The sequence below is a fragment of the Streptomyces sp. NPDC014656 genome (assembly GCF_043084305.1).
GTDB lineage: Bacteria > Actinomycetota > Actinomycetes > Streptomycetales > Streptomycetaceae > Streptomyces.
The window spans coordinates 1-57671 of the sequence record NZ_JBIBZN010000020.1 but is presented as its reverse complement, the minus strand read 5'-3'; the positions used below and the strand labels follow the sequence as shown (position 1 = coordinate 57671).

At 71.1% G+C, this 57671-nt stretch carries 47 protein-coding genes and 2 pseudogenes (1 of these 49 running past the window's edge); 20 read left to right on the top strand and 29 right to left on the bottom strand.

From position 1 onward, the window contains the following. The 8 genes from ACF1ED_RS33115 to ACF1ED_RS33080 all read left to right on the top strand — a co-directional run. On the top strand, positions 1 to 576 hold the 3' portion of the coding sequence (locus ACF1ED_RS33115) for a flavodoxin family protein (protein WP_391766849.1). 93 nt of this gene lie to the left of the window's left edge; only the last 576 of its 669 coding nucleotides appear in the window; its start codon lies beyond the left edge, outside the window; the stop codon is at positions 574 to 576. Beyond that, on the top strand, positions 573 to 2006 hold the full coding sequence (locus ACF1ED_RS33110; protein ID WP_391766847.1) for a phenylacetate--CoA ligase family protein: 1434 nt from the start codon (positions 573 to 575) through the stop codon (positions 2004 to 2006). The genes ACF1ED_RS33115 and ACF1ED_RS33110 overlap by 4 nt, the downstream gene beginning before the upstream one ends. Before the next feature lie 16 nt (positions 2007 to 2022). Further along, on the top strand, positions 2023 to 3498 hold the full coding sequence (locus tag ACF1ED_RS33105; RefSeq protein WP_391766845.1) for an anthranilate synthase component I family protein: 1476 nt from the start codon (positions 2023 to 2025) through the stop codon (positions 3496 to 3498). Further along, entirely contained in the window at positions 3495 to 4151 is a 657-nt protein-coding gene (locus ACF1ED_RS33100; RefSeq protein WP_391766843.1) for an anthranilate synthase component II, read from the top strand. The genes ACF1ED_RS33105 and ACF1ED_RS33100 overlap by 4 nt, the downstream gene beginning before the upstream one ends. Further along, positions 4148 to 5164, top strand: coding sequence for an NAD(P)-dependent alcohol dehydrogenase (locus ACF1ED_RS33095; protein WP_391766841.1), 1017 nt, complete (start codon positions 4148 to 4150; stop codon positions 5162 to 5164). Before ACF1ED_RS33100 ends, ACF1ED_RS33095 begins: the two co-directional genes overlap by 4 nt. A gap of 73 nt (positions 5165 to 5237) precedes the next feature. Then, positions 5238 to 6548: a phenylacetate--CoA ligase family protein gene (locus tag ACF1ED_RS33090; RefSeq protein WP_391766839.1), complete on the top strand. Its 1311-nt coding sequence runs from the start codon at positions 5238 to 5240 to the stop codon at positions 6546 to 6548. After that, positions 6517 to 6708, top strand: coding sequence for a DUF6052 family protein (locus ACF1ED_RS33085; protein ID WP_391766837.1), 192 nt, complete (start codon positions 6517 to 6519; stop codon positions 6706 to 6708). Before ACF1ED_RS33090 ends, ACF1ED_RS33085 begins: the two co-directional genes overlap by 32 nt. Before the next feature lie 216 nt (positions 6709 to 6924). Continuing rightward, positions 6925 to 8265: an acyltransferase family protein gene (locus tag ACF1ED_RS33080; RefSeq protein ID WP_391766835.1), complete on the top strand. Its 1341-nt coding sequence runs from the start codon at positions 6925 to 6927 to the stop codon at positions 8263 to 8265. A gap of 145 nt (positions 8266 to 8410) precedes the next feature. Here ACF1ED_RS33080 and ACF1ED_RS33075 read toward each other — a convergent pair whose 3' ends face one another. The 10 genes from ACF1ED_RS33075 to ACF1ED_RS33030 all read right to left on the bottom strand — a co-directional run bounded on the left by ACF1ED_RS33075 (position 8411) and on the right by ACF1ED_RS33030 (position 18707). Beyond that, the gene (locus ACF1ED_RS33075) at positions 8411 to 9577 is read right to left on the bottom strand and encodes an epoxide hydrolase family protein (protein ID WP_391766833.1); all 1167 of its coding nucleotides are present in this window, start codon (positions 9575 to 9577) and stop codon (positions 8411 to 8413) included. A gap of 44 nt (positions 9578 to 9621) precedes the next feature. Next, positions 9622 to 11016 carry an FAD-dependent oxidoreductase gene (locus tag ACF1ED_RS33070; protein WP_391766831.1) on the bottom strand — a complete coding sequence of 465 codons (1395 nt, stop codon included), beginning with the start codon at positions 11014 to 11016 and terminating at the stop codon, positions 9622 to 9624. A gap of 29 nt (positions 11017 to 11045) precedes the next feature. Next, positions 11046 to 11465 (bottom strand): SgcJ/EcaC family oxidoreductase, encoded by a 420-nt coding sequence (locus ACF1ED_RS33065; protein WP_391766829.1) that lies wholly within the window; start codon positions 11463 to 11465, stop codon positions 11046 to 11048. 70 nt (positions 11466 to 11535) lie between these two features. Continuing rightward, positions 11536 to 13044, bottom strand: coding sequence for an FAD-binding oxidoreductase (locus tag ACF1ED_RS33060; protein ID WP_391766827.1), 1509 nt, complete (start codon positions 13042 to 13044; stop codon positions 11536 to 11538). 46 nt (positions 13045 to 13090) lie between these two features. Further along, on the bottom strand, positions 13091 to 13417 hold the full coding sequence (locus ACF1ED_RS33055; protein ID WP_391766825.1) for a DUF6059 family protein: 327 nt from the start codon (positions 13415 to 13417) through the stop codon (positions 13091 to 13093). Between the two features lie 10 nt (positions 13418 to 13427). Next, a complete protein-coding gene (locus ACF1ED_RS33050) occupies positions 13428 to 14324 on the bottom strand; it encodes a prephenate dehydrogenase/arogenate dehydrogenase family protein (protein WP_391766823.1) in 897 nt (298 codons plus the stop codon). Positions 14325 to 14434: 110 nt separating this feature from the next. Next, a complete protein-coding gene (locus ACF1ED_RS33045) occupies positions 14435 to 15244 on the bottom strand; it encodes a TIGR03084 family metal-binding protein (RefSeq protein ID WP_200428878.1) in 810 nt (269 codons plus the stop codon). Between the two features lie 65 nt (positions 15245 to 15309). Next, positions 15310 to 16353 (bottom strand): carboxymuconolactone decarboxylase family protein, encoded by a 1044-nt coding sequence (locus tag ACF1ED_RS33040; RefSeq protein ID WP_391766821.1) that lies wholly within the window; start codon positions 16351 to 16353, stop codon positions 15310 to 15312. Between the two features lie 102 nt (positions 16354 to 16455). Beyond that, complete coding sequence (locus ACF1ED_RS33035; protein WP_391766819.1) at positions 16456 to 18123, bottom strand: FAD-dependent oxidoreductase; 1668 nt, start codon at positions 18121 to 18123, stop codon at positions 16456 to 16458. Next, positions 18120 to 18707, bottom strand: coding sequence for a DUF5987 family protein (locus ACF1ED_RS33030; RefSeq protein WP_391766817.1), 588 nt, complete (start codon positions 18705 to 18707; stop codon positions 18120 to 18122). The genes ACF1ED_RS33035 and ACF1ED_RS33030 overlap by 4 nt, the downstream gene beginning before the upstream one ends. 278 nt (positions 18708 to 18985) lie before the next feature. On the opposite strand from ACF1ED_RS33030, the gene ACF1ED_RS33025 reads away from it, so the two are divergent. Next, positions 18986 to 20104, top strand: coding sequence for a transcriptional regulator (locus ACF1ED_RS33025; protein ID WP_391766815.1), 1119 nt, complete (start codon positions 18986 to 18988; stop codon positions 20102 to 20104). A 20-nt stretch (positions 20105 to 20124) separates the two neighbouring features. Continuing rightward, on the top strand, positions 20125 to 20892 hold the full coding sequence (locus ACF1ED_RS33020; protein ID WP_391766813.1) for a helix-turn-helix domain-containing protein: 768 nt from the start codon (positions 20125 to 20127) through the stop codon (positions 20890 to 20892). 98 nt (positions 20893 to 20990) lie between these two features. Here the strand turns inward: ACF1ED_RS33020 and ACF1ED_RS33015 are convergent, their stop codons facing one another. From ACF1ED_RS33015 to ACF1ED_RS32970, 10 genes are all read right to left on the bottom strand, one after another. Continuing rightward, a complete protein-coding gene (locus ACF1ED_RS33015; protein ID WP_391766811.1) occupies positions 20991 to 22340 on the bottom strand; it encodes a cytochrome P450 in 1350 nt (449 codons plus the stop codon). Beyond that, positions 22337 to 22882 (bottom strand): flavin reductase family protein, encoded by a 546-nt coding sequence (locus tag ACF1ED_RS33010; protein ID WP_391766809.1) that lies wholly within the window; start codon positions 22880 to 22882, stop codon positions 22337 to 22339. Before ACF1ED_RS33010 ends, ACF1ED_RS33015 begins: the two co-directional genes overlap by 4 nt. Further along, entirely contained in the window at positions 22879 to 23337 is a 459-nt protein-coding gene (locus ACF1ED_RS33005) for an acyl-CoA thioesterase (RefSeq protein ID WP_384882116.1), read from the bottom strand. Before ACF1ED_RS33005 ends, ACF1ED_RS33010 begins: the two co-directional genes overlap by 4 nt. Before the next feature lie 3 nt (positions 23338 to 23340). After that, entirely contained in the window at positions 23341 to 29211 is a 5871-nt protein-coding gene (locus tag ACF1ED_RS33000) for an SDR family NAD(P)-dependent oxidoreductase (protein ID WP_391766807.1), read from the bottom strand. Next, positions 29208 to 30359: an enediyne biosynthesis protein gene (locus ACF1ED_RS32995; RefSeq protein ID WP_391766805.1), complete on the bottom strand. Its 1152-nt coding sequence runs from the start codon at positions 30357 to 30359 to the stop codon at positions 29208 to 29210. The genes ACF1ED_RS33000 and ACF1ED_RS32995 overlap by 4 nt, the downstream gene beginning before the upstream one ends. 2 nt (positions 30360 to 30361) lie before the next feature. Then, positions 30362 to 32209, bottom strand: coding sequence for a CRTAC1 family protein (locus ACF1ED_RS32990; RefSeq protein WP_391766974.1), 1848 nt, complete (start codon positions 32207 to 32209; stop codon positions 30362 to 30364). Positions 32210 to 32265: 56 nt separating this feature from the next. After that, positions 32266 to 33252, bottom strand: a complete 987-nt coding sequence (locus ACF1ED_RS32985; RefSeq protein WP_391766803.1) for a DUF1702 family protein — start codon at positions 33250 to 33252, stop codon at positions 32266 to 32268. Positions 33253 to 33353: 101 nt separating this feature from the next. Beyond that, a complete protein-coding gene (locus tag ACF1ED_RS32980) occupies positions 33354 to 34331 on the bottom strand; it encodes a DUF1702 family protein (RefSeq protein ID WP_391766801.1) in 978 nt (325 codons plus the stop codon). Between the two features lie 106 nt (positions 34332 to 34437). After that, the gene (locus tag ACF1ED_RS32975) at positions 34438 to 34881 is read right to left on the bottom strand and encodes a helix-turn-helix domain-containing protein (protein ID WP_200428891.1); all 444 of its coding nucleotides are present in this window, start codon (positions 34879 to 34881) and stop codon (positions 34438 to 34440) included. A 71-nt stretch (positions 34882 to 34952) separates the two neighbouring features. After that, the gene (locus ACF1ED_RS32970; protein WP_391766799.1) at positions 34953 to 36167 is read right to left on the bottom strand and encodes an IS701 family transposase; all 1215 of its coding nucleotides are present in this window, start codon (positions 36165 to 36167) and stop codon (positions 34953 to 34955) included. Between the two features lie 300 nt (positions 36168 to 36467). Here ACF1ED_RS32970 and ACF1ED_RS32965 point away from each other — a divergent pair, with 300 nt between their 5' ends. Further along, positions 36468 to 37082, top strand: coding sequence for a TetR family transcriptional regulator (locus ACF1ED_RS32965; RefSeq protein ID WP_391766797.1), 615 nt, complete (start codon positions 36468 to 36470; stop codon positions 37080 to 37082). Positions 37083 to 37117: 35 nt separating this feature from the next. On the opposite strand, the gene ACF1ED_RS32960 is transcribed toward ACF1ED_RS32965, so the two are convergent. Together ACF1ED_RS32960 and ACF1ED_RS32955 are read right to left on the bottom strand one after the other, a co-directional pair. After that, the gene (locus tag ACF1ED_RS32960) at positions 37118 to 38113 is read right to left on the bottom strand and encodes an NAD-dependent epimerase/dehydratase family protein (protein WP_391766795.1); all 996 of its coding nucleotides are present in this window, start codon (positions 38111 to 38113) and stop codon (positions 37118 to 37120) included. After that, on the bottom strand, positions 38110 to 38739 hold the full coding sequence (locus ACF1ED_RS32955) for a ScbR family autoregulator-binding transcription factor (protein WP_391766793.1): 630 nt from the start codon (positions 38737 to 38739) through the stop codon (positions 38110 to 38112). Before ACF1ED_RS32955 ends, ACF1ED_RS32960 begins: the two co-directional genes overlap by 4 nt. Positions 38740 to 38882: 143 nt before the next feature. Here ACF1ED_RS32955 and ACF1ED_RS32950 point away from each other — a divergent pair, with 143 nt between their 5' ends. From ACF1ED_RS32950 to ACF1ED_RS32940, 3 genes are all read left to right on the top strand, one after another. Then, the gene (locus ACF1ED_RS32950) at positions 38883 to 39806 is read left to right on the top strand and encodes a ScbA/BarX family gamma-butyrolactone biosynthesis protein (RefSeq protein WP_391766791.1); all 924 of its coding nucleotides are present in this window, start codon (positions 38883 to 38885) and stop codon (positions 39804 to 39806) included. A gap of 591 nt (positions 39807 to 40397) precedes the next feature. Further along, complete coding sequence (locus ACF1ED_RS32945; protein ID WP_391766789.1) at positions 40398 to 41987, top strand: helix-turn-helix domain-containing protein; 1590 nt, start codon at positions 40398 to 40400, stop codon at positions 41985 to 41987. Further along, a complete protein-coding gene (locus ACF1ED_RS32940; RefSeq protein ID WP_391766787.1) occupies positions 41984 to 42658 on the top strand; it encodes a MerR family transcriptional regulator in 675 nt (224 codons plus the stop codon). The genes ACF1ED_RS32945 and ACF1ED_RS32940 overlap by 4 nt, the downstream gene beginning before the upstream one ends. An 83-nt stretch (positions 42659 to 42741) precedes the next feature. Here the strand turns inward: ACF1ED_RS32940 and ACF1ED_RS32935 are convergent, their stop codons facing one another. Beyond that, entirely contained in the window at positions 42742 to 43572 is an 831-nt protein-coding gene (locus ACF1ED_RS32935; protein ID WP_391766972.1) for a DUF6008 family protein, read from the bottom strand. A 556-nt stretch (positions 43573 to 44128) separates the two neighbouring features. Between ACF1ED_RS32935 and ACF1ED_RS32930 the strand changes: the two genes are divergently transcribed. Then, complete coding sequence (locus tag ACF1ED_RS32930) at positions 44129 to 44443, top strand: WhiB family transcriptional regulator (protein WP_391766785.1); 315 nt, start codon at positions 44129 to 44131, stop codon at positions 44441 to 44443. Positions 44444 to 44648: 205 nt separating this feature from the next. On the opposite strand, the gene ACF1ED_RS32925 is transcribed toward ACF1ED_RS32930, so the two are convergent. Next, complete coding sequence (locus tag ACF1ED_RS32925) at positions 44649 to 44834, bottom strand: hypothetical protein (protein ID WP_391766783.1); 186 nt, start codon at positions 44832 to 44834, stop codon at positions 44649 to 44651. 1449 nt (positions 44835 to 46283) lie between these two features. On the opposite strand from ACF1ED_RS32925, the gene ACF1ED_RS32920 reads away from it, so the two are divergent. Together ACF1ED_RS32920 and ACF1ED_RS32915 are read left to right on the top strand one after the other, a co-directional pair. Beyond that, positions 46284 to 47531, top strand: coding sequence for a ParA family protein (locus ACF1ED_RS32920; protein WP_391766782.1), 1248 nt, complete (start codon positions 46284 to 46286; stop codon positions 47529 to 47531). Further along, complete coding sequence (locus ACF1ED_RS32915) at positions 47528 to 48637, top strand: ParB/RepB/Spo0J family partition protein (protein ID WP_391766780.1); 1110 nt, start codon at positions 47528 to 47530, stop codon at positions 48635 to 48637. Before ACF1ED_RS32920 ends, ACF1ED_RS32915 begins: the two co-directional genes overlap by 4 nt. A gap of 126 nt (positions 48638 to 48763) precedes the next feature. Here the strand turns inward: ACF1ED_RS32915 and ACF1ED_RS32910 are convergent, their stop codons facing one another. Continuing rightward, complete coding sequence (locus tag ACF1ED_RS32910; RefSeq protein WP_391766778.1) at positions 48764 to 49243, bottom strand: hypothetical protein; 480 nt, start codon at positions 49241 to 49243, stop codon at positions 48764 to 48766. After that, entirely contained in the window at positions 49240 to 49911 is a 672-nt protein-coding gene (locus ACF1ED_RS32905; protein ID WP_391766776.1) for a helix-turn-helix domain-containing protein, read from the bottom strand. Before ACF1ED_RS32905 ends, ACF1ED_RS32910 begins: the two co-directional genes overlap by 4 nt. A gap of 1175 nt (positions 49912 to 51086) precedes the next feature. Here ACF1ED_RS32905 and ACF1ED_RS32900 point away from each other — a divergent pair. Next, positions 51087 to 51173, top strand: a complete 87-nt coding sequence (locus ACF1ED_RS32900) for a type II toxin-antitoxin system RelE/ParE family toxin (RefSeq protein ID WP_391766970.1) — start codon at positions 51087 to 51089, stop codon at positions 51171 to 51173. Positions 51174 to 52114: 941 nt separating this feature from the next. Here the strand turns inward: ACF1ED_RS32900 and ACF1ED_RS32895 are convergent. Next, positions 52115 to 53107 (bottom strand): sigma-70 family RNA polymerase sigma factor, encoded by a 993-nt coding sequence (locus ACF1ED_RS32895; RefSeq protein WP_391766774.1) that lies wholly within the window; start codon positions 53105 to 53107, stop codon positions 52115 to 52117. A gap of 257 nt (positions 53108 to 53364) precedes the next feature. Here ACF1ED_RS32895 and ACF1ED_RS32890 point away from each other — a divergent pair, with 257 nt between their 5' ends. Beyond that, a complete protein-coding gene (locus ACF1ED_RS32890; protein ID WP_391766772.1) occupies positions 53365 to 53622 on the top strand; it encodes a transposase in 258 nt (85 codons plus the stop codon). A 319-nt stretch (positions 53623 to 53941) separates the two neighbouring features. Here ACF1ED_RS32890 and ACF1ED_RS32885 read toward each other — a convergent pair whose 3' ends face one another. Both ACF1ED_RS32885 and ACF1ED_RS32880 read right to left on the bottom strand, forming a co-directional pair. Then, positions 53942 to 54343 (bottom strand): DUF6188 family protein, encoded by a 402-nt coding sequence (locus tag ACF1ED_RS32885; protein WP_391766771.1) that lies wholly within the window; start codon positions 54341 to 54343, stop codon positions 53942 to 53944. 53 nt (positions 54344 to 54396) lie between these two features. Then, a pseudogene (locus tag ACF1ED_RS32880) lies at positions 54397 to 55524 on the bottom strand (IS30 family transposase). A 127-nt stretch (positions 55525 to 55651) separates the two neighbouring features. Between ACF1ED_RS32880 and ACF1ED_RS32875 the strand changes: the two are divergent. Further along, positions 55652 to 56365 (top strand): annotated as a pseudogene (locus ACF1ED_RS32875) (transposase family protein). Positions 56366 to 57671 lie beyond the last annotated feature (1306 nt).

Genomic DNA, 57671 nt, shown 5'->3' with positions numbered 1-57671 from the left:
GCCCTCGGCGTCGAGTTCGAGGTCGTCGACCTGCGGAACATCCGGATGGAGCGGTGCGGCCCGTGCGGCGACTGCAACGATCGCACGATCGCCTGTGCCGTGGGCGACGACATCCCCTCCGTGGTGCGCAGGATGATCGAGGCCGACGGCATCGTCTTCGCCGCCCCGGTGCACGGCTTCGGCACGGCGAGCCTCATGCAGACCTTCATCGAGCGGGCCGGGGTCGGCTATCTGCGCTTCGACCGTCCGCTCAGCAACAAGGTCGCGGGCATCATCTCCGTCGCCCGCCGCTACAGCGCGGGCGAGGTGTGGGCCCAGCTGACCGTCAACGCCCTGCTCAACCGCATGATCCTGGTCGGCAGCGGCTTCCCGGCCACCGTGCACGCGCTGCACCGCGGCGACGCGGCCAAGGACGAGGAGGGGCTGCGCAACGTCGAGCGCCTGGTCGAGCGCATGTCCGACATGATCGGGCTGCTGCGTGAGCACCGCGAGCTGACCGGTCGTGACGCGCTGGCCGGCGGCGACCGCAACGAGCGGGTCGGCCTGCCGCTGAACGAGCCGGTGAACGCCGGATGAGCACCACCGCCCCGCTCTCCGCCGGTGACCCGGGCCTGCCCGCCTTCTGGGAGACGTACGAGCCGGTGCTGCGCGCCTTCCACGACGGCACCCTGACCGACGAGGACAGGGAGCGCTGGCGGACCGAGCGGCTGACCGCCGTCCTGCGGCACGTCACCTCGCGCTCGCCGTTCTACCGCCGTCACCTCGCCGGCGTGGACATCGACCGGGTCACCCCGGCCACCCTCGCCGAACTCCCCTTCACCACCAAGGACGACCTGCGCCGCGAGATGTACGACGTGCTCTCCGGCAGTCCGGCCGACGCCGCCGTCTTCTACGAGACGACCGGCACCACCGGGCCGTCCACGCCCTGCCCGCGCGGCGCCCGGGACATCGCCACCAGCAACGCGGCCGTGGAGGAGTCCTGGCGGCGCGTGCTGCGCGCGCGCTTCGGCGACCGGATGCCCGTCGTCGGGCTGATGGGGCCCTCGGAGCTGTACGCCTTCGGAGACGTGTTCACCTCGGTGACCGCCGCGCTGGGCGCCTGTCACGTCAAGATATGGCCGGAGTCCCCGCGCGTCGGCTTCCAGAAGGCGCTGCGCCTGATCGAGGACCTCGGCGTCGAGGTGATCGTCTGTGCCCCCGCGCTCTGTCTGAGCCTCGCCAAGGCCGCCCTGCACTACGGCTACGACCTGGCCCGGCTGCCGGTGAAGCTGTTCCTCGTGCTCGGCGAGATCTGTACCCCCGAGTTCGCCGCCAACGTCGCCACGGTGTGGCCGCACGCCCAGGTCCGGCCGACGCTGTACGGCTCCCAGGAGTCCCTGTGCATCGCGACCGGCGCTGACACCGGCCGGCTCCACCTGTCGCAGCCCAACTACCTCTTCGAGCTGGTCGACCCGGACACCGGGGAGTTCCTCGGCACCCGGGGCGAGGGCGAACTCGTACTGACGATGCTGGTCGACGGCATCAAGCCGCTGATCCGCTACCGCACCGGCGACCTGGTCCGGATCACGGAAGCGCCGCCCGGCGCCCCGCTGCCCGGCGACGTCGTCGAGGTCGTCGGCCGGGCCGCCGACCGCATCCGGCTCGGCCACGCCGTGCTCCAGCCCGCCGAACTCGAGACCGCGGTCCTGGACACGGTCTCCGGCTGCCTCGGCTACCAGGTCGTCATAGACCGCGACGAGGCGGGCGGCGACCGCGTCACCGTACGGCTCGACCTGCTGCCGGGCCACCCCGACCGGGACGGCACCACCGCCGGCGTCGCCGCCCGGCTGCGCGCGCTGACCGGTCTCGACGCGACGGTCGTCGTGGAGGACGAACTGGACCCGGTGACCCACACCGGCTCCTTCGTCAGCTGGAAGGCGGCGCGCGTGCTGGACGACCGAGGCCCGCTGGACACGTCGGTGCTGGTGGCGCGTCAGGTCGCTCACCGATACGCAATCACCACCTGAGCGGAGAGGACCCACCATGCCCGACCCCAGGCCGGAGCCCGCCGCGATCCGGGTGACCACTCGCCGTGAGGTCCTGCCGTCGTACCCGACGCTCCCGGTGCACCAGGCGCTCGCCCACCGCTTCGGCAAGGAGCAGGTCTACCTGCTCGAGTCGGCCGCGGGACCGGACCGCGACCGCAAGTACCAGTTCGTCGGCTTCGGCGAGCTGCTCTCGCTGTCCGTCACGGACGGCATCGTCGGCGTCGACGGCGAACCGTCCCTGCGCGAGGCGCTGCTGCGGCGGATCGCCCCGCTGCTCGACGAGACCGCCGGCGGCCTGCGGCTGCGCGCCCGGCGCGACCTGTGGCGGGTCCTGCGGGAGCTGCACGCGCTGTTCGACGCGGAGGGCTCGCCGACCCGGTTCCGCTTCGGCTTCCTCGGCTACTTCGGCTACGACACCGTCCGCTACATCGAGGACCTGCCGTACATCATCGACGAGCGCCCCCCGCTGCCCGACGTCCACCTGGTGCTGCACCAGGGCTGTGTGGTCATCGACCTCGACAGCGGCGAGGGGGAGCTCCTCCTGCACGAGTCCGACCACTGGCGGGCGTTCGACCCGGCCGAGGTGACGACGCTGCTCGCGCGGGCCGAGGAGGACCATCCGGTGCCCCCCGCCGGTCCCGTGCCGGCCTCGGCCGCCTCCGACGACACCGATCCCGACGCGTACCGCCGGGACGTCGAACGGGCCCTGAAGCACATCGCCGTCGGCGACATCTACCAGGTGCAGCTCGGCCACGAGCTGACCATCCGCAGCGCCGTCGATCCGATCGACGTCTACCAGCGGATGCGCACGCACAACGCCTCTCCGTACATGTACCTGGCGCACGTCCGGGGGCAGACCGTGCTCGGCGCGAGCCCCGAGCTGTTCGTCCGGGTCGAGGACGGCACCGTCACCATGCGTCCGATCGCCGGCACCGTCCCGCGCGACGGTGACGACGAGGCGGCGGGCGCCCGGATGCTGGCGGACGAGAAGGAGATCGCCGAGCACATCATGCTGGTGGACCTGTGCCGCAACGACATCGGCCGGATCTGCCGCGCGGACACCCTGGAGGTGCCCGACGAGCTGATCGTCGAGCGCTACTCCCACGTGCTGCACCTCGTCTCGACGGTGGTGGGCGAGGCCGAGCCGGACCGGGACACCTACGACATCATCGCCGCGCTGTTCCCGGCGGGCACGATGACCGGGACGCCGAAGATCCGGGCCATGGAGATCATCGAGCAGATCGAGCGCAGCCGCCGGGGTCTGTACGCGGGCGCGATCGGCGTGATCGACATCGGCGGCTACACCAACCTCGCCCTGTGCATTCGCACCCTGTTCCACGAGGACGGCATCTACCGTACGCGGGCCTCCGCCGGGGTGGTCGCCGACTCCGTTCCTGAGCGCGAATGGACCGAGACGCTAGCGAAGATGAGCGCCGCCTACTGGGCGGTGACCGGAAAGGGACTGCTGTGAGCGTGACCGCCCTGAACAGCGGCGCCGGGCGGCCGGGCCCCGGGCCCCGGGTCCTCGTCGTGGACGCCTTCGACAGCTTCGTCGACATCCTGCGGCAGTACCTGATGTCCGCCGGGGCCGAACCGGTCATGGTGCGGTCCCACACCATGAGCGAGCAGCAGGTGGCGGAGCTTCGGCCCGACGCGCTGCTGCTCGGCCCCGGCCCGGGCCATCCGGACATCAGCGGGCACGTGGAGCTGGTGCGCGCCTTCGCGGGCCGGCTGCCCATCCTGGGCGTCTGCCTCGGCCACCAGGCGATCGGGCGGGCCTACGGGGCGTCCGTGATCCCGGCGGAGCACCTGATGCACGGCAAGACCAGCCGGGTCAGCCATGACGGCCGCGGCCTCTTCGAGGACATGCCCGAGGGTTTCCGCGCCACCCGCTACCACTCGCTCGTGGTGGTCGAGGACACCCTGCCGCCGGTCCTGGAGGTGAGTGCGACCTCCGTCGACGACGGCTACGTCATGGGGCTCCGGCACCGGACGCTGCCGGTGGAGTCGGTGCAGTTCCACCCGGAGTCCATCCGGACGGAGGGCGGCATGCGCATGATCCACAACTTTGTGCGCGCGACCGCGGCGTTCCCGTCCTGGCAGGACCGCGGCGTCGCCGCGTGAGGCGCTACCGGCTCACCGGCTTCGACGGCCCGGGCTCCCTGCGCGAAGAGACGTGCGAGGTCCCCGAGCCCGGCCCGCGCGAGGTGCTGGTCCGCATGCGGGCCTGGTCCCTCAACCACCGTGACCTGCTGATCGCGCACGGACGCTACAGCCGTGACCTCGTGCCCGGCCTGGTACCGCTGTCGGACGGAGCGGGCGAGGTCGTCGAGACAGGATCGGAGGTCACCGCCTGGCGGCCGGGGGACGCGGTCGCCGGACTGTTCCTGCCCGACTGGCGCTCGGGGCGCCCCCGGGTCGACCGGGCGCTCGGCGGGTCCGTCGACGGGGTCCTCGCCGAGTACGTGGTCTTCGACGAGGAGGCGGTCGTCGCCGTCCCCGCCCATCTCGACTTCGCCGAGGCCGCCACCCTGCCGTGCGCCGCGCTCACCGCGTGGCAGGCGGTCGTGGAGATCGGCGGGCTGCACCCCGGCCAGACGGTGCTCACCCTGGGCAGCGGCGGCGTGTCGGTGTTCGCGCTGCAGTTCGCCGCGGCGGGCGGCGCGCGGGTGATCTCGACCTCCGGCAGCCCGGCCAAGCTGGAGCGGCTGCGCGAGCTGGGGGCGGCCGAGGTGATCGACCGCGTCCGGGAGCCCGAATGGGGCCTGCGCGCGGCCGGACTGTGCGACGGCGGCGTCGACCACGTCGTCGAGGTCGGCGGGGCGGGCACCATGCGCCAGTCGATCACGGCGGCCCGGGTCGGCGGCCGGATCAGTGTCATCGGCGTGCTCGGCGGCGGGGCCGGGATCAGCCCTGTTCCCCTGCTGCGCAAGGTGCTGTGCGTGCAGGGCGTCCAGGTCGGCAGCGCGGACATGTTCCGGGCCATGAACCGCGCCCTGGAACAGCAGCGCATCCGGCCGGTGATCGACCGGGAGTTCCCGTTCTCGGAGGCCGGGGCCGCGTTCCGGTACCTCGAGGCCGCCGGCCACATCGGCAAGGTGGTGATCACCGCCGACCCGCCCGGCCGCCCCCGGTGAGCACGCCAGGAGATGCGGGGGCGGGCGCGCGCCGACGAGGATCCGGGGGGACCACACCGGCGACGGAGGCGAAGTGGAGTACTGGAACCCCAAGGCAGAGACCATGCCGCGCCACGAGCTCGAGGCATGGCAGTGGCGCAGGCTACAACGGGCGCTCCACCACGCCCGCGCCCACTCGCCCTTCTGGCGTGACCGGCTGCCCGGCGACATCACCTCGATGGAGGACTACGCCCGGCGCGTACCCCTGCTGCACAAGGCGGACCTGCTCGCCGCCGAGCAGCAGGCTCCGCCGTACGGCACCTGGCCGTCCATCGACCCCGCGCGCGGCATCCGTCACCACCAGACCAGCGGCACCAGCGGCAATCCGCCGGTGCGCACCATCGACACGGCGGGCGACTGGACCTGGTCGACGGACACCTTCTGCACGGCGCTGTACGCGATGGGCGTGCGCCCGCACCACAAGGGCATGGTCGCCTTCGGATACGGCCTGTTCATGGGCTTCTGGGGGATGCACTACGGCCTCGAGCGGATGGGCTGCACGGTCGTCCCGGCCGGCGGCCTGGACTCGCGCACGCGGATCAAGCTCCTCGTGGACTACGGCATCGAGGTCGTCGGGCTCACCCCGAGCTATGCGATGCGCCTGATCGAGACGGCCCGCGAGATGGGCATCGACCTGGCGAAGGAGGCGAACGTCAAGATCATTCTGGCGGGCGCCGAGCCCCGGTCGAAGTTCACCACGCGCACCATCGAGGAGGCTTTCGGGGCTCGCGTCTTCAACGCCGCGGGCACCACCGAGTTCGGCGGCGTCTTCATGTTCGAGTGCCCGTCGCGCCGGGGCGCCTGCCACATCATCGAGCCCTCGACGATCGAGGAGGTGCTGCACCCCGAGACCAAGCTGCCCGTCGGCTACGGCGAGGAGGGGGTGCGGGTCACCACCGGCCTGTCCCGCGAGGGCATGCAGCTGTTCCGGCACTGGACCGAGGACGTGGTCGTCAAGCGGCCCGCCGCCGCCTGCGGCTGCGGCAGGACCTGGGACTTCTACGACGGCGGGATCATCCGGCGGGTCGACGACATGCGCAAGATCCGCGGGGTGTCGGTCACTCCGGTGATGATCGAGGACGTGGTCCGCGGCTTCGACGAGGTCAGCGAGTTCTCGACGTCCATCAGCTCGGTGCGCGGTCTGGACACGGTCTTCGTCCGGGTGGAGCCGCGCCACGTGCCGGGCGGCGACGTGACCACGCTGGCCCGGCGCATCGCCGAGGAGTTCAAACGGGAGATCGGGATACGGCCCGAGGTGGAGCTGGCCCCCGAGGGCGCTCTGCCCCGGCAGGAATGGAAGGCGGCGAGGCTCCGTGACGAACGCGCACTCGTTTCTCAGCCCTGAGCAGGAGGCGCAGCTGCTCGGCGCCTACACGGCCCTGAAGGAGCTGTCGGCCGACTGCCGGGTGCCCGCGGTGGGCGCCGCGGTGACCATGGCCCTGGCCGAACTGCGCACGGCCCTCGACGGCCAGGGCGTGGAGTTCGACTACTTCTCCACGGTCTGAGGTCCGCGGGGAGACCCGTACCGAGACCGTCCCGTCCCGCTGCGCCGCGGGCCGGTCCGCCGCCCCCGGGCGGTGTGCCGGCCCGCGTCCGCATGGGGTGGTCCCCGTGTCAAACCCCTCTCGCGAACACCGCACTTCTGAAGGTGCGGCGCCGCGGCGCCGACGCCAGCATGACTCGCGGCCCATCAGGTATCGACTTCCAAGGGAGCGCGAAACGTGGCATCTCGCAATGTCCGGACAGGCGCCGCCGAATCCCCCCAGAAGCGCAGGATCCCCGTCCTCGACGGTCTGCGCGGACTGTGCGCGGTCGCAGTCCTCGTCTATCACGTCGCCTACACGGCGGGCGTGAGCAACCACTTCGCGGACCCGCGCGACAACCTGTGGGGTTATCTCACCGAGGGCATGGGCGTCTTCCTGCCTCCCTTCTTCGTCCTGTCCGGCCTGATGCTCTACCGGCCCTTCGCCCGCCGCACGGTGACCGGCGAGGGCGCCACCCCGCGGGTCGCCTCCTTCTACTGGCGCCGCTTCGTGCGCATCGTTCCCGCGTTCTGGGCGCTGGTGCTCGCCTCGATCCTGCTCCTGGACTACGACAAGATCGACGGCGTCTGGTTCTTCCTGCGGCCGCTCCTGATGATCCACTTCTTCACCCGGGCCGAGTGGATCACGGGTATCGAGCCGACGTGGACCGTTCCCACCGAGATGCTCTTCTACCTGGCGCTGCCGGTCATCGCCTGGGCCATCCACAGGTTCGCCGTGCGCGGCACCACGCCGGCCCGGCGCGCCCGCCGGATGTTCGTCCCGCTCGTCGCCCTGGTCCTCATCGGCATGGCCTGGACCGCCTACTGCTTCCTGCCGTCCATGACGGCCGACGTCTGGTACCTGTCCTTCTGGCCCTTCGGCTACGTCGGCTACTTCGCCGGCGGCATGGCCCTGGCCGTGATGCTCTCCTACGCCGAGGTGGCGCCGCGCCGGCCGGCGCTGTTCCGCTGGGCCGCCAAGTGGCCGATGGGCTTCTGGCTGGTCGCCCTGATCGCCTACCTCGCCAACGTGCCGCACCCGTTCGGCGAGCCCGGCATGGGCGACTGGGGCGCCCTCACCCAGCAGATGGTGCTGCACACCCTGTTCTTCGTCTTCTCGATGTGCGTCGTGATCCCGCTGGTGGCCCCCGGCGCCCGCTCGAAGACCATGGACCTGGTCCTCGCGAACCGTCCGATGGCCTTCCTCGGCCGCATCTCGTACGGCATCTACCTGTGGCACGTGTTCTTCATCCACGTCGTGCTCCACAACGGCAGCATGTTCGGCAAGTCCGCCGTCAACTCGGGCATGCTGCGCGGCACCGTCGGCTTCGCCGAGATGGTGAGCCTGGTCCTGCTCGGCACCCTCGTCACCGCGCTGGCCAGCCACTACGTCATCGAGGAGCCGCTGAACAAGAAGCTGCGCGGCCTCTTCGACCGCCGCTCGAAGAACCGTGGGGACGAGGTGTCCGCATCCGGTCCGAAGGGCCCCGGGAGCGGCTCCCCGTCCTCGCCGGAGCAGGGCGTCCTGACCTCCGTCTGATCCACCGGCACGGCCCCGAGGGGTGCCCCCGCCGCCACGGCGGGGGCACCCCTCCGTCGTGCCCGCCGCACGGCCGCGCCGGCGGTACGACGAAGGGGTGGCCGGCTCCTTCAGGAGCCGGCCACCCCGGTGGTCCCGTGCGGGACTAGCCCTGGCGCAGCGGTCGGACGAAGGCGCGGACGTCCTCGACGAGCAGCGCGGGCTGCTCGAGGGCGGCGAAGTGGCCGCCCTTGTCGAACTCGGTCCAGTGGGTGAGCGTCGGCAGCAGCGGGTCCGCCCAGCGGCGGATCGGCAGCGCGGCGTCCTCGGGGAAGACGGCCACGCCGACCGGCGCCTCCAGCGGCCAGGGGCCGCCCCAGGTGCGGACGAAGGCCTCGTCGCCGTGCGCGGACTCGTAGTAGAGCTGGGCGCTGGAGCCGGCGGTGCCGGTGAACCAGTAGAGCGAGACGTTGGTGAGCAGGTGCTCGCGGCTGACCGCGTCCTCCGGAACCTTGTCCGCGGCGGTCCACTCCTTGAACTTCTCGACGATCCAGGCGAGCTGGCCGACCGGCGAGTCGGTGAGCCCGTACGAGAGGGTCTGCGGCCGGGTCGACTGGATGCGCTGCCAGCCCATCCCGTCCTGCTGGAAGCGCCCGGCGAACTCCAGGCGGCCCAGGTCGGTGGCGTCCAGGCCCTCGAAGGCGGCCGGGTCCTGCGGCGGGAAGGTGACGAACATGTTCACGTGGACGCCGGCGACGTGCTCCGGGTCGGCGAGACCCAGCTCCAGGGAGATCGGCATGCCCCAGTCGCCGCCCTGCACGAAGTAGCGGTCGTAGCCGAGGCGGCCCATCAGCTCGGCCCAGGCGCGGGCCACCCGGCGGGTGTCCCAGCCGGCCGCGCGGGTGGGGCCGGAGAAGGCGTAGCCGGGGATCGAGGGGATGACCACGTGGAAGGCGTCGGCCGGGTCCCCGCCGTGCGCGGCCGGGTCGGTGAGCGGGCCGATCACGTCGAGGAACTCGGCGACGGAGCCCGGCCAGCCGTGCGTGATGATCAGCGGCTTCGCGGTCGGCTCCGGCGAGGTGACGTGCAGGAAGTGGACGTCGGTGCCGTCGATCTCGGTGATGAACTGCGGGTACTGGTTCAGCCTGGCCTCGGCGGCGCGCCAGTCGAAGCCGGAGCGCCAGTACTCGGCGAGCTCCTTGAGGTACGCGACCGGGACGCCGCGCGACCAGTCGGCGTCCGGGATCTCGCCCTCGGGCCAGCGGGTGCGCGCGAGGCGCTCGTTCAGGTCGTCGATGTCGGCCTGGGGGATCTCGATGCGGAAGGGGCGCATGGCAGCCTCTCGTGGTGCGCGTGCCGGAACGGGCGAAGTGGGCTTCAGCGGGTGGCGGCCTGAGGCTGCCGGCGCGGTGCGGTGGTGGCGGGGCCGGTGCGCCGGGCGGCGCGGGAGGCCCGCAGGACGCGCAGCATGAGGCGCGGGCGCATCAGCGCCTGCGGCGGGTCGACGAGGCCGGCGACGCGGATGAACGCGTTGCTCAGCTCCGGGTCGTGCTCGGCGGCGGCCTGGAGGCGCGCGACGTAGGCGTTGGCCATCCTGACCTTGAGCGTGCGGCGCCCGGAGACACCCGGGTAGCCGAGGTCGGAACCGGCGGCCAGCTCCCAGGGCGCCTTGACGGCGGCCGCGACGTCCTTGAAGTACGCGGCGGGCTTCCGGCCGCGGGGTGCGGCCAGGTGCCGGCGCAGCGCCAGCGACTCCAGCGCGGCCACCGTCATGCCCTGGGCGTAGACCGGGTTGAAGCTCGCCACGGCGTCGCCCATCACGAGCAGTCCGTCGGGGAACCGGGTCAGGCGCTCGTAGTGGCGCCAGACGCTCGCCGGATAGCGGAACTTGACCGGGTCGTCGACGGGCTCGGCGTCGGCCACGGCGTCGTACAGGTGCGGGACGGGCAGTGAGCGCATGAACGTCTCGAAGCCCTCGGGATCCGTCGGGGCGTGGTCGCCCAGGATGCCGGTGAGCGACAGCTCGTAGATGTCGCCGTCGCCGGGCAGCCGGTAGAACAGGCCGCCGCGGGGGTGTTCGGGGGTCGCGGCCGGGATGATGGCCTGGGCGTCGCCGAGCGGGTCGTGGTCCAGGCGGTAGTGGCGCGTGGTGTAGGCGAGGTCGATCTCGACCCGCTCCTCCTCCGGGCCCGGGTAGCCGAGCTCGGCGAGCCAGACCGGGGTGCGCGAGCCGCGGCCCGTGGTGTCGACGACGAGGTCGGCCTCCAGTTCCTGCGGCTCGCCGCCCGCGTGGCGCGGCTGGACCCGGGCGCCGGTGACCCGGGTCCGGTCGGCGGTGGTGCTGAGCCCGAGGATGTCGTGCTCCTCCAGGAAGCGGACGTTGGGCAGCTGCTGCACCCGACGGCGCACCTGCTCCTCGAGGACCGGGCGGCCCGCGGGAACGGAGACCAGACCGGTGTCGGCGGGGGCGATGCGCCGGCCGTTGAAGTACCAGTGGCAGGCGTGGCCGAAGTCGTCCGGGGGGGCACCGGCGGCCGCGAGGTCGTCGGTGAGCCCCGGGAAGTGCTCCTCCAGGATCTGCTGGCCACGGGCCACCAGACCGTGGGCGTGCCGCCCGTGCGGCACACCGCGCCGCGGTCCCGAGACGCCGACGAGCCGGTCGCGGTCGACCAGCAGGACCTCCGCGTAGGTGTCGGCGAGCACGCGGGCGGCGAGCAGTCCCGCCATGCTGCCGCCGAGCACCACCGCCCGGTGTGCGGCTGTGTGGGCCACCGTGTTCTCCTTCTTCGGGCCGGCGTGGGTCACGGGGTGTTGCGGGGGGTGTTCTGGTAGGCGGCGAGGAGCCACTCGCCGTCCTGCTTGGTCAGCACCCAGATGGCGCGGACCTGGCGCTCGGCGGCCGGCTCGGTCTCGCCGGGGGCGAGGACGCCGCCCTGGGTGATGACGACGGCGTTGTCGGGCGAGAGGAACTTGACGGCGAGCGGCGTGCCGGTGACCTGGGTGCCCTTGTACGGTCCGGCGAACGCCTGCGTCATGAAGCCGGCGATGCGCTCGCGGCCGGTCTCGTACACGCCGGGCAGCACCATGGTGCCGTCCTCGGTGAAGACGTCGCCGAAGGCGGCGCCGTCGTGCGCGGCCCAGGCGGCGACGATGCGCTGCGGCACGGCGGCGACGGCGGCGGTGTCCTCGGCGAGGGCCGTGGCGGTGGTCGTGGCGGTCATGGGGATCTCCCTGTGTTTCGTCGGGGTGGGGACGGGTGCGGGCCGCCGCGGGCGCGGCGGCGTCGACCGGTCAGGAGGGCAGTGCGACGGAGAGCGCGTGGCGGAAGACGTTCCGCGGGTCGTAGCGCTTCTTCACCCGCTGCAGGCGCGGGTAGTTCTCCTTGTAGTAGAGGACGGGCCAGCCGGTGCCGGAGGTGTTCCAGGCCGGGTCGGCGAGGTCCACGTCCGGGTAGCTGATGTACGAACCGTCGTTGACGTCGCCCGGCTCGGGGACGCCGCCGGTCTCGGCGTACACGTCCTGGTAGAAGCGGCGCACCCAGGCGATGTGCAGCTCGTCCTCCTCCGGCGCGGTCCACGCGCCCGCGGAGTAGGACGCCTTGAGGACGGAGTCGCGCTGGGGGACGGCGGTGGCGTCGGGGGCGACCGCGTTGACCTGGCCGCCGAAGCCGGTGAGCACCAGACAGGCCATCGGGTTGTCGTAGCCGGGGTCGGTCAGGTGGCGGTGCACGGCGGCGAGCTGGTGGTCGGTGAAGCCCGCGCGCAGGTATCCGGCCTTGTTCTTGTACCGGCCGCGCGGGTCGCTGGGCCAGCTGTAGGAGGGCATCCAGGTGTCCATCCAGGACACCACCTGCTCCTCGACGTGTGCCGGTGCGGCGCCGCCGGGGCCGGTGAGCGCGGCCAGCTGCTCGGCCATCAGCTCGGCGGCGCCGGGCACGTCGTCGTCGACGACGGAGTTGAGGACGAACGATCCGGCGGAGCGGTGCAGGACGATCAGGTTGCTCCAGAGGTGGCGTCCCGGGGAGTCCGGCGCGCTGTTCTTCTCGTGCCAGTCGGTGTAGGCGCGCAGCAGCGCCGTGAAGCCCTGCTCGTCCAGGGTGTCCCAGGACCAGACGACGTCGGCGCGGCGGATCCGGCGCGGGGCGCGGGGCAGGGCGTGTTCGGGGGCGGTCGGCCGGGGGCCGGGGGAGCGCAGCCAGAAGCGGGTGACGACGCCGAAGTTGCCGCCTCCGCCTCCGGTGTGGGCCCACCACAGGTCGTGGTGCGGATCGTCCGGCTCGCGGGTGGCGGTGATCGCCCGGGCCCGGCCGGTCTCGTCGACGGTGACGACCTCGACGGCGTACAGGTGGTCGACGACCAGGCCGTCGCGGCGGGAGAGGTGTCCGTAGCCACCGCCGCAGATGTGGCCGCCGACGCCGACCTCGAAGCAGGTTCCGGCCGGGACGGTCACGCCCCAGCGGTCGTGCAACTCCCGGTAGAGGTGGTCGAGGCGGGTGCCGCCGCCGACGGCGAAGGCCGCCGTCCGTTCGTCGTAGGAGACGGCGGACAGCGGCGAGAGGTCGATGAGGACCTGGATGTCGGGCGAGGCGGTGAAGTCCTCGAAGCAGTGACCGCCGCTACGGACCGCGATCCGGCGACCGGTGTCGACGGCGTCCTGGACGGCGTCGACGACGTCCTGGGTGGTGGCGGCGAGGCGGACCGCCTCGGGACGCCCGGTGAAGCGGTGGTTGTACCCCTCCACCAGACCGGGGTACCGGTCGTCCTGCGGGGTGACGGTCACCCCGCGGCTCTCTTCCGACATGGACGGCTCCTCCTGCGGCGGTCGTGCCCAGAGCCTGTCCGGCGGATCACGGCCGGGTCATCTCCTGGTTTGCGGAGTTGCCGGGGACCGGGTCCCAGTCGTCGGTCAACTGCCGTTCCAGGGCGCTTTCCACGGGAGTCGGGGGAAGCGCGGTCAGCCGTTCCGGGTGTCCGGGGGGCGGACCTTGCAGGGTGGTGCCGTGGTCGAGCGGTGCGGTCGGGGTCGTCACGCCGATCCACACCCAGCCGTAATCGGACAATGACCAGTAGGCGGTGGTGAAGAGACGCCCGGCCAGCCGCAGGGCGGGGGCGGGCAGACGCAGCACGCCGCCGCGTCGCGGCTCGGGCGGGGGCGAAGACGTGGAGACGGTCACCCCGCGACCGTCACACCCGGCCCGCGGCCGACGCATCTCTCGGTGTGCGCACGTCTCCGGTGCCGTCCAGGGCCGCCTGGCCGCGCCTGCCCTCCTCCAGGGTGAGGGCGAGTTCGAGCGGCGCCGAATCGTCGCCCTCCCGCAGGATCGCGGCGGCCCGGGTGAGCTGCCCGGCGATCCGGTCCAGGACGTCGGCGACCGGTCCGGCGTTGTGGGCGAGAACGTCTCCCCACACCCACGGGTCGCCGCCGGCCGTGCGAACCGTGTCGCGCAGGCTCTGCTCGGCGAGGCCGAGGAAGGCCAGGGAGCTGTCGGCGAAGCGGCTGGAGAGGACGGCCGCCACCAGGTGCGGGGCGTGCGACAGCTCGGCGGCGACCCGGTCGTGGATCTGCGGGGAGAGGTCGAGGCGCTGCGCGCCGCAGGCCTCGATCAGCGCGTCGAGCGTCCGCAGCGCCCACTCGGGGGTGGTCTCGTACGGGCACAGGGCCCAGACGCGGCCGGTGAAGCGGGTGGCGCCGGCGCCGGCCCGGCCGGGGGCGTCGGGTCCGGCCAACGGATGTCCGGGCACGTATCCCTTGAGGTCACAGCCGCGCAGTTCGGCGTCGGAGCTGATGACGTCCTTGGCTCCGGCGGTGTCGGTGTAGACGTGCCCGAGGCCCTGGCTCTGCGCGCGGTACAGGACGTCGACGACGGCGGACGGCGGGGTGGCGACGACGACCAGGTCGGCGGGCGGGCGCTCGGGGGTCCAGGCGGTTCCGGCGCCGAGCGCCACGGCCTCGGCGGTGGCGCGGGGGTCGTCGTCGAGGAGGGTGACCTCGACGCCCGCGCCGGTGAGGGCGAGGGCCACGGAGGTGCCGGTGGTGCCACAGCCGATGACGACGGCGGTGCGCAGCGTGGCGGTGGTCATGGGAACTCCTGGCGGCGGGGACGGAGGATGGGCGGGCCGGTGCCTGGTGGGCCTCGGGGCGGGGCGGTCGGGGTGCGGCGGGGGGCCGCCCGTCGTGCGGTCATGTCCGCTCAGTGCTCGCAGTGGGCGTGGGCGAACTGGCCGGGGGCGCGGCCTTCGCCGGCCGGGCCGCGGTAGGCCTGGGCGATGTCGAGCCACCGGTCGGCCTCTGCGCCGGTGGCGACCAGGGCCAGGTCGTCGCGGTGGCGGCGGCGGGTGACGAGCAGGCAGAAGTCCTCGGCGGGGCCGGTGATCTTGTCGGCGGCGTCCTCGGGGCCGTACGCCCAGAGCTCGCCGTTGGGGGCGGTGACCTCGATGCGGAAGTGCTCGGTGGGCGGGGTCAGACCGCGGGAGAGGTAGCCGAAGTCCCGGGTGAGGAAGGCGAAGAAGACCAGGTGGCGCAGGCGCTCGGTGGCCTCGCGGCGCACGCCGAGGGCGTCGGCGATGTCCTGGCCGTGGCCGAAGATCTCCATGATTCCGGCGGAGGCGAGGACGGCCGCGGGAAGCGGGTTGACCAGCCACGGCACGACCTGGCCCTCGGGGACGGCGGCGAGGGCGTCGACGGAGTTCTGGCCGAGGGCGCGGAAGCGGGCGAGGAGCTGGGCGGGCGGGAAGCCGTTGAACTGCTTGAGGGCGGCGTTGACGGCGCCGTCGAAGTCGCCCGCGGCACCGGCGGCGAGCTTGGCGAAGCCGTCGGGGTCGGAGGCGGCGGTGCCGGCCAGGTGGAAGATGAAGGTGAGGTGGGCGATCTGGTCGGCGATGCTCCAGCCGGGGGCGGGGGTCGCGGTGTGCCAGGCCTGCTCGTCCAGTCCCTCGACGAGGCGGGCGGTCTCCTCGATCTCGATGGCGAGGGCCTTCAGGACGTCGTTCGTGGCGGTCATGGTGGTGTCTCCTCGGACGGGAAGTGAAAGGGAAGGGCGGTACGGGGTACGGCGGGGGCGTGGGTTCAGTGGGCGGTGACCGCGGGGCGGGGCGCCCTGCCGGGTGCGGGGAGCCGGGTGCCGATGTCGACGGCGGCGGTGAGCGCCGCCCAGGAGGCGAGCTCGACCAGCTCGCGGTCGCCGGGGTGCGCGGCGCGGAAGTCGGCGAGGTCCGTGCCGGTGATCTGGTGGGGGTTGAGGGCGATCAGCAGGGCGAGTCGCCCGGTGGGCAGGTGGGCCTCGGCGAGCGGGGCCGTCGCCTCGGCGAGCCAGCTGCGGCTGGGGCCGGGCACGGCGCCGTCGTACGAGGCGAGGACGGTGTGGAGCAGTTCGCGGACGGCTTCGGGGATCCAGCGCTCGGCGGCGTGGTCGACGGAGGCGACGGCCCGGCCGAGGGCCTCGGCGATGGTGGGGCTGGTCTTCGCCCAGTCGAGTCCGGCGGGCAGCGGGGCGGCGGGCAGCAGTCCCAGGGCGGCACCGGGTGTCACCGGTGTGCCGCGGTCGGCCCGCATGGCACGGGCGACCAGGCGCATCACCGGTCCGCGGCCGGCTGCGGGGGCCGCGTCGGGGACGGGCGAGTCCGGCAGGAAGAGCCGGACCATCCGGTTGAGGTAGTGGAACGTGACGGCGGTGCCGAGGATCTCGGGGGCGTCGGCCGCGTCGAACGGCGGCCGCTCCTGCCGCTGCCGTGCGGTGGTGGCGTCCATCGCCCAGACGGCGAGCGGCCGGTGGGTGTCGGTGCCGGGCAGGGTGGCCCGCTTGGCCTCGTGGACCTCGACGCAGTAGGAGCAGTCGTTGGCCCGTGACACCCCGGCGGCGACGGCTTCCTTGGCGGCCCGGGAGACCCGGCCTTCGGCGAGGAGGGTCTCCCGCAGCAGCAGCCAGGAGGCGGCGAGCGTCTGCGGAGCCGGGGAGTGCAGGGCCAGCGGCGGAGCGACGACGCCGAAGTCGCGGTGGGCCTGGGCGTAGACCTCGGCGACGGTGTCCTCGGCCCGGGCGGGCGGGACGGCCGCGATGTGCCGGATCTGCCGGAGCGAGCCCTTCAGCATGAGTCGTACGAGCGGTCGCATCGCCGCCTCCTTCTGCGCTTCCGGGTTGCGTGGTGCAACCCACTGGTCATGTGGTCGGTTCTTTGAAGCAACTCACTGGCCGGCGAAAGCCGTCCACAGGGATCACACGGTGACCAGGCGCTTCTGCTTCAGCAGCGGCAGTACGCCGTTGCGTCCGCTCTTGTAGCCGGTGGGGGCCGGGGCGCCGTAGGTGACCGCGACTCCCCTGGCCTGGGCGGCGGCCACGATGTGCGGCACCGCGCGCTCGGCGAGGGCGGCGATGGTCATCGCCGGGTTGACGGTCAGGGCGCCGGGGACGGCGGAACCGTCGGTGACGAAGATTCCGGAGTGGCCGCGCAGTTCGTTGGTGTCGTCGAGGGCGGAGGTGGCCGGGTCGTCGCCCATCCGGCAGGAGGCCAGCGGGTGGACGGTGTAGGCGCCGACCAGGTCGTTGGTCCACGGCATCACCTTGGCGAGGCCGTCCTTCTCCAGGATCTCCTTCACGTCGGCGTCGGCCTGGTTCCAGCCGTTCCAGGTGTTCTCGGTCGGCTTGTAGGAGAGGTTGCCGCGGCCGAGCATCTGCTGCGAGATGCGCATCGAGTTGCCGGTGGCGGGCGGCGGGCCGAAGACGCCCTCGTTGTCGTCCTCCGTCATGCAGAAGATGGTCAGCCAGGACTTCCAGTGCTTGAGGATCTCCTTCTTCTCCCTGCCGAACCAGGTCGGTCCGGAGGCGTCCGGCACCTGGGCCAGGATGGTGCCGAGACCGGGCGGGAAGTAGAGCTGCTCCAGGGAGTAGCGGGAGTACTCGGGCAGCGAGCCGTCGAGCTTGTCCCAGCTGGCGACGGTCGGGCCCTTGCCGATCGCGTTGGCGCCGTACGGGAGGTTGCCGTCGCCGCGGGTCAGGCCGAGGATCTCGGCGGCCTTGTCCTCGTTGATGATGGCCGTGTTGAGGCGCTCGCCGTTGCCGGAGAAGTAGCGGCCGACCGCGTGCGGCATGGTGCCGAGGTGGGACTCGCTCCGCTGCAGGATGACCGGGGTGGCGCCCGCGCCCGCCGCCATCACGACGATCTTGGCCTCGATGACGCCGGAGCCGGTCTGCAGCCGGTAGTCCTCGTCGTCGACGATGTTGTAGTGGACCCGGTAGTCGCCCTCGGGGGTCCGCGTCAGGTGCTGCACCTCGTGCAGCGGGCGGATCTCGGCGCCGTGGGCGAGCGCGGCCGGGAGGTAGTTGACGGTGAGGGACTGCTTCGCCTCGAAGCGGCAGCCGGCCATCATGAAGTTGCAGTTGACGCACTTGGAGTTGTCGATCGCGGCGGCGAGCGGGTTGGCGGTGCGCCCGGCGTGGTCGCAGGCCGCGGCCCACAGGCCCCCCGCGTAGGAGGCGTCCTCCCAGCCCTGCTTGCTGACCGAGAGGGACTCCTCGATCCGGTCGTACCAGGGGTCGAGGGTGTCCCGGCTGACCGCCTTCGGCCACATCCGGCGGCCGATGCCGCCGTGCCGGTCGAAGACGAACTTCGGTGCCCGCGGCATGGCCGCGAAGTACACCACGCTGCCGCCGCCGACGCAGTTGCCGCCGAGCACGCTCATGCCGTCGCCGACGACGAAGTCGAAGATCCGGGTGTAGGAGGAGCCGAGCTTGTAGTCGTGCTCGAACTCGTCGCTCTTCAGCCAGGGACCGCGCTCGAGGACGGTGACCTTCGCACCGCCGGCGGCCAGGTGGTAGGCGGCGATCGCCCCGCCGAAACCGCTCCCGATGACCAGGACGTCGGTCTTCTCGATCGTGGTGCTCATGCTGGGCTCCCGGAGAGGGTCGTGGCGGGGTGGAGGTCGGCGAGCTGCCGGCCGTAACCGGCTTCCTGGAAGCGCCACAGTCCGTCGGCGTCCGGGGCGGTGATGCCCATGGCGGTGAGGCCCGGGTGACCGGCGGCGAGCGCGTCGTCGGTGTGCAGGTGGGCGGCGGAGTCGAAGGCCATGTTGCAGAAGAGGGAGAGCAGCACCCAGAAGTCCTTCTCCGGGTGGCCTATGGCGGTGAGCTCGACGATCAGGGCGACCCGGTCGTCGTAGCCGAGGGCCACGAAGGGCGGGACGTCGGTGTCGAGGGTCAGACCGGTCCTGGCCGCGTAGACCACGGCGTGCTCGTTGACGAGCCTGGCCAGGTCCTCCAGGCCGTCGTGGATGCCGGTGGCGTCCCAGCGCAGGAGGTCGAGCGCGCCGCTGGTGACGGCGCCGCCGCCGGTGCTGACGCCGGCGATCGCCCGGTCCCCGGGCCAGCGCTTCTCGCCCGGGACGATGGTGTCCGCGTATGCCTCGAGGGTCGAGGTGGCTTCTTCCCCGATGTCGACCCTTCGCTCGGGGATTCTCCGTGCTCGGTGCAACTCGTCCTCCGGTGGGTGGGGTTCCTGGTGGCGTGAGAAGAAAGCTAGAAGCACCGAGTCTTTTCAAACAACCAACTCGATCCGCGTTCGCCCGAACGCCAGTCCTCTGATGCAACTAACCGGAGTCGCATTGTCTCCGCGCCGGCTCTCCGAAAAAAAGAGGTCGTTCGCTATGGTCATCCCGAATGCACATTCCTCCGCGGTGGTCCGGGCTTTTTCCATGGAGTTTCGGGGACGGCCGGACACGCCTCGATCTCGCCGGAAGGGAAAGGGGAGAGGTGAACCGCGACGGAAGAACTCTGACGCTGCCGGCCCACTTCACCCACCGGCTGCCGATCGAGGCTTTGCTGCCGGCCGACTCGCCCCGCCTGAAGGGCCTGGACGAGGAGCACGTGCGGCGCCTGGCCGACATCTACGCCTCGCTGCCGCCGGTCCTCGTGCACCGGGCCACGCTGCGCGTGGTCGACGGCATGCACCGGGTGGCGGCCGCGGCGCACCAGGGGCTCACCTCGGTGGAGGTGCAGTACTTCGACGGCGCTGACGAAGAAGCGTTCCTTCGCTCGGTGACCGCCAACATCACCCACGGTCTCCCCCTCTCCGTGGCGGACCGCAAGGCGGCGGCCGAGCGCATCCTGCGCTCCCGGCCCGAACTGTCGGACCGGTCCGTCGCCTCCTGCACCGGCCTCGACGCCAAGACGGTCGCCGCGATCCGTCCCCGTTCGACCGCGGACAATCCGCGTTCGAACATCCGTATCGGCGCCGACGGCCGGATCCATCCGCTGGACCGCACGGCCGAGCGACTGCGCGCCGCCGAGCTCATGACCCGACGCCCCGACCTCCCGCTGCGGGCCATCGTCAAGGAGACCGGGCTCTCCCTCGGCACCGCGCACGACGTGCGCCGACGACTGCTGCGCGGCGAGGCCCCGGTGCCCGAGGGCCGCCGGCCCGCGGCCGCCCGCCGCGCCACCGCGGCACTCGCCGGGTCCACCGCACCCGCCGCACCCGCCGACTCCGAGCCGCCCACCCGACAGCCCCGCGCCGGCCGCTCCCCCGCGCCGCCCGTCACGACGACCGCCCTCGCCCCGACGGCCGCCACCGGCGGTTCCCGCGGCTCGATGGAGCTGCTGCGGCGGCTCGCCGGCGACCCGTCGCTGCGGCACTCGGAGTCCGGACGGCACTTCCTGCGCTGGTTGCACACCCACGTCATGGTCGACGAGGCCTGGCGGCGGCAGGTCGCCGCCGTACCCCCGCACTGCACGGACACCGTCGCGGAACTGGCCCTCCAGTGCTCCCAGGTGTGGAAGAGGTTCGCCGAGGACCTCGCCCGGCGGCGGCTGACCGACGCCGCCCCCGATCCGTCACGTCACGCGGCTTCCGCCTCTCGGCAGGGAGCATGATTCAACGACAGGGAGAAACGGTGACCACCACCGCCATCGAAGCCGCTGTCCTCCGGGTGATCGATGAGATGCACGCGAATCTCGGCCAGGAACTCACGATCGACGACATGGCTCGCACCGCCATGTTCAGCAAGTTCCATTTCACCCGGGTTTTCCGGGACGTGACGGGTACGTCCCCCGGGCGCTTTCTCTCCGCCCTGCGACTCCAGGAGGCGAAGCGCCTCCTGCTCGAAACCGAATTCAGCGTGGCCGACATCAGCAGCCAGGTCGGATACAGCAGCGTCGGAACCTTCAGTTCCCGTTTCAAGTCATGTGTCGGCGTCTCACCGAGCATGTTCCGGGAATTGGGCGGATTCACGTCGGAGATCGGGACCGCCACGGCCGAGGCGACGACCGTGCACAGTGCGCTGCGCGGGCGGGTGCACCTGCCGGCGGACCGGGAGCCCGGCCACTGCTTCGTGGGGCTCTTCCCCACGCCCGTACCGCAGGGGCAGCCGGTGCGCTGCGTCGTCCTGGACGGCCCCGGCTCCTTCGAGCTGCGCGACGTACCGGCCGGCACCTGGCACGTGCTCGTGCACTCCGTCCCGTACGGCCTCGAGCACATGCCGTCCGGTACCGGCGACGCGGATCTCGTCTCGGTCGGCAGCTACGGCCCGGTGACCGTGCGCGAGGGCACCCTGCTGATGCCCGCCGAGATCACGCTGCGCCCGCTGGACGCGCTCGATCCGCCGATCCTGATGGCCCTGCTGGACCTGCGCACCGACGCGCTCGACCGCATCGCGGGCTGACCCCCGGGCCCGTACCCCCGCTGCGGGACACGACGGAGGGCCGGCCACGAAGAATCGTGGCCGGCCCTCTCGCCGTGTCCCGCAGCGGGCGCGTGCGCTCAGTCCACCGGGCGGACCGTCATCGGCAGTCCCCCGCGCATCCGCAGCGACATCATCGGCTCCGCGACGCCCTCGTGCCCCGGCACCACGGCCAGGTCGAGGTCCCGGGTGACGAGCGCGGTGACGAACACCGCCTCCATCATCCCGAGGTTGCTGCCGACGCAGAACCGCGGTCCCGCCCCGAACGGGATGTACGCGTACCGCGGCCGGTTCGCCACCCGGGACGGGTCGAAGCGGCCCGGGTCGAAGCGCTCCGGGTCGTCCCACAGGTCCGGGTGCCGGTGCATCGTGTAGGGGCAGACCAGCACGTCGGCCCCGGCGGAGACGGTGAACCCGCCGACCTCGTCGGCCGCCTGGGCGATCCGGGGCAGGATCCACACCGGCGGATAGAGCCGCATGGCCTCCTGCACCACCTGCGTCGTGTACGCCAGCTTGTGCAGGTCCTCGGCGTCCGGCAGCCGGCCCCCCGCGAGCACCGCCCTGGCCTCCTCGCGCACCAGGTCCCGCACGTGCGGGTGGCGGGCGAGGAGCAGCAGCGTCCAGCCGAGCGTGCTGGCCGTCGTCTCGTGCCCCGCGAGCAGCAGCGTGACCAGCTCCTCCTGGAGCAGCCTGCGCCCGGCGGCCGGGTCCGGGTGGGCGCGGGCGGCGAGGATCATGCGGGCGAACGCGTCGTCCGCGCCGTCGTCCTCGCTCATCCGCGCGCCCCGGTCGGCGACCAGTTCGTCGACGGTCCGGGTCAGCTCGCGGCGGGCGGCGCGGAAGCGGCGCTGGGTGCCGAACGGCACCCAGGTCGGCACCAGGCCCTGCGTGACCATGTCGAACATGGCCTGGTCCTGCACGGCCTCGAAGGCGTGCGCGATGCCGTCGTGTCCCTCCATGGAGGTGTCCATCAGGGTCCGGCCGAGCACCCCGAGGGTGAGCCCGGTGACCTCCTGGAGGACGTCGACCGGCGTGTCTCCCGCGCGGCCGCGCAGGAGCTCCACGAGCCGTCCGGACTCCTCGGCCACCGCGCCGGCCTGGGCGGCGATCCGCCCCGGCTTGAACGCGGGCTGCACGGTGCGGCGCTGCTTGCGCCACAGCTCGCCCTCGCTGGTGAGCAGCCCGTCACCGAGCACCTTGCGGGACTCCACCAGGCCGATGCCCTTGTGGTAGTTGGCCGCGTTGTCGGCGAGGACGTGCTTGGCGTAGTCGGGCCGGTTGAAGATGTAGAGCTTCTTCGGGCCCATGTTCACACGAACGGCGTCGGCCAGCTCGGCCGCCTCCCGCATCATGCCCAGCCGGTCGACCGCCAGCTTGCGCAGCAGCCCCGGCAGCGCCCAGAACGGTGGGCCGGGGGGGTGCGCGCTCATCGGTGGCCCCCCGGCTGCCGCGGCACGACCTGCCGGAAACGGCCGCCGTGGAACACCAGCGGCTCGCGGCCGGGCAGTTCGTCCAGGGCGAGCACCCGCCCGATGTGGATGGTGTGGTCGCCGCCGTCGTACGCGCGCCAGCGGGCGCACTCGAAACGGGCCGCCGCCCCCGCGATCACGGGGGCGGCGGTGGCCGGTCCGGGCAGCCAGTCGACGGCGTCGAACTGGGCCGCGCCGAGCGGCCGGGAGCGGTCGGCGAAGTGCCGGGCCACGTCCTCCTGGCCGGCGCCGAGCACCGACACCGCGAAGGTGTCGGCCTCGGCGAGGACCCGGTTCATGACGGCGTCGTTGCCCACGCACAGCAGCACGAGGGCCGGGTCCAGCGACACCGACGTGAAGGAGTTGGCGGTCATGCCGCGCGGGGTCGCGCCGCCGACCGTCACGACGGTGACGCCCGTCGCGAAGGACCCCAGGGCCCGCCGCAGCCGCGCGGGGTCGCCGGTGACGGCGTCCCGCGGCGGCGCGGCGGTCAGGGTGCTCATGCGGCCCGCCCGGCCAGCGCCCGGTTCTGGGTGCTGTACGGCTCCAGGGCACGGGCGAGGCCGTCCGGGATCCGCGAGGGCACCGTGTTGGTGTTCGGGCCGCGCATGCACGCGATCCGCTGTCGGCCGCGCGCGATCAGCACCTCGGCCCCCCCGGTCACCTTGACGTAGTCGAAGGTGAACTCCAGCTGCGTCTGGCCCAGTTCGGACAGGCGCATCCGGATGGACAGCTCGTCGAAGGCGGTGATCTCCGCGAAGAACTCGCAGTCCACCTTCAGCGTGAACAGCTTGAGGTCGGCCTGGACCTCGGCGAGCACGTCCGGCGCCTTCTGCTGCAGGAACAGCTCGCGGCAGCGGCCCTGCCAGCGGAGGTAGTTCACGTAGTACACGTTGCCGACGAGGTTGGTCTCCTCGAAGCCGACCGTGTGCCGGTACTCGAAGTAGTCGTCCGCCATGGTCTAGGACCGCCCTTCGGCGAGAGGTGTCTCGTGGGTGAGGAAGGCGAAGACGGCGGGCTCCAGGGCGTCGCGCAGCGCGGTGACGAAGGTCGCGATCCGCAGGTCGCCGGCGGCGAAGACCACCCAGGCGTCCTTGCGGCGCGGCAGCACCGTCAGCGGCGCGCCCGCCATGATGCCGGCCTTGCGCAGGCACTCCACGGCTCCCCACACGCGGGTGGCCGCGGTGTCCGGGGCCTCGCCGGTCTCCTTGGCGACCAGTTCGGCGACCGGCGCGTGGTCCCCGAGCAGCCCGCGCCACTCGTGTGCCGAGCGCATGCTGACCGCCTCGATGTCACAGGCGACCTCGGTGTCGGAGACGGCGCTGAGGGTGACCCCCAGGCCGTGCGCCGCCGACATCGACATGTGCCGGCCGGGCTCCAGTTCGGGCCGCCCGTCCGGACGGTGCCGGACCGCGACCGGGCTGCCGAGGGCCCGCGCGGCGGCGTCGGCGGTGAAGCCGCGCCGCTGGGCGACGGAACCCGCCGGGGCGTCCCCGTGCGGCTCGACGGCGACCGCGACGCGGCTGCCGACGACGTCCTCGAGGGAGCGCTCCAGGTACGGGCCGAGCAGCGGCGCGACCCACGGGCCGGACCCGTCGGTCTTGCGCACCGCGTGCAGGGTCAGTCCCTCCCAGCGCTCGACGACGGTGCCGCCCGCGTCGCGCACGGCGATGTCGTACACGTAGGTGTCGCCGTCCCGGCTGCGCTCGACCGCGGTGTAGCGCAGCTGGTCGGGGACGTGCGAGCCGGCACCGAGGGTGTGGATCCGCTCCACGCCCGAGGGCAGCAGCGTGGCGTCCGGGACGCACACCTGGTTGCCGTGCATGAGCGCGTCGCGCATGCCCGGGTCGGCGAGCAGCAGCTCGCCCGGCAGGAAGCCGGCGAACCAGCCCTCGGGCTGCTGCTGGACGGCGACCTCGGCGTCCACGTGCCGCGCGGCGGCCCGGTGGAAGCGGCGCAGCCGCTGGAACCGGGCGCCCTGGAACAGCACTCCGCCGTACAGGTCGACGGCCGGGTCCAGCGGGACGACCGGGGTGTCGTCGGGCACCTGGAGCGGCGGGCCGTCCGGCGCCGGGGTCCCGCCGAAGATCAGCCGGGCCCGGAAGTGCTCGGCGACGAAGCCGGTGTCCTCGGCGTGGATGGCCACGTCGACGGTGTCGGTGTCGGTGACGGTCGCCGCGATCCGGATCCGGGTGCTGCCGTTGGGCGGCACCACGATCGGGCGCAGGAACCTGGCGCCCTCGATGACGGGGGCGGTGCCGGTGCGGCCGGTGACGGCGGACGCGACCTGGGTCATCGCCTCCATGCCGATGACGGCGGGCAGCAGCAGGTTGCCGTCGAGCAGGTGGTCGGCCAGGTACGGGTCGGTGCCCGCGTTCAGCTCGACCTCGGTGACCAGTTCGACGCCGTGGTAGCGCACCAGCGGGTCGCCGGTGAAGCGCAGCATCGGCAGCGCGGGCAGGTCGCGCCGTACGGTGTCGATGCCCTCGGTACGGCCGCTGATGACCGTGACGACGGGGGCGTCCGGGTCCTCGATCAGCCGCAGCAGGATCGCCACGCCCTGGTCCGGGGAGACCGGCACGATGCCCTCGCGGGAGAGCGACTCGACGACGGACAGCTTCTCGCCCATGCCGACGCCGGACCACACCGACCACTCCATGCAGCGGGCGCGGATGTTCGGGTGGGTGCGGGCCACTTCCTCGGTGAGGTCGGCCAGCCACTCGTTGGCGGTGGCGTAGTGCGCCTCGCCGCGCAGGCCGGCCCGGCCGATGATGCTGCCGAAGCTGACGAGCAGCTTGAGCCGCTCGGGGCCGACCGCGTCGAGGACCGTGCGCAGTCCGTCGACCTTGGGGCCGAAGGTGCGGTCGAAGTCCTGGCCGGTGAGGCCGGTCAGCGCGCCGGGCTGGTTGAGTCCGGCACCGTGCAGCAGGCCGGTGATCGGGCCGAGCGCCTCGGTCAGCTCGGTGACGGCGGCCGTGACCTGCTCGGCGACGGTGACGTCGGCGCGGGCGTAGTGCACCCGTACGCCGCCGGCGCGCATCCGGTCGAGGTTCTCGGCGAGCTCGGTGTCCTGGGCCGGGTCGGACCGGCCGAGGACGGCGAGCGCGGCGCCGGTGCTCTGGGCCACGGCGAGGGCGCACTCGGCGGAGATGCCCTTGCCGCCGCCCGTCACGAGCATCACGTCGGTGTCGTCGAGCGGTGCGTCGGTGCGCTCCGGCTTCACGGGCAGCGCCCGCAGCGTCGGCACCCGGCGCGTCCCGGCCTGGTCGTAGTGGACCTCGGCGAACCGGGTGGTCGCCGCCACCTCGGCCACGACCCGCTCCACGACGTCCTCGGTCCGCGGGGTGTGGACGACGGTGGTGCGCAGGTGCGGAGCCTCCAGGTGCAGCGTCTTGGCCAGACCGGCCGCGCCGCGGCCGTCCTGGACGAGCACGAAGCGGCGGGTCCGGTCCCCGGCGAGCGCGCTCTTGGCGGCGGCCAGGACCTCCTCGACCTCCTTGCGGGGGCAGCCCTTGGCGAGGACGGCGAGGACCCCGGAGCCGAGTCCGGCGGCGGCCAGCGCCGTCCGGAGCTGCTCGGCGTAGGGGTGGTCCGCGGAGCCGAACAGCTCCCAGGAGCCGTCGGTTCCGTCGGTGACGCCGTACGGCCGGTCGACCTCGTCGAGGTCGACGGCGAACGGCCGGGCCCAGGGGGCCGCGCCCGCGACGACGGGCGTCTCGGACTCCGGGGCGGCGCCGCCGGTGCTGACCAGGGTGTCCAGCGCCTCGGCCAGTTCGGCCAGGGTGGCGGTGGCGAAGTTGGTCGGCACCTGGGCGGCGGCGATCCCGAGGCGGGACGCCGCCTGGTTGACGATCTGGCCGACGGTGATGGAGCTCATGTGCAGGTCGTCGAGGAGCCGGCTGTCCGGGTCGACGAGGTCGGCGGGCAGCTCGGCGCGTTCGGCGACGAGGGCGCGCAGCACTTCGAGCGCGTCGACGCCGGCGGCGGCACCCTCCTGCGCGGGCTCCGCCGCGGCGGCGGTGTCCTGGGCGGCGGCGGTCTTCGGCAACGCCTTGGCGGTGGCCTTGGCGGCCCGCTCGACGCGCTGCGCGTGATCGGTCCGCGGGAGGTCGCGCGGGGCCTGCTCGCAGGGGTTGGCGAGGAAGGAGAACTCCTGGCCGACCTCCAGGGGCCGGATCAGCCGGTCCTGGAACAGCCGCTCCAGGTCGACCGGCGCGCCGGCGACGTACGCGGCACCGGCCACCTGCAGCAGGCTGCGCAGGGACTCGTCGTCGGTGTTGAGCGCGACGGCCGGGACGCCGGTGGTGGCGCGGGCCAGCGAGCTGAGCACCCGGCCGGGGCCGACCTCGACGAACAGGTCGATGCCGCGGGCGGCTTCGCTGACCGCCTGGGTGAAGCGGACCGGGCCGGTGATCTGCTCGGCGAGCAGGGTGGTCAGGTCGGTGGCGGGGGTCAGTTCCTCGCCGGTGACGGTGGAGACGACCCGGCCCGCGACGGTGCCGACGGCGGCGTCCGCCAGCCAGCCGCCGAAGGACGCGGCGGAGGCGGCGACCAGCGGCGAGTGGAAGGCGTGCGAGACGTTGAGGCGGGTGCAGGGGATCTCGGACCGTTCGGCCCGGCGCCGCACCTCCTCGATCTCCTCGACCGGTCCCGCGACCACCGTCTGCTCGGGGCCGTTGTATCCGGCGACCACGACGGACAGGCCCTCGATGAGCTGCTCGGCCCGCTCGGGCTTCACGCTGAGCGAGGCCATGGTGCCGGAGGAGCTGTGCTCGGCCATCGCCTTGCCGCGCACCCGCGCCGCCTCGAGGAGGGTGTCCTCGTCGAGGGCGCCCGACCAGTGCAGGGCGGAGAGTTCGCCGAGGCTGTGGCCGACGGCGACGGAGGCCTCCAGGCGCAGCGCGTCGAGCACCCGCAGGCCCGCGGCGGAGCCGGTGGCGATGCGCGGCTGGGCCACGTCGGTGGCGACCATGTCGCCGGTGGTGGGCAGCCCGGCCCGGTCGAAGACCTCGGCGGCCTCCGGGAAGCGCCGGCGCAGCGCGCCGCCGCCGGTGCCGTGGCCGGAGCCCTGGCCGGGGAAGAGGAAGCCGATCCGGGCCGGGCCGGAGGCGCGGCCGAGGAAGCTGCGGCCGTCGGCGGCGGTGTACGCCGTCTCGCCGGACTCCAGCAGGTCGGCCAGGTGGCTCAGACGGCGCTCGGCGTCCTCCGGGGAGGTGACGACGACGGCCGCGCGGTGCGCGAGGCCGCGCAGTTCGCGCTGGAGGGTGGCGGCGAGGTCGGCGACCTGGCCGTAGGAGACCTGCGCGGCGAAGGCGGCGACCTCGTTGAGCCGAGCGCGCAGCGCCTTGGCCGACTCGCCGTCGACGACGAGCAGTTCGGCGTCCTGGAGGGCGTGCGCCAGGGCGGCGGAGCGACGGCTCGGGGCCGTGCGGCGCCGTCCGGCGGGCTCGTCGAGGACGACGTGGGTGTTGATTCCGCCGAAGCCCATGGCGGTGACGCCGGCGCGCCGGGGCGCGTCCTCGGGCCATGCCTCGGCCTTGCGCAGCGCCTTGAGGTTGGCCTTCTCGTCGCCGAGCAGCTCGTGCGGGTCGGTGGTGCCGATCGCGGGCGGCAGGGTCTGGTGGTTGACGGCCATGGCCGCCTTGATCAGACCGGCGACGCCGGCGGCGGCCTTGGTGTGTCCGATCATGCCCTTGATGGACGTGATGGCCGCGAGCGGCGCGTCGGGGTCGGCGGCCCGGCGGGCGCCCATCAGGGCGGTGAGCTCGGTGGCGTCGCCGACGGCGGTGCCGGTGCCGTGGCCCTCGAAGAGCCGGACGGTCTCGATGCCGAAGCCGGCCTTCTCGTAGGCGCGGCGCAGGGCCAGCTGGTAGCCGCTGACCTCGGGGCGGGTGATGCCTCCCTGGCCGTCGGAGGAGACGCCCCAGCCCGCGATGGTCGCGTAGATGCGGTGGCCGGCCGCGAGGGCGTCCTCCTCGCGCATCAGCACGATCATGCCGCAGCCCTCGCCGGGCCAGAAGCCGTTGGAGCCTCGGTCGTAGAGCTTCATCTCGCCCTTGGCGAGGGCACCGGTCTTGGCGAAACCGATGATCTCGAAGGGGTCGATGGACAGGTCCACACCGCCCGCGACGGCGACGTCGAGGTCGCCGTTGATCAGGGCGGTGCCCGCGGTGGTGACCGAGAGCAGCGAGGACGAGCAGGCGCCGTCGACGGTGTAGCCGCCGCCGTTCAGGTCGAAGTGGTTGCAGATCCGACCGGCGATGGTGTTGGCGAGACCGCCCGCGAGGGTGTCCTCGTCGATCGCCGGGAACGGCTCCTTGTACGCGAGCTCGACGTCGTCCAGGAACTCGGCGATGCGCTCGTCGTCCCAGATGTCCTGTTCCTTGAGGGCGGAGGCCATCACCCGGCGGACGTACGGCCAGCGCAGCCGCATCACGTTGGCGCGGGAGAACTCGCCGGTCAGGGTGTTGCCGACGACGACGCCGGTGCGCTCGCGGGGCAGGCCCTCGCCGCCGGCGAATCCGGCGTCGGCGAGCGCGCGGCCCGCGGTGTCCAGGGCCAGCCAGTGGGTGAGGTCGGTCGACCGGAAGGTGCTGCCCGCGATCTTGTGGGCGATCCGGTCGAACTCGTAGCCCTCGATGACCGCGGCGTTGCGGGCGTAGAAGGTGTCGGGGGTGGTCGGGTCGGCGTCCCAGTAGTCGTCCAGGTTCATCCGGACGTCGGGCAGCCGGCGGAACGCGCGCCGTCCGGCGACGGCGTTGTCCCACAGTTCATGGGGGTTGGTGGCGTCGGGATAGCGGCAGGCCATGCCGACGATGGCGATCCTGGTCATGCGGTCACCGGTATCTTCTCGGTCTCGGCGGTCGCGGGGGCCGGGCAGGCGCAGGCGCCCGCCGGGCACGGGCAGCCGGCCGCGTCGGCGGCGGTCACGGCGGGCGGGCAGGCGCAGGCCCCCGCGGGGCACGGGCAGCCGGCCGCGTCGGCGGCGGCCTCCCCGGCCTGGGCGGCGTCGGCCTGGGCCCGGGCGGCGGCGTCGGCCTGAGCGACGGAGTGGGTCACGGCGGCCAGCGCGAGGGCTTCCTCGGCGCGCTTCTTGGACACGACGTCGGCGGTCCACAGGAAGGCACCGCGGATGGCGCAGACCAGAGCGGTGGCGAAGAAGATGCCGTAGGCGACGCTCATCGCGGTGAGCACGCCGTACAGGGCGGCGGTGCCGCCGCCGAAGGCGATCTGGCCCCACTTGGACGACGGCGTGGTGCCCGGGTCCGTGATCATGTAGTTGGTGAACAGGACGAACGCCACACCGGACATCATCGCGAGGCCCGCGGGGATGGAGGTGTCGAACAGCAGGCCGCGGACGACCGCCTGCAGGGCGAATCCGCCGACCCAGGCGAGGATCAGCCACATGCGCTCGGTCAGCTTGGCGTTGAGCATCGTGCCGAGCGTGATGATGATCGCCGGGACGAGCCAGTCGAAGCCGCCGTCGAGGTACTCGGTGAAGTGGTACGGCGGGGCGATCGAGGCCCACGGGAAGAGCAGCAGGATGACGGCGATGCCGAAGTTCGACGGGTTCATGAAGTGCCGCAGGCGGCCCTTGACCGGGGCGCGCAGCACCCACTTGGTGCCGACGGCGACGATGACGCCGAACACCATGACCCAGACGAGGTCGTTGACGTAGGTCAGCATGTTCACCGCGAGCGAGGTGATGTGGGCCGGCAGGAGGAACTCCATGAAGCCCTTGACCCCGCCGCCGGCGAAGCGCGGCGCGCGGCCCTCGGCGCGGGCGCCGAGGATCTCCAGCAGGATCTCGGTGGTGTAGCCCGTCGCCAGGGCGATGAACGGCCAGGTCCAGGGCTGCTCGAAACCGAGGACGGTGTAGCCGAAGATGTTGAGGACGGAGATGGAGATCGCGAAGCGGCGGAGCGCGGTCACGACCTTCGGGTTGTGCCGTGGGGCAGCGGCGGTCTTCGTTGCGGACATCGTCACTTCTCCTTGACCTCGGTGCCCAGCTCGAGGCTGTGCCAGCCCGGCGTGAGCTTCAGCTTCTGCTCGTGGATCTGGCCGGCCCGGTCACGCCAGGTGACCATGGCGGGCACGGGGCCCCGGACGTCCTTGCCCAGACCGAGGTGGACGTCGGTGCTGCGCTTGCCGGAGTGGCCGCCGCCGCCGTCGAGGCGGGTGATGCGCTTGGTGCCGTCGGGCAGTTCGACGCAGACCTCGGCGCCGACCACGGGGGCGCCGTCCGGGTGGGTGAGATTCAGGCCGAGGTACGCGCCGGGGTTCTTGGCGACGTTGTGCAGGAAGATCGGCTCGCCCCACTGGCGGGCGACGGCCAGGTCGAGCCGGCCGTCGTTGTCGACGTCGCCGGTGGCGAGGCCGCGGGTCGGGATGGGCTCGCCGATGCCGAGGGCGACGGAGAGGTTGTGGTACTCGCCGGTCTCGGCGTCCTTGGCGAAGAAACGCATGCGCTGGCTGCCGGCGAGGTCGTCACCGTGCTTGACGTTGGGCCACCAGAAGGGGTTGGCGACGAGGGCGTCGTTGGCGGTGGCCAGCTCCTGGAGCTGCGGCCAGCGGTTGTTCTTGCCCTTGACGAAGCCGAGCGCCTGGGTGATCTCCAGGTCGCCGTTGTTGTCGAAGTCGCCCGTCTTGACGTCCCAGCCCCAGCCGGACCAGGCCAGCTTCAGGTCGGTGGACTTGTCCGTGTACGGGGCCTCGCCCTCCTTGAAGCGGCCCTGCAGCTCGGACCGGGAATCGGAGTCGTTGAGGAACGCGAAGTTCGACTCCTGGATGCCGAACGACGTGGTGATGTTGCTGACGAACATGTCGTACAGGCCGTCGTTGTCGAGGTCTCCGAAGTCGACGCCCATGCCCTTGAAGGAGCTGCGGCCCAGCTCCTTGGACTTCGGCACGGTGCCGTTGTGCACGGCCTTGACCTCGGAGAACTTGATGTTCCCGGGAGTGGAGGTGTTGTAGAGCAGCGCGGAGGTGCCGAAGTCGTGGGCGAGGAACAGCTCGGGCAGCCGGTCGCCGTCGAGGTCTGCGGCGGACGCGCCGAGCGACCAGCCCTTGTTCAGGTTCTGCGGGATGGCGTCGACCTTCTCGTAGCCGTCCTTCGTCCACCGGAAGATGTGGGCGCCGCCGCCGTTCTGGGCGTGCGACAGCGACGCGTTCATGGTGACGTCGCCGTCCTTGGACGGGTCGAGGACCGGGCTGTCGGGGAAGTAGTTGCCGATCAGGATGTCGTTGTGGCCGTCGCCGTCGAAGTCGGCGACGGCGGCCGCGTTGGAGTTCCACAGCGGGCCGGTGTAGGTGGCGCCGGACTTGCCGGGCAGCAGCTCGGTGGGCGTGAAGGAGGCGGCGGTGAGCGGCTTCCCCTTCTCCCCCTTGTTCACGAAGATGACCGGGGTGCGGCCCCAGTAGTAGACGAGGAGGTCCGTGCGGCCGTCCTCGTTGTAGTCGCCGGGCATGCAGCCCATCGGCGCCATCGTCTTGCTGGTGCCGAGCGGCGCCGGGTCCAGCGCGAACGGCGCGTACTTGTCCTTGCGGGTCGGTGCCGGGGTGACGACCGCCTGGTCGATCCGCACGTCGTTCACACAGAGGTCGTTGTCGAGGCCGTCGCCGTCGAGGTCGTTGATGGCGATACCGGCACCGACCGAGGAGATCCACGCCTCGATGTGCTGGTACGCCTTGTTGACCTTGCGGACCTCCTGCTTGTCGAATCCCGCGGGCATCGCGATCGACATCGGCTCGAACGCGAAATTCTTCGCCAGCTTGTCGATGTCGGCGGCGGAGGAGTCAGGCAGCCGGACGCCGTAGAACGTGCCCACCATGACGGCGAGAGCGACGATCCCCGGTGAATTCCTGCGGATCCAGTTCTTTGTGACCGTCACTGGTCGGCACCTTTCGAGATGAGCGAGTCAGAAGCGAGTTCCGCGGCGACGTCGCGCCGCCATTTCTCGTAGGCCGGGGAGGCGCCCCCGACGGACCCGGCGGGCCGGGCGTCCCGGCACACCTGCGAGGCCCGTTCGGCGGTCGTGCCGCACACGACACGGGCCGCGAGGTGGGTGTGGTCGATGATCGTGTCCGCCTGGACGCGGGCCTCGGTGGCGAAGGCCGCCCCCTGGGCGAGCGCCCAGCGGTGCTCGCCCGCGCCTTCCACGAAGCGGGCGAGCTCGTCCTCGGTGACGCCGCCCGCGTAGGAGCAGGCGAGCCCGGCACCCGCGTACAGGTCGCTGTGGCGGCGCTCGTCATAGGACCGGATCAGCTCGGTGACGACGTCGGGATCGGTGCCGCCGACGAACCACAGCGCCCGGCCGATGCCCTGGTCGACGGCGTTCAGCGTGTAGTGGTTGTGCCCGCCGTTCCAGCGGAAGGGGTGCTGGACCTCCGGGGTCCGGACGTACGAGGCGGTCTTGAAGTACGCCTGGTGGAAGCCGTACCCGTCGAGCGCGAGCCAGCGCAGCAGCGGGTCGGTGGTGCGGATGTCGGGCCACAGCGGCTTCGGCAGCCGCGCCATCGCCCAGCCGACACCGACGTAGATCATGTAGTCGTGGTGGCGGCCCGCGCCGGCCAGCAGACCGGCGAGCCGGCCGCCGTGCCCGGGCAGCGAGTCGTAGACCGCCGCTCCCATGCCCGCGCCCTCGTAGGCGAAGCCGCGCATGTCCCGCGGGACGGTCTCCAGGAGTGCCTCCGCCTCGGCGGGCGAAGCGGCCTCCACCGCGTACGCGTAGCCCTGGAGGAAGACCTCACCGATGTACTCGAGCCTGGCCTTTGCTTCCGCATTCTTCACATGAAAGCCACGGACTTCCATGGTCGTCTCGGAAACAGGCGGTGTGAGCAATCGGCGTCGGAATGCACCAAACACACTGGACACGGCAGTAGACCGCCCCTCTCGAATCCCACTCGAATCCCTGAATTCACCCAGCGAATCGAATCTAGCCAGCGGGCCCGGAGGGGCGTCTACTTCAGATGTGCTCAAACAACGAGGGTGCCGAGTTGCGTCCGCACATTCCGCCGCCAGACCTCGTAGGCGGGCCCGGCGCCCTGCTCGGGGGCGGTGGCCGCGCAGTCGTCGGCGAGCCGGGCGACCGCCTCGACGGTGCGTCCGGTGAACGCGGCGACGGCCGCCTCGGTGTGCTCGGGGACGAACCCGGCGTGGTGGCGGGCCTTGGCGGCGAACACCGAGCCCTGCGCCAGGTGGTCGGCGTGCTCGCCGGTCTCCGAGCGCAGCGCGGCCAGGTCCGAGGGCGTGCTGCCGCCCGCGAAGGTGGCCGCGAGACCGACCCCGCTCCACAGGTCGGCCCGGCGGTCGCCGGCGAACGCCCGAACGGCGGCGGAGACGTTGCCGACGTGCCCGCCGTGGATGAACCACAGCGCGCGGCCGACACCCTGGTCGAAGGCGCGCTGCCAGTACGAGGCGTCGCCGTCCCAGTCGTAGGGGGTGTCCAGGCGCTGTCCGCCGACCCAGGTGTCGGTGTCGAAATAGGCTCGGTCGAAGCCGTAGCCGTCGACGCACAGCCAGCTCATCGCCGGGTAGAGGTCGGGCTCGGTCAGGGTGGGGACGAGCTTCTTCCACAGCGGTCTGGGCAGTTTGGCCATGGCGAAGCCGATGCCGATGTAGTTCAGGAAGATGTGTGGCCGGCCGCCGCCGCGCAGCAGGTCGGCGGCGCGGTGCCCGCCGGGTCCCATGGTGTCGCGGATGGCACAGGCCATGGTGGCGCCCTCGTAGGCGAAGCCCCGGTTGAGGGGGGCGATGAGCGCGAGCCTGCGCTCGGTGGTGGCCAGGTCCTTGTCCTCGATGCCCCATTCGAAGCCGGTCACCACGGCCTGCGGCACGGCTTCCAGCTGCTTGGTGAGCGGGGTCGGTTCGACCGTGAAGCCACGGCCGGCGAAGCTCACGTCCTCCAGGGACGGGGCCATCAACAGCCTGCGCAGCGCTCCCAGTGCGGGCACGGACGCCTCCTCGTAAGCGCCGCTTTCGGTCAGGGCGGCGGGGCTGTCATCGTGGGCGCGCCGGTCACCCGGCGGCATCTTCCCCGTTGCTCTGCCGCCCCCGTGTTCAGCGGATGCGGCGCACGTCCACTTCCTCGTCGTGCACGGCGCGCCCGCAGGAGCCGCAGCGCAGTTCGACGTGGACGACGCCGTCGCAGCCGATGTGGTCGGCACGCCGCGGCGGGCCCAGTTCCTGTGGCAGGTTGCGGTCGCCCCACTGCATGAGGGCGATCACGGCCCGGGTCAGATCGCGGCCGACCGGGGTGAGCCGGTACTCGTAGCGCACCGGCTTGTCCTGGTAGGGCACCCGCTCCATGATCTCCTGCTCCACCAGCCGGGCCAGCCTGCTGGAGAGCACGTTGCGCGCGATGTCGAGGTGCGCGAGAAACCCGTCGAAACGGGAGGTGCCGAGCAACGCGGAGCGGATGATCAGCAGGGTCCAGCGCTCGCCGATCACCTCCAGTGACCGGGCGAGGTTGCAGTCCTGTCCCTCGTACGTGTGCTTCAGCATGCGCTCACTCTAGGGCGGGGCGGGTTGCGTGAAGGAACCCGAGTTGGCGAAGTCGTCCCGGGGTCCGCAGGTCAGGCGGCCACCAGCATCCGCTCGCCGCCACCGGTCGGCTGATGCGCGCGTTGCAGGCTGCTGTAGCCGTACGTGGCGGACACCAGGGTCATGTGATGGTGCCAGCCCGGGAAGGAGCGGCCCTCGAAATCGAGCAGTCCGAAGTCCTCGCTCATCTCCCGCACCGACTCCTCGGCGTGCGCGAGGGTCTTGGTCAGCGCGAGCACCGACTCCATGCGGGTGTGGGTGAGGCTGGTCAGCCACAGCTGGACCGGACGGCGGCCGTTCTCGGGGCGGACCGCGAACAGCCGGTAGGTGCGGTGGATCCGCTCCCCGCCCGGGCCGGTGTGCGGCAGCCGCACGAAGCTGGACATGACGGTGAGGTGCCGGCCGCGGCCGCCCCACGGAATGACCTTCTCCATCCTGGTCAGGGCGGCCGCGTCGAACTCGAACAGACTGCGCGCCGCGACCACCGGGCCCTGTCCGTCGCCCCTCTGCTGCGGGCGCTGGACCCTCAGGTGGCGGCCGGCGGCGACCTGGAGCGTGTCCGGGACGGCGACGACGAAGTCACGGCCCCGCAGGGCCAGTCCGTGCACGAGGGCGGTCGCGCTGGTGCCGCCGAGCGCCTCCAGATCGGCGACGACCGGCAGCGGGGTGGTCCTGCTGACGTCCCAGAGGGTGTCGACGAGGTCGAGGGCGTGCTGCTCGACGGTGCGCGGTCCCACCTCGGCGGGGATCCGGGCGCGCTCGCGCCGCTCGGGGTCCTTCGCCCAGGAGCCGGGCAGCAGCAGGCGCCAGTCGACGGGCTGCGCGCGGTCGTAGGAGGAGAGGAACATCCCGACGCCGACCTGGCAGGTCACCGAACGGCCGGTGGAGGCGAGGAACCTGCGGTGCACCCCGCAGGAGTGCTCACCGCGCTTGCGCAGCACGGCCTGGCTGATCACCCAGGCTCGCGGGGCCATCTGCTGCTCGGCCCACCGGGTGAGTTCCGCGCGGACCGGCATCCAGTCCCAGGGGCTGGCGTTGACGAACTGGTGCAGCGACTGGGAGGCGGCCGGCGAGGCCGAGACCGCCGCGGCGAGATTGCGTACCGACTTCTTGCCCGGAGTGGTGAGCAGCCCCTGCATGTAGGTCTGGGCCCAGCGCCGCTGGTCAGCCCGCGGCAGGCACTCGAAGATCCTTTCGGCGAACACCGGCACGGACGTGCGATGCATCGTCAGGGCGTACGCGGTCATGGCTCGTTCCCTCCCCTGCTCTCGGCCTGCGGCTGCCGACCACGCTAAAATAATAGCGAACGCCCTCTTTTTTTTGTGACTCAGGAGAGTTGCCGCATGCACTTCGGCAAGTCGGTTCCCCCGGGGGCCTCGTGGACCGACCATCCACACCGCTGTGACCTGCGCAAATCCAAGACAGCTTGGGCAACTCGGCCTTGTCCGCCGCGACAGAGAGAGGCAAGCCTTGGATAGGAAGGTGGTCATGAGTCCCCCACGAGACAGCCCTCTTCGGGAGTTGGTGTGGTGAAACAGGAGAGGGCCGTGCGTACGCGCCAGGCCCTGATGAAGGCAGCGGCGGCGGAGTTCGACCGCTACGGCTACGACGGCACGTCGTTGTCGGCGATCAGCAAGGCCGCCGGCCTGTCGATAGGTGCCGTGACCTTCCACTTCCCGACGAAGGTCCATCTGGCCGACGCCGTGCAGGAGGAGGGCAGGTCGGTGACCGTGGCGGCGCTCGAACGCCTGGCGGCCGAACCGATGACGCCGCTGCGCATGGTGATCGACCTGACGCTGGAGCTGACCCGGCTGATGGAACAGGAGCCCGCGGTGCGCTCCGCGATCCGGCTGAGCCGGGAGCGGCCGGCCACGGAGTCCTGGTCGGACGCCTGGCTGCCGACGGTCCGCACCCTGCTGGACCGGGCGTACGAGAACGGTCAACTCCGCACGGACGCGCTGCCCGCGGACGTCACGACGCTGGTGGAGCACCTGACCAGTGGCGCCGAGGCGTACCTGCGCAGCCGGATGGGTTCCGACCCCGCGTTCGAGAGCGCGGTCGCCCAGCTGAAGCGGGTGTGGCGACTCGCGCTCGCCGGCGTCTCCGCCGAGGGGCCGGTCGTGCCGCGGCAGACGGGCGGCTCCCCGGAGAACCCCGCGTAGGGGTTCCGAACGCCGTAAGGGCCGGGCAGCCGTGATCATCGGTCCGCCCGGCCCTTGAACAGCTCCCGGTACCACTGTGCCGACGCGGCGAGCCGGTCCAGCGGGCCGGGACCCGCTGGACAGTCGGCGACGCGCCAGACCTCCCGGCTGTCGAACCAGAAGTCCTCGGCGAGCAGCGAGAACTGTCGGGGGCTCAATCGCGTGGCCGATGCCCGCAGTTCCTCCAGGCAGTCGGCCAGCGGCAGCGTGCGCTCTGGTGCGGCCACGATTCCCTCACGGGCCAGCGCGGCGACGAGCGCGGCAAGGGTGACCGGCTCGGGATGGCCCGCGTACCAGATCCGGCCGCCGGGCAGCGCACCGGTCAGTCCGGTGCGCGTGATCAGCCGGGCCAGGTCCTCGACCGCGGTGAGGGACGTCCTCGCCCGCCCGCCGTCCCACAGGGCCGGCACGGCGCCGAGCAGTTCGGCGAGCGCGGGCACGGCCCATCGGTCGCCTGCCCCGAGCACGAGGCCGGGCCGCAGCACGCTCGCCCCGGCGGCGAGCGCGTGGGCCTCCCCCGCGAGCCGGGTGCGGCTCGCGGGGGACACAGGAGCGGGCACGACCTCGTCGACGGCGATCCCCCGGAACGGTCCGAGGCCGTAGACCGCCGCCGTCGACAGATGGACCGACCGGCCCACCCCGGCGCGGACGGCCTCCGCCATCAGGGCCTCGGTCCCCCGCGCGTTGACGGCGACGCACGCCTCCTCGTCGGCGGCGACGAGCGCGGCCAGGTGCAGCAGCACGTCCGCTCCGTCGCAGACTCCCGCGAGCGTGCGCGGATCCGCGAGATCGGCGTCGGCCCACTCGTCGACGCCGGTATGTCCGGCGCCGGCGAGTGGGCCGACGCCGGTCGGGCCGGCGGGCGGCCGCCGTCCCACCGCGCGGACGACGAAGGCGCCACGACGCTCCTCGCGCAGGCGGCACAGCTCCCGTAGAACGGCCGATCCGATGAAACCGGTGGCCCCCGTTAACACCACACGGTCCACCTTCACGCTGCGAACTTCTGTACGCCCTGGGGGAGCCTGATCTCGGCGATGGCCTGCGGAGTGGCGATCGCCGGCAGCAGGTAACGCCACATCGAGGCGAGCCGCGAGGGGAGGTCGGCGCGCCCGGAGGCGACGTTCGAGAACACCTGGATACCGCTGTAGGCACCGACGAGGACATTGGCGAACTCCCGCTCGTCGACGCCCGGCAGCAGTTCCCCCCTCTCGCGCGCCGCGCACAGCAGTCCGTAGAACTGCTCGACCCACTCCTGGTAGGCCGTGTCGTCCCGCATCCCGAAGTCGCCCTGCTCGACGGCGAGCCGGACGCTGGCCCGGAAGACCACGTTGGTCTGCAGCTCGCGGGCGAGGAAGAAGTTGAGGTCGATGAGGAGCTGGAGCCCGTCGTGGCCGGTCGGCGGGAAGTGCACGAACTCCTGCTGGTGCGCCAGCACGGCCTGCGCCAGGCCCAGCTTCGACTTGAAGTGGAAGTACATCCCACCCTGGGTCACTTGGGCGCGTTCCATGATCTTGCTGATGCTGGCGCCGCTGTAACCGTAGATGTCGAAGACCTCCGCGGCGGCGTGCAGGATCGCCTCCCGCGTCTTGACGGCCCGGTCCTGCTTCGGCTCGTCCATCGGACTCGACCTGCCTCTCTCGACAAAAAAAACGAACGCCCTTATTTTACAAGTCGGCTCCGGCAACCGAAAGCCCGACCCGGAGCCTTCACATACGCACGCCCCAGGGGAGAGGCATGCTCATCACATCGGAACGTCCTGCCGTGGTACGCCCAGCGCTGACCACCACGGTCGCCAAGGAGTACGTGCACCGCGCGGCCCTGTCTGAGGTGTTCCTGACGGGATGGAACAAGGTGGGCAGCGACACCTTCACGGTCAGCGCCCAGTGGCCCCGCAGCCACAGTTTCTACGCTTCCGAGCACGGCTTGCACGACCCGCTCCTGCTGTGCGAGACGGTGCGTCAGACGTTCCCGCTGCTGACGCACGTCGCGTACGACGTCCCCTTCGGTTACCAGCTCAGCTGGTCCCGTCTGCAGTTCGCGATCAACCCGCAGGCCCTGTACATCGAACGCACCCCGGCCGACCTGGCGATCCACGCGGTGGTCTCGGACATCCGCTACCACAAGCGGCTCCCGGCCATGATGACCATGCACCTGGAGGTGGTCCGCGACGACTCCCTGGTCGCAATGGTCAGCACCCGGTTCGGCTGTCACTCCCCCGCCGTCTACCAGCGGATGCGCGCCGGACGCAGTGACATCGCGGAGATCTTCGCGGCGGCTCCCCCGCCCCCGGAGCCCGTCTCGCGCGGCAGCGTGGGCCGGCTCCGCCAGCAGGACATCGTCCTGTCGCCCACCGGGGAACGCCGCCGCTGGCAACTCCGGGCCGACACCAGCCACCCGGTCCTGTTCGACCACGCCGTGGACCACGTGCCGGGGATGGTCCTGCTGGAGGCGGTCCGTCAGGCGGCCCACGCGACCCAACCGGTGGGGAAGGCCGCGATACCCACCTCGATGGACATCTCGTTCAACCGCTACGTGGAGTTCGACGAACCGTGCTGGATCGAGGCGGAGCCGGTCGGCGACACCGAGGTTCCCTCCGGGCGGCGTTCGATCCGCGTCAACGCCCTCCAGGGCGGCTCGTTCGCGTTCAACGCGACGACCGAGGTCACGGACATCACTATGCTCTGATCGTTCGGTACGTCCATGCGTGAAGGAGAGGAGAACGAGAGAGTCACAGCAGAGTAAGTGAGCGACGACTCTGCCTCAGTGAGCCACCACTGAGGACTGTGAGTCGTCACAACACCGCCCGCCGAGTGCCAACTCGACGAGCCAAGCTCCATCTCCGGGTGCCACCCCAAAGACGTGCACTACGGGTTCTGCCAGGAACCAACAACCGCCGGTACAGCGGCTTCTTCGACACGAAAGGAAGGAGACGAAGCTCCAGCACTTCGCGAAGAAAAAATCCCCACGAAAGGAAGGAGACGAACTCCAGCACTTCGCGAAGACCGCCTTCTCGTCATACGACGCGAAGACCGCCCTCTCGTCATACGACGAGAAGACCTCCCCCTCGTCACAGGACGAGGAGACCCCCCTCATCACACGACAAGGAGACCTCCCTCGTCACACGACGAGAGGAGCCCCCTCAAACCATGACGAGGAGTCCCCCTCATGATGAACCAAAGCGCTGCAATTCTCCAGCCCCCCACAGACCTTTCTGAGGCCTCTCACGCCTTTGATGACCAAATCTCCCCAGCTGATTCCAGCCAAGTTCGGCCGGAGATGTCTCTTGCCACCCCCGATCTCCTCCACCGCGGACGGGTGAAAGTGCCGATGCGGCTCGTCGAGTCGGCGCACTACTCCGACGCCGCCGTGACCGTCTACATCAAGATCAAGGCCCTCGGCGCGCGCAAGGAGGCGTGCACCGCGGGCCTCGCCACTCTCGCCTCGTACCTCGGTCTCTCCGTCTCGACCGTGCAGCGCGGCCTCGCGGAACTGCGCTCCCCCGCCCCCGACGGCGTCGTCGAACTGCCTGACAGCCGTCGCCGGACCCTTCGCGGCGGCACCGGCACCACCGCACGCCGCAAGGTCCGCGAGATGTGGCCCAACGAACGGTTCATCTGGCTGCCCGTCGTCGCCTCCGAGCGGCTGCGGCCCCGTCTGCTGCGCGCCTACGCCGTCATCTCGTTCGCCGTCGTGCAGAACATTCCCCTGACCGAACGCGAGCTCGCCGGCTACCTGCGGCACCATTCCGGCCACAGGGCCGGTCAGCCGATCACCACCGAGGCGGCGGGGCGCATCATCGACGAACTGGCCGAATCCCACTGGGTCGTCGTCGACCGGCGGGCCGGGGCACAGGGGCGCCACCTCTTCAGCGTCCTCGTCGAGAGGACCACGCCGTCCTCCGCGCCTGATGACCGGTCGGGTCCCGATCTTCACGACCGATCCCTCGCGTATGAGGAAGACCTGAAGACTGACCGACTCGAGAACGAACCGACGCCTTGGTCACCCGCCGTAGGCGAACCACAGGTGGAAGAGCCCGCACACGAGCTCGCCGAAACAGCGCGCCCCGTCGCGGCCTCGCGTGATCACGCGCTGCGCGCGGACGGCGAAACCCCCCGCCCCTCCCCCGCACGCGACAGCGACAGCAACAGCAACAGCAACAGCAACAGCAACAGCAAGCCTCCGTACCGAGGTCCACAGCTGACGTTCAGCCCCCGACTTCACACCGTCCTGGAGCCTGTGCGCTTCCTGCTCACGAGGGTCAACACCTACGTGCAGCGGCGCATCGGCCAGGAGATCTCCCGGCAGCTCGATCACGGAACCGAGGTCCCCCGTCTGCGGGCCCGGCTCACCCACCGCCTCGCCCGGACCCTCATCGCCGACATCCGGGACCCCGGCCGCTGGCTACTGGGCGTCGGACTCCCCCGCTGGGGCTGCGCCGACCCCGACTGCGAGGCGGGAGTGCTCTGGTCGACGGGCGTCGAATGCCGGGTCTGCCGGGAGGTGATCGCCGAGCGCGCGGCCCGTCGTCGGAGCGCGCCGCTCACCGCCTCGCCCACCGCACCGCCCACCGCACCGCCCGCCCCCACCAGGCCGGCGGTCGGGGCACGGCTGCGCATCGTGGAGTGCTGCCCCGAGTGCGAACGCCCCCATCACCGCGGCAACTCGGGGCTGTGCGCGGAATGCCGGCCCCGCCCCGGACTCACCCCGGCCTCCGGACCCCCCACGACGATCGGCATCGGCTGCCGGGGCCGCGAGGGAACCTGTGGACGCCCGGCACCGCGCGGTCTGTGCTGGCGCTGCCGCGCCGAGGAGGGCGCCCCCGTGCCCATGCGCACCGACAAGCGCCTTCCGGCAGGTACGCCATGAGCACCGCACCTCCCGAAGCGGGCATGCGCATCGCGGAACTCAGCCGTACCTGTGGCGTGTCCACTCCCACCATCAAGTACTACATCCGCGAGGGCCTGCTCCCCGCGGGCCGCCTCACCAGCAGCAACCAGGCCCGCTACACCGAGGACCACGTACACCGGCTGCGCCTGATCCGGGCTCTGCTCGACCTCGGCGGCCTGTCCGTGGCGAAGGTCCGGGCCATCGTGACCGTGCTGGACGGCGAGGCCGACCCCCAGGCCCGTGGCCGGCCGGTCGCCGGGCCGGACGCACTGGAGGCGCTGACGGCCCCCGCCACGCAGAACGGCTCGCTCGCGATCCTCGCGGCGGACCCCGGCACCCTGACCCTGGTCGACGCACTCGTCGAACGCCGCGGCTGGCACGCGCCCACCGACGGACCCGAGTTCGCGCGGGTGGTCGAGATCCTGGACGCCCTGGGCGAACTGGACCAGCACCACTTCGCCGACCGGATCGACGCGTACGCCGACGCGGCGGAGCGGGCGGCGGCGGCCGACACGGAACTGCTGAGCTCCCCCGCCGGCGGCACGGGCCCGGCCGAGCGGTTGGTCGTCGCGGCGGTCCTGGGCGACCAACTGCTGTCGGCACTACGCCGACTGGCCCGTTCGACGGGCACGGCCGGTACGACGGGATGACGCACCGCACGGCCACCGAGACGGAAGGGGGAGGGGGCCGCGCACCGGGCGCGGCCCCCTCCCCACTCCTGGGTCGGCACGCCCTACGAGCGGTTCACCAGCTCCCGCTCCCGGACGGGCTCCGCACCCTGAGCGGACTGCTCCGCGGAGTCCGCGGCGGAAGCGGAAGCCGGGAAGAAGGCGCGGTCCCCGTCGGCGGAGACCGCGGGCTCGGGCAGGTAGCCGTCCTTGACCGCCTTCTTCTCCTTCCACAGGTGGTAGAGCGCGGCGGCGAGGATGGCGGTACCGACGAGGTTGGCGACGAAGTGCCACCACACGCGGTACGTGACGAGGGCCGGGCCCGGGTCGATGGCGCCGAACCAGGTGGACAGGCCGATGGCGCGACTGGCGCCGAGCGCGACCGACACGGTCAGCACGATGTGCTCGATGCCGTGGATGCCCTGCATCCAGACGCCCATCTTGGCCCACTTACGGGACTTGAGGGCCCCTGTGGCCCGGCGGGTGATCTGGACGATGCCGACGAGTCCCGCGAGGAAGATGAAGTTGCCGGTGAGGTGCAGGATCTCCATGCCGAGGGCGGGCTTGGTCGGGTCGACCTGTCCCATGCCCCGCGCGATGCTGTTCGCCCATGGAGTCATCCAAGCGGCGGAGTACGGGTTGGCCACCCAGTAGCCCGCCTGGACGACGTGCTCCTGGAAGTGCCCGATCTGCCCGATGACGCCGAGACCTATGACGGCGACCGAGGTCCTGAAGAGCCAGGGCCGCACCGGCCCTCGATTGGCGTACGCCACCACGATGACGGCAGCCCACATGACGACGGCCCACCCGGTGAACAGGACGGCACCCCACGTGTCCAGGGAGGAGACCGCGCCTCCCATCTCGTGGCCTCCGTGGCCTCCGTGCGGGTGGTCCATGGGCACCATGGATGGGCTCCTTGTCCGGTTCTCGGGCAGACGTGACGTACATGACGGCTCCATCACGCTACGGAGGCGCATGCCCGGCGAGCCACTTCTCACGTGCTCACTTTCCCGGGCCCGGCAGGGAGGGTCCGCTGCCGGGCATCGCCCATGGTGCGCAGGATGAGGTCGGCCGCATCGCCCCGGGCCGCAAAGGCGTTCCCCGCCTCCCAAGCCTTCCGCCGGCGGGTGCTCCGGTTCCCGTCCGACGCTCACGGCACCGGACCTGACAGTGTCCGGGCCGGTTCCGCGTCGGGCGAGGCCCGTCCCCCGGCGGACTCCGCCCCCTCTCCGGAACCGCCCTCCCTCCCAGCACCGTTGCGGGGACCTGGACATACCCCTTGCGCGGTGAACAGCACGACAGGCGCGCCCCACCGGACGGACCACCTGAAGGTGCAGCGAGAGCCGGCAAGGCCCTGCCGCGCGGACCGCGATTCTCGTACGGTCGAGGCCCGACGGCTCGTCCGAGTCGTTCGACAGCCACAAGGCACCACTCAGAAAGGGCGGGCACGGGGTGAGCGAGGACTGGATCGAGAACGCTGTCTGCCGGGCGGCCGACGCCGAGGACCTCTTCGTGCAGGGGACGGCCCAGAACCAGGCCAAGGCCATCTGCACCGACTGCTCCGTCCGCACCCGGTGCCTCGCCTATGCCCTCGACCATCGGATCGAGCACGGGATCTGGGGCGGGATGACCGAACGGGAGCGACGCAGGCTGCTGCGGCGCAAGCCCGCCGTCACCTCCTGGCGCCGTGTTCTGGAGTCGGCGCGGCAGCCGGCGACCGACCGCTCCCGGACCCCCGTTCTCGCAGGCCCCGCTCCGACCGTGTGAGTTCCGCGGTCGACCAGGTGGCTGCCCGGAGGATCACGGGCGAAGCTGTACGGCGCCGGTCCCCGCACGCCGCTGCTCCGTCCGAGCCGAGGCGATGCCCACGACGGCAGCCGGGCGTCTCCCCTCCCTCCCCCGCTTCGTCGAGGACCACGTCTTCAGGCCCGCCCCGGCCGCACCGGGTACGGCCGGACCCACGAGCCGGCGGTCAAACGGCCCCCTGGTCCGCCGGGGGGATCCCAGCCGCGTCCTTCGGGTCAGAGGCGTCCAGCGGTCCGCCGCCGCGATGTATCTCGTCGCGTGCTTCCTGCCTGGCGAGCACCTCGGGCCGTTCCTCGGCCGGGAAGAGATCCTGGTTGGCCGGGTTGGCGTAGATCATCGCGACGTACTTCATCTCAGGTTTCCTCCCCGTTTCGCGCGCCCCGTCGGCACGCTGTCACTCCTCGGTCGGAGCGGGAAACGGATTCTCGACATCGACGTCACCGTTCTTCCCGCCTCGCGCGCACCGTCATCAAGCAGTCCGAAACCGGGGCGATGCGATGAATCGACTTGCCTCTTCGCTTCGCACAGGAGTCGTCACGGTGCCCTGGCGAAGAGTCGGACATCAGCCGCGGCCGTCCTTCCCGGCAGGCCTGTGGCCGTCGCCGATCCTCACACCGCGAGGGCGGGAGCGCCACCCGTTCCTCGGTCGAACGGGCGACATGCCGGGCACCGGCCACGGCACCCCGGCGCGCGGTCCGGCTCCTCCACCGCCGAGGGCGGACAGAGGCCGCTGTCCGTCCTCGCCGGGGCACTCGGCTCAGTCGGAGGGTTCGTGACAACGCCGTGGCCGGTGCGGTGGCACCGGCCACGTACGAAGTCCCGGGCGTGGCGCCGCGGGCCGGTCCGGATCGGGCCGGACCCTCGGTGTGCGGCTGCCCCAGCCGCACACCGAGGAGGTGCTCGACGGTGCGGGCCTGGGCCCGCACGGCGGCCTCGGTCGCGGGCACGCAGGGCGTCGTCGCTGTCGGCCATGGCCTGGTGCCAGGACTTGGCGAGCTCCGTGACGTACGCCTGGCGGTCCTCGGAGGTGACGACACGACGCCGGCCGGCCCGGCGGCGGCGAGGAGGCCGGTCTCGCTGATCGGGGCCTCGGTCTGTCGCCCGTGGCCGCGCGCCGCGCACAGCCCGGCCGAGCGCGCCCGGCCGCAGTCCTGGCATGCCACGGCCCTCCGGGCGGCCGCGCCCTCCCGCTCGACCGCGGCCGCCAGGCCGGGCGTGCGTGCGGCACGTCGACGCGGTTGTCGCAGTCGGCGCGGGTGTCGAGCCGGACGCCGTCGGCGCGTCGCACGTCCGAGCACGCCGGTCGGCGCACCGACCCACGGTGGGTGGTCCACCCGAGCGGCTGGTGATCAGGGCCTCGCCGCCGGTCTCCTCAAACCGGGATGTGAGCCGGGCGGCCAACACCGTCAGCCAGACCGCCGCCCTCTCCGGGGAGCGCGTTCAGGCCTGGACCCGTGGGTGGCCCCTGCTTCGGAGACGGTCCCGACGGGCTGATCCCCAGCGGGCCGTCCACACCCACGCCACCGTCCACTGCCACCCCGGCGCATTCTGGCGCCTCGTCAGGGCCCGGTCCGATGGGCACGGCGCCGCCCCCGGTCCCGTCGGGATGGAGGCGCGGTCCTTCCACCGGGCCGGAAAGTTCCGACGTCACGAACCGTCCCTTCAGCGACCTATCACGCCGTGATAAGTCGCTGAAGGGACGGGGCCGGGTTATCACGCCGTGATAACCCCGAGGAGATCAGTAACCTTACTAACGTGGCAATGGCAGAAATTGAACCAAGTCGTTAGTACAGTGACGTCCATGACGTCACCTGAGACGGGCGGCGACCGGGAGAAGGTCGTCACCAAACTTCCCAGCACCCTCCGGCAGGAACTGAAGATCCGTGCCGCCCTCCGCGGTCTCGACATGCAGAAAGCGGTCGAAGCCGGCATCGCCGCCTGGCGTGGTCTCGGCTCGAACCCTGCCCCCGTCGATACCGCGGGCGCGGAGACCTACGCCACCTGGCTCCCCTCCGGGCTGTGGGACGGCTTCCGCAACGACTGCAAGGACCGCGGCGTTTCCCTCACGCAGGGCATCGCCCAAGCAGTGACCCTCTGGCTCGACCACCACCCCGTTCCCGAGGCCAAGCGCCCCGACACGGTCCGGCGCATCGTCGTCTGCAACCAGAAGGGCGGCGTAGGAAAGACCGCCATCACCGCAGGCCTCGGCGAAGCCCTCGCGGAGAACCCCGCCGCCCTCGTCCCCGTCCGCGTCTCGAAGTACTTCGCCGCGCTGCTCGACGAATCCGACCGACCGGACGACCCGCTCGCGCTGGAGGACCTTCCCGGCCTCGGACAGCGTGTCCTCCTCGTCGACTTCGATCCCCAGGGGCACCTCACCAAGCAGCTCGGCCACGAGTCGCTCCTCATGACCGGGGATTCCCTCACCAACCACATGGCGAGCGAGCCCAAGGGCGAACTCGCAGACCTCATCGTCGCCGTGGACGAGGAGCACTTCGGCGGCAGACTCCACCTTCTGCCCGCCTGCACCGACGCCTTCCTCCTCGACGTCCGCCTCGCTTCCGTCCGCGCCCGCGAAGCCGCCCTCGAACGCGCCCTGCGCGCGGTCGAAGCCGACTACGACGTCATCCTGATCGACTGCCCCCCGAGCCTGGGCCTCAGCATGGACGCCGCCTCCTACTACGGTCGCCGACGTGACGACGAGGAAACCGGTAACTCGGGTGTCCTCATCGTCGTTCAGGCCGAAGACAGCAGCGCTGACGCCTATGGTCTGCTCACCTCCCAGATCGAGGACATGCGCGGAGACCTCGCCCTCGACATCGACTACCTCGGTCTTGTCGTCAACCACTACGACGCCCGCCGCGGCTACATCGCGACCTCATCCCTCCAGTCCTGGATGGACATAAAGGATCCCCGCGTCGTCGGCGTCATCGGTGACCTCAAAGAGCAGAAGGAAGCAGTGCGCGCCAAGCGACCCCTCCTCGCCTACGCACCCCGGTGTGAGCAGTCCGTCGCCCTCCGAGCCCTCGCCCGGGAGATCAGCAAGTGAGCAAGGCCAGGAACCTCGGCGCCGGCGCCTCCTTCGCACAGGCCCGCCCCATCAGCGCCCGTCGTGCCGCGATCGGTGCCGCCACCGCCGCACCCACCGAAGGCGTTCCGGACCCCACCGAGCTCGCGCTCCATCTCATCAGCCAGAATCCCGACAACCCCCGCGAGGAACTTCGCGACCTCGAAGGCCTGGCAGACAGCGTTCGCGAGATCGGTCTGGTCAACTCCATCACTGTCGCCACTCTCGATTCCTATCTGGCCGAGCGGCCCGACCGGGCCGGCGACGTGGACGAAGGGGCCCGATACATCGTCGTAGACGGCCATCGACGACTCGAAGCCGCACGCCTCGCCGGTGCCACCACGATCCGGGTCAGTGTCAACAACGACCTCGTCGCCACCGACGAGGCCCTCCTCGAAGCCGCTTTCGTGGCCAACGTCCACCGCGACGACATGAACCCCATCGAGCAGGCCCACGCGCTCAAGACGCTCGTGAAGTTCTACGGCTCACAGAACAAGGCCGCCAAGCGCCTCGGCATCGCCCAGTCGACCATCTCCTCCAAGCTCTCGATTCTCGACCTGGACCTCGAGCTCCAGGCAGACCTCGTCGAAGGGCGCCGGACGGTCGAGCACGTTCGCAACCTCTCCAAGCTGCCCCCCGAGGAACAGCGGGCGAAAGCCGACGGCCGCGCGGAAGCCGCAGAACGGAAGGCTGCCGCCAAGCGAGACCTATCACGCCGTGATAACCCGACCACCGAGGACAGCCGGCTCACCACGGACGAGGTGCCCGCGCCCCGAAGCCCGACGGAAGCACCGGCGGCCGCTCCGGCGCAGAACTCGGTCCCGGACCGTCCAGCCGATTCGGCTTCGGCCGACGGGGGACCGGCAACCAAGAAGGTGCCGTTGAATGATGGCGCCGCCTTTATGGACCTGGCCTTCGACAGCCTGGACCCCGGACAGCGCGGTGCCTTCATCCAGCGCTACTTCAAGCGGAGCGCCGGGGTGGGCGCTGTCGTGACGGACCTCCGGACCGATCTCGAGAGGCACGCGCGTGCCTCCCTGGCGGAGATCCTTCAACAGGTCGCCGCAGGGCTGCTCGAAGAGCATTAGCCGGGGTGGTCGGGTCTCCGTCCCCGCCCAGGACGGAGACCCGACCACCGGGCTTCGACATCGGCTGCGCCCCGCTCTCCTGCGGTACTGCGCGATCGGCGGATCTTCATCCTTGCCGACAGATGATCACTGGACGCGCTTGAGGCGTGCGGACCTGAGGGTCGTGACGTTTCCCTTCGCCCTGGCCTCAGCCTTGCGGGCCTTCTCCTCCAGGTGGATCTGGAAGCGGCGCTCGTACTCGTCCTCGAAGTCGCCGACGTCGAGTCGCATGCTCCGGGGGAGGGCCTTCATGGCGCGCTGCTGATCCCGGGGATCGGTGAACGCCGAGATCGCCGGATGAAGCTGAAAACGGCCTCGGCGCACCACGGTGACGAGCCGCGCCGCGACCAGGTGGGGCATGGCACGGCTGATCATGCCGCGATCAAGCGCGAGGCCGGCGGCAAGTTCATCGTGCGTGGCCACGACCAGCCCGCCAGGGTCCTGCTCGGTCATCATGTGCAGCAGCAGTGTGTAAGCGGTCGGGGGAAGCCGTGGCACGTAGGCGAGCCCGTTGAAGCTCCCCCACAGCACGTGGCGCGGGGCCCATTCCTCAGCAGCCGACGTCATGACCTGGCCTTCCCTTCCCCATTCGGCTCCTTGGGTGCCTCGAGCTTCGCACCGGGAGCGGCCATCGCCCGGAATGCTTCGGGAGCACTCGGGTCCTCCATGATCTCGCGTAGCAGGTCAAGCTGCTCCACCCGGTCACCCACACCCGGCCGGATCCGCTTCTTCTCGCCCTTGCGCGGCTGCCGGTAGCCACCCCGAAGGGAGGCGGCCGGATTGAGCTGGTAGATGCCCCGCCGGACCTTCCGCAGTGCCCCGTCGGCCTCCAGGATGCTGAAAACCCGGCTGATGTGGGACCGGCTGTATCCGAGCGTCTTCGCGATGTCCTCGTGGGTCGCCTCGATCAGACCCCCGGGCTCCTGCGAGCCCATGAGGGTCAGCAGCACCACCAACACGAAACGGTCGCCGTCGTAGCGCACGGCGGCCCAGCGCATGAACTCAAGGCTGTCCATGGAGAACGAATCCCCGACGAAACCCGTGCTGGTTCCGATCGGGATCAGCTGGGCGATGTGGCCCGGGGGCAGGTCGACGGTGGTGCTCGGGGTCCGGCCGTACGCAGTGGGCGGCGGTTTGGGACGCCGCCGCCGACGGGACGGCGCACCGGGCAGCTGCGGCGCCGTGCTGCCGTCAAGGGGCCCTGAGGTCATGGAATCGCTCTCTCCGTTGATCACCGTGATGCCTGCACCTTAGCCCGGCACCGTGGCAGTAGTGCCACCAAAACGCGGCAGCAGCGACACGAAAGTCGCCCGAGCGTCAGCCGGCTCTGACATCCGCTCTCGGAACGGGAGCCGATGGCCCCTGACCCTCCACACGGAGTTTCGTGGCAGTAGCGGCACGAAACTCTCCGGGTCGGTCAGGAACCGCTGACCTCCCCGTCGAGTTATGTCAGTCCTGGGCTGACATAACTTTCGCGCCTCACCCCTCTGACCAGCGGAAACGCGCCGGTCTTCTCTATAGAGCGCGCGCGCGTGATACCCGACAAACCAGCTGTGCGCAAACCGCCACGCCGCAGAGAGCTCGCCTTTTCAACACCGTCAGCAACGGCAACGGTCCATACGGCACCGGAAGTATCTCCGGCATATCGGAGGCGGCCTTCCGCACGTGCGCCGCGTTGCGGCGAGCGGGCTCCCGGGTCCGCAAGCGGCCCCGCTCGCTGTGGGCCCACCGGCCCGCCCGACACTCTCAGGAGCGCTGTGGCGCGCCCCGTGAAATGGATTGAGTGGCTGATGACGCAGGGCGGTCGAGGTACATCCGTCCGCCGACTGTCGACTGCGGACCCAGGGGGTTGCTTGGCCTCGGCTGATGCCGACAAGGGGAACGGCCGATCCTCCCAGGCTCCCGTGCAGAAGAGACCTCGGCAAGCACCAGAGGCCGTATGCCGGTGAACCCGTCCACACGGGCGCCGCAGCGTCAGCAGGCCCGGTGTCCTTACCGCCCCGGTCCATATGACTAGGAAGACCTCATAGGAAGACCTCGCACGTGAGACACCCATTGCGACTGTCCCGCCCGACCCGCCACGAACCTCTCGGAACGGAGGGGCGATCCTGAGACGGCAGGACATCGCAGATGGCGGATCTCGAAGACGCTCTGGCCCTGGCGAGGTACCGGGAGCGTCAGGCGGCCGACGGGAGCGTGGGCGTGGGGCAGGACGAGGTGCGTGCGCGTCTGGGCCTGGAACACGGGTGAGGTACGAGGTCGTCTGGGACGAGGCCGCGATCGACGCGGCTGCCCGGTTCCCGAAGGACGATCCCGATCGTCTGCGGCTGTTGATGGACAGCGTGGACCTGCTGGCGGTGACCCACGTCTGGCGGGGAGCGTCGAGTACGGCTCGCCGGATCTGCGGCGGATGCATGTGGGGCGGTACCGGGTGTTGTACGAGATCACCGATGCCACGGTCATGGTCCTGGTCATCCATGTCGGCCGTATCGGCTGACATGGGAGCGACTGCCACGGTGCAGTGGCCGGGCCTCCGCCCGTCTGCTCCCCGTGCCCGCGCGGATGGTCCCGACCACGACAGCCGGCCATCACCGCCGCCCCTGCTTTTCGTGCCTGTGGGAACGGGTCCGCGACGTCGGTCACGAGCGGACGGGTGATCCGCTGCGACGCGACTTCACCGCCCGCCTCCTCGGGACCGGCGTCGATGCCTCGGCCGGCACCGTAGGCGATGCCCTGGGCAGTGCCCTCGTGGCGTCCCGGCCAGGCATCTGCGGGACCGGGTCGACCAAGCCGCGTAACCCCGGCGGGGCCCGCCCGACATCGAGCGCGTGACTGCCGAACGGGTCGACCGGTTCGGCGATCGACGCCCGCACCACGTGATCGGAGCCATCCCGTCCCACGAACACGAGACCGACCACTACGCTCGACACCGGCCCCCATCAGCGGCTCGAGTCGATGCATGGAGCCTCCACCGGTCCCAGAGCGCTTCAAGTGGGCGAAGCGCCATTCCCGCGGGCTCTCCACGACGCCGGCGGCGGTGATGAACAGTCCGCCGCCGACCTTGCCCATGACGGTGCTCCCTGTCGCCTGTCGCCTGTCGGGTGTTGGTCGCTCTCACCCGGTCGGACGGGGTATCGGCATCGGATCCGTCGGCCTCGCGAAAACCTCTCAAGATCTTTTTCGTCGGGTCGTGCCCGTCGACAGGCCGCGCACCATCGGGAAGTCCCAGGAGATGGGGGCTTTGTCGTTCTCCGTGCCCCGGCCGTCCCGGTAAAGGCATGGCCTTGCCGAGCCGCCCGGCCCTGCTGCTCGCCGAGCAATCCGATGTCCGGTCGTGGTCCGGGAGGTGACTTCCCCGACCAGGTCCTGCCCGGCCGGCGCCTCGGGCTGGTGCCGGCGCTGACCGACCTGACGGAGGCGCCGAGGTACGCGGACCCGTCAGGCACCGGCAGCGGTGGCGGGCAACCGCATGGGCAGGCCCCACAGCGGGAACAGGCGGTCGGTGTCCATGTGGTTGGTCATGGCGGCGATCCGGCCGTCGGTGATCTCCAGCACCGTGATGCCCCACGGCGTCCAGCCGTTCTTGTCCTCAGCCGGCCGGTACTGCGCGAAGGCGGGCGAACCGTTCGCCTCGACGGCCAGCAGCCGCGACCCGCGGCAGCCGCAGCCCGCACCGAGCCACCACTCGCCCAGCTCGACCGCACCGCGGACCCACATCTGATAGGGCGGCATGTTGAGCACGGCGTCCTCGTGAAGGAGCTTCTTCAACCCTTCGATGTCGAACGCCTCGAACGCCTGGACATAGCGCGCCAGCAGGGCCTGCTGCGTCTCGTCGAGAGGCCTGTAGGTGTCGCTCGCCGGGATTCCCCCGCTTTTGGCCAATGTGGCGCGCGCCCGCTGCAGCGCGCTGTTCACCGAGGCGACCGTCGTGTCGAGCAGCTCGGCGGTCTCCGCCGCCGACCAGGTCAGCACCTCCCGCAGCACGAGGACCGCCCGCTGCTTGGCCGGGAGCGTCTGCAGCGCCGTTACGAAGGCCAGCCGGATCGTCTCCCGTCCCACCGCCACCTCGGCCGGATCACCGCCCAGCACCCGCCGGTCGGGGACCGGGCCCACCCAGATGTTCTCCTCCCGTTGTGTCAGATCCGGCGAGGATGCGGCGACCGGCGAAGTCAGGTCCATCGGGCGAGCTCGTCGCTGCGCGGCCGGCGCCATGTCCAGGCACACGTTCGTCGCGATCCGGTACAACCACGTCCGCAAAGTCGAACGCGCCTCGAACCCGCCGTGCTTCGACCAGGCTCGAACCAGAGTCTCCTGCACCGCGTCCTCGGCCTCGAACGCGGAACCGAGCATCCGGTAGCAGTACGCCGTCAGCTCTCTCCGGAACGGTTCGAGCTGCTCGACGACGTCGTCACGATCCCTGGTCACAGACACGGTTCACTCTAACCGCCAGTCCCGACCAAGATCATCGCTTACGCCCCGACAGCCACTCGGCCAGGTGCCGTCCATGCCCATGAAGATTCCGATGCGGCACGGACGGCAGACGAAACCCCGGCTCGGGGAGCTTCTTCCGGGTGGTCACCGAGCGGGTGACGGCCTGATCCGCGAAGGGCGAGCACACCACAGCAGACCAAAGGCCGATCAGCCTCACGGGAGGTATCGGGGCCTCTCCACGAGTGGTGGACACGCCGATGCTCGATCTGCTTGATCCGGAGGAAGCGGGAAGACCTCCGATGGCGACGAAGGACTATCCGGACGAGTTCCAGGCCGATGCCACGGCCTTGAACTCGTCCACACCCGGAGCGACGTACAAGAGCGTCGCCGCTGACCTGGGTATCAACCGCGCGACCTTGCGCGAGTGGACGCTGCGAGAACGCGACCGCCGTGACGTCGCCACCGTGGTCGTGAAGTCGGCCGCATCCACTGAGCTCTTTCAGAGCGGCCACTGATCGGATGACAGGCCGGCTCAGATTGGGTGGCGGTGGGATGCGCTTACTGCAGCTTGGGTGGTGAGAGGGGTAGGTCTGCCCCTGTTTTTGCTGGTGGATGGATGTGTTGGTGAACCCGCCTACGCGGGTGTCTCGGTGCTTGCAGGCTCGGGCTCCTTGGCCCACCCGGTCTGTATGCCTATGAAGATTTCATGTTGTTGTAATGACCATCTTCTTCGCTCCTGCGGGGGTGGTTTTTGACTGCTGGCCGGTTAGGGGGGATTCCAGCGGTCGTCGCAACACGGGTTGAGTGCCGTAACGGTGTCGGTTGCGGCGGTGATCAGTGTTGCCAGTCGGTTTCGCCGCCCGGGCCTACCAGGACGGGATCGATTCCCGAGCCGGTGAGGTTCCACGACTCGTAGTCGGGGTCTGGTTCGACGCTGAGTCGAGTGCCGTCATCGAAGCCGAGGGACAGGGTGCCTTGCCCGGTGACCTCGGTTTCGGTGACGGACTTGGCGAACAGGCCGAGCAGCGGCGCCAAGGACGGTCCAGTGGCCGGCGTCAGGAGGGTCTGGTGGCCCGAGGTGTCTGTGAGGGTGAACGGTGTCTCGATGACGAGCTCACCATCGACGCGGACGCGGACGCGGCCGTCTGGGGCGTAGTCGGTGAAGCTGATCCGGACCTGATGGTCGAAGGCCGTGCGCGTGACACGGGTGCCGACCAGCTCCGCCGGTACTTTCACCGCTCCCCCTGCCGCGGTTGTGCCGTGTGCCGACGGAAAGGCGACGACCGGCTCTATTGGGCCTTGAGCAGTGTAGACAGGCGCTCGGCTGGCGTCTCCCAGCCGAGCGTCTTGCGGGGCCTGCTGTTCAGTTCGGCGGCGACGGCGTTCAGGCGTTCGCGGCTGTGGACGGACAGGTCGGTGCCCTTGGGGAAGTACTGCCAGAGCAGGCCGTTCGTGTTCTCGTTCGAGCCGCGCTGCCAGGGGCTGGCCGGGTCGCAGAAGTAGACAGGGACGTCCGTGGCGATGGTGAACTCGTGGTGCCGTCCCATCTCGCTGCCCTGGTCCCAGGTCAGGGATCGCCTGAGATGGACCGGCAGAGCCGTCACGGCCTCCACCAGGACGTCGCGGACCAGCTCGGTGCCGCGGCCGTCTGGCAGGTGGAGGAGCATCACGTAGCGGGTGGAGCGTTCGACGAGCGTGCCGATGGCGGAGGCTCCGTCCTTGCCGAGGATCAGGTCGCCCTCCCAGTGGCCGGGCACTGCCCGGTCCTCCGCTTCGGCAGGTCGGTCGCTGATCATGACCATCGGTTCGCGGAAGCGGGGCTGACGTTGCTGGGCCTGACGGCGGGGCTTGCGGCGGGCCCGGCCTGTGCGGAGGGCCTTCGCCAGGTCCCGGCGCAGTTCTCCCCGGCCCTGGACGTAGAGGGCCTGGCAGATCGTCTCGTGGACCACGTGCATCTCCGGCCGGTCGGGAAAGTCCCGGTGCAGGTGCTGGACGATCTGTTCCGGACTCCAGCGCCTGCCCAGACGCTCCTGCATGTAGTCCCGCAGCTCCGGGTTCTGGGCAATCTTCCCGGTCTTGGGGCGGGGCCGGCGCGACTCGGCGCGGGCCTCGGCGGCATGGGGCCGGTACTGGCCGTTGATGGGGTGGCGGTTGCGGCGTATCTCGCGGCTGATCGTCGATGGTCTGCGGCCCAGTTCCGCGGCGATCCTCCGGACCGGTGCCTTCGCCTACACCTGGTCGGCGATGTAGAGACGCTCCTCCAGCGTCAGGTGCCGAGACGCGGAAGAGACCCGCTCAGCCCGCACTCTGTGTGCGGGCTGAGCGGGTCTCTTCTTCGTTGCGTTGGTGCCGTTGCGCCAGCGTTTGCCGGTACGCCGGTTGATGCCGACGATCCGGCACGCCTCCCGACTGCTCACGCCTTGATCCATAAGGATCTTCAGAGTGGTCACCGATCGGGTGTCGGCCGAGGGCGGAGAGCAGGCGAGGCCTTCGGGCAGTGGTCCGAGATGTCTGACGTCTCAACCGCTGTGACCGGAGGCCTCGTTGGTCGTCTATCCTGCCGTACTCGACCTGCCGCACACGCGCGCGCGTGGAGTGGGCCACGATGCTGATCGTTATCCCCAAGGGCAACCGCCGGAGCAAACTACGGCCCTCGCAACGCGCCCTCACCACCTGCGCGAAGCTCGCCGCGGGCTTCCGGATCAGCGAGGGCACCGCCCACACGTATGTACAGAGCGTGATCAAACTCCTCGCCGCGAGAGCACCGTCCCTCACGCAGGCGCTGCGCCGAGCACGTCCTGGTGGACGGCACCAACGCCGAGTGCGACCGTGTCGGCGACCACGAGAAGGACTACTCAGGCAAGGCCCGAGGCCACGGCGTGAACATCCAGGCCGTCGCCGCTCCCGCGGGCGAGCTGATCCGGTACTCACCCGCACTGCCCGGTCGCACGCTCGGCATCACCGCCGCCCGCCCCCCGCATCATCACCATCTGTGAACGGTTGCGGTTCCCCGCCCTCACCGACAAGGCCTATGCCGGCGTCGGCGACACGTTCCGGGTCCCGTTCAAACGCCACCTCGGAAGGCCCCTCACCACCAGACAGGCAGCCGTCGACCGAGCACACGCACGACTCCGCTTCCCCGTCGAGCGCGCCTTCGCCAGGCTCAAGGCCTGGCGGATCTTCCGCAAAGCGCGGATCAGCCCCAACCGGCTCACGTCAATCACCAAGGCCGTCCTCACCCTCGAGAGGCGACGCTGAAGATCCTTCATGAGCCGGAAGTATTCCGCCCGCTCACGGTCGAGCTTCTTCCGTTTCTGAGCTGTGCGGATCTTGCGGATCTCGAAGGCCATCGCGTTCCCGAAGGTCGGGTGTTGCGATGACCGTTAGAACCTAAGGGGTGGCCGTGGGGGTGCTTCCCTGGACGCATGTGGGGGTGGTTTTGGTGGGTGGTTGTGTGGGTGATGTGTTTTCGGTATGGGGTGGGGTTCTTTATGCCGTATGCGTTTTCCGCATGCGGTAGGTGGGTTGCCGGGTAGGTGTTCCTGTCGGCGTGGCGTGCTGCTCCTGCTCCTGCTGCTTGTCTCTGGTCGTACAGTGTCGGCCGGGCTGGGGGCTTTTTTGTCGGGCCGTGTTCCGTGTGGCAGAAGCTCCGTTGGGCCGGCACTGCCCTTCACGGTGTCCACAACGCCCTTCTGTCTTCCTGCTCTGTGTTTGTGGGTGGCTTGGGCGGTATCGGGCGTGGTTCTCGTGCCTGTCCCTGTCCGGCGCGGGGACGGGGCTGTGTGTGAGGGTGACGTCTGAGCCTGGGCTGCTCCCCGTGGGTGTCGGGCAGGAGGATGCGGTTTCTGCATAGGGGATGACCAGCCTTGCCGGGTAGTCGTGCATGCGCTTTCCGTATGCACGCGAAGGGCTGCTCTCCACGTCTCCTTCCCGGTTGTCGGCGCATGGCCTGTGCCCGCTCGCCCGCTCGAGTGCCCGGGCGGTGTGCTCGAGCCGGCACTGTCCGCGCCGCGCCCCGGCGCGCGTCACGCCGCCGGTGTGTCCCTGTGGCTGTGTCTGTCTTCGGAGAGGGTGGGTGGGTGACTGTTCGTCTCGATGGGTTTTCCGCAAGGGGCGTTGATGGTCCGCCAGGAGGTGTCCGCTGACGGCTTTTTGAGCGGCCCTCACCCGCAGCAAGATTTATGATATTTGGCGGCATGTGAGGGGTTTGTGTTGTTTTGATGCAGGTCTAGACAACTATGTTCGAGCTTTCCTCCCATCCATCACTCAAAGTGACACCCTATGTGGCGTCCTGCGCCCGTGGAGCACCACCCCTCCACCCCTCGAAGTGCAACCCAAGAGCCCGGCAAACAATCGGCAAGCACCGCCAGCCCCGCAGGGGCCGCGCCCCACCCACCACACACCCGCCCCACCCGGCACGCTCTCAACCACCCACCAAAACAACCTACTTACCAGCACCACATCCCGCCGCAGGCGGGCGCCCACCCCAAACAACCCCCCCCACCCCCCACCCGCACCCGGCACACCACCCCCACCACCCCGCGGTCACCGAAGGTGCCCGCCC

Bases quoted from the DNA above. Each gene is read 5' to 3' on its own strand.
- ACF1ED_RS33075 (WP_391766833.1), bottom strand. From the start codon at position 9,577: ATGCGCCCCTTCCGCATCGAGATCCCCCAGGCCGACATCGACGACCTG.
- ACF1ED_RS33060 (WP_391766827.1), bottom strand. From the start codon at position 13,044: ATGTCGGAAGAGAGCCGCGGGGTGACCGTCACCCCGCAGGACGACCGG.
- ACF1ED_RS33105 (WP_391766845.1), top strand. From the start codon at position 2,023: ATGCCCGACCCCAGGCCGGAGCCCGCCGCGATCCGGGTGACCACTCGC.
- ACF1ED_RS32890 (WP_391766772.1), top strand. From the start codon at position 53,365: ATGCTCGATCTGCTTGATCCGGAGGAAGCGGGAAGACCTCCGATGGCG.
- ACF1ED_RS32940 (WP_391766787.1), top strand. From the start codon at position 41,984: ATGAGCACCGCACCTCCCGAAGCGGGCATGCGCATCGCGGAACTCAGC.
- ACF1ED_RS32935 (WP_391766972.1), bottom strand. From the start codon at position 43,572: ATGGACCACCCGCACGGAGGCCACGGAGGCCACGAGATGGGAGGCGCG.
- ACF1ED_RS32925 (WP_391766783.1), bottom strand. From the start codon at position 44,834: ATGAAGTACGTCGCGATGATCTACGCCAACCCGGCCAACCAGGATCTC.
- ACF1ED_RS32945 (WP_391766789.1), top strand. From the start codon at position 40,398: ATGTCTCTTGCCACCCCCGATCTCCTCCACCGCGGACGGGTGAAAGTG.
- ACF1ED_RS33015 (WP_391766811.1), bottom strand. From the start codon at position 22,340: ATGAGCGCGCACCCCCCCGGCCCACCGTTCTGGGCGCTGCCGGGGCTG.
- ACF1ED_RS32975 (WP_200428891.1), bottom strand. From the start codon at position 34,881: ATGCTGAAGCACACGTACGAGGGACAGGACTGCAACCTCGCCCGGTCA.
- ACF1ED_RS32990 (WP_391766974.1), bottom strand. From the start codon at position 32,209: ATGGTGGGCACGTTCTACGGCGTCCGGCTGCCTGACTCCTCCGCCGCC.
- ACF1ED_RS32910 (WP_391766778.1), bottom strand. From the start codon at position 49,243: ATGACGTCGGCTGCTGAGGAATGGGCCCCGCGCCACGTGCTGTGGGGG.
- ACF1ED_RS33110 (WP_391766847.1), top strand. From the start codon at position 573: ATGAGCACCACCGCCCCGCTCTCCGCCGGTGACCCGGGCCTGCCCGCC.
- ACF1ED_RS33045 (WP_200428878.1), bottom strand. From the start codon at position 15,244: ATGACCGCCACGAACGACGTCCTGAAGGCCCTCGCCATCGAGATCGAG.
- ACF1ED_RS32955 (WP_391766793.1), bottom strand. From the start codon at position 38,739: ATGGACGAGCCGAAGCAGGACCGGGCCGTCAAGACGCGGGAGGCGATC.
- ACF1ED_RS33000 (WP_391766807.1), bottom strand. From the start codon at position 29,211: ATGACCAGGATCGCCATCGTCGGCATGGCCTGCCGCTATCCCGACGCC.
- ACF1ED_RS33005 (WP_384882116.1), bottom strand. From the start codon at position 23,337: ATGGCGGACGACTACTTCGAGTACCGGCACACGGTCGGCTTCGAGGAG.
- ACF1ED_RS32900 (WP_391766970.1), top strand. From the start codon at position 51,087: ATGCATGTGGGGCGGTACCGGGTGTTGTACGAGATCACCGATGCCACG.
- ACF1ED_RS32995 (WP_391766805.1), bottom strand. From the start codon at position 30,359: ATGTCCGCAACGAAGACCGCCGCTGCCCCACGGCACAACCCGAAGGTC.
- ACF1ED_RS33010 (WP_391766809.1), bottom strand. From the start codon at position 22,882: ATGAGCACCCTGACCGCCGCGCCGCCGCGGGACGCCGTCACCGGCGAC.
- ACF1ED_RS33035 (WP_391766819.1), bottom strand. From the start codon at position 18,123: ATGAGCACCACGATCGAGAAGACCGACGTCCTGGTCATCGGGAGCGGT.
- ACF1ED_RS33050 (WP_391766823.1), bottom strand. From the start codon at position 14,324: ATGACCACCGCCACGCTGCGCACCGCCGTCGTCATCGGCTGTGGCACC.
- ACF1ED_RS33040 (WP_391766821.1), bottom strand. From the start codon at position 16,353: ATGCGACCGCTCGTACGACTCATGCTGAAGGGCTCGCTCCGGCAGATC.
- ACF1ED_RS32970 (WP_391766799.1), bottom strand. From the start codon at position 36,167: ATGACCGCGTACGCCCTGACGATGCATCGCACGTCCGTGCCGGTGTTC.
- ACF1ED_RS33065 (WP_391766829.1), bottom strand. From the start codon at position 11,465: ATGACCGCCACGACCACCGCCACGGCCCTCGCCGAGGACACCGCCGCC.
- ACF1ED_RS32920 (WP_391766782.1), top strand. From the start codon at position 46,284: ATGACGTCACCTGAGACGGGCGGCGACCGGGAGAAGGTCGTCACCAAA.